Origin of the sequence: Leptospira licerasiae serovar Varillal str. VAR 010, from assembly GCF_000244755.1 — a bacterium.
GTDB classification, from domain to species: domain Bacteria; phylum Spirochaetota; class Leptospiria; order Leptospirales; family Leptospiraceae; genus Leptospira_B; species Leptospira_B licerasiae.
On record NZ_AHOO02000014.1, the window covers coordinates 117161 to 174831 of the forward strand.

A 57671-nucleotide genomic window follows, 5' to 3' on the forward strand; every position below is an offset into this window, starting at 1 on the left:
GATTCGACTTTGGATCAGAAAAAGATCTTACTCACACATTTTAATTTTTCCGGTTGGAAAGTTTTATCTTTGGACATCACTCGTAAAGTAAGACAAGATGATCTGGTCACTCATAAAAACTCGGAACTTGTATTCTTGGGATTTTTATACGAAGCTCCTTTCGAAAGAAAAAGAGGCACAAGAGAAGTTTTTGTGATAGATGATATTCTCGCTAAAACAAGGCCCAAATACCTTTTGTTTCCCGGCGAAAAAGCATTAATAAAATAATCGCTCCCCTCCAGAAACCTGAATGGATGATTAAAATTTTCTATTCTAGGTCTGCGAGCCCAATATCTTTTCTGGCCGGGTAGGAATTTCTTCTTCTTTCAAAATATTCCCAGTCTTGATTTTTCCAAGAGTCTCTAAGATTTCGATCCTCTTCTATTAAGAAAGTTTCCGTAGATATCGGTTGATCCGGTTTCAAAAATTCGGAAAGCGGAGGTAGCTTGTCTTCCTTATATAATATACATAATTTCTCTGCGAGTCTGTAAGTTCCGAGTAATCTTCCCAGTTGACTATAACCTGCAATATGAGGAGTAAAGATAGAATTTTCCAAACTCACCATTTGTTCTGCGATCTTTCCTTTAGGAGGTTCCGGATAAAAAACATCCATTACCTTGTATAAATCCTTTCGATCCAAAATAGTTTGGAAGGTTTCTTCCGACCAAACCTCTCCTCTACTTGTGTTCAGCAGAAGTGTACCTTCTTTCAATTTGGAAATTTTATCTTTATCCAATAAATTCACCGTTGGATAAGGACCGGCGGCAGTGAGTGGAACGTGCAGACTGACAATCGAACATTTCAATATCTCATCTAAAGGTCGAGAGCGATCCTTGAGGAACGGGTCGTTATAGATATAGGAGATCTTCTTCTCTTCCAAAATTTTTGCGAACTTCTTGCCTGTATTGCCGAAACCGATGATGCCCACATTCTTCTTTCTCAATTCTTCTTCCGAAAAAAAATGAAGTAAGGATACCCAGCAATATTCCGAAACCGAACCTGCATTGCTTCCAGGCGAATTAATGAATACACGGGATTCTTTTTTAAGGTCCGAAAAATTCACATGATCTGTTCCGGAACTTACTGTGGCGAAAATTTTTACACTAGGGAACTTAAGACAGGTCTCTTGATTTATCTTGAGCCTTGTATTTGCGATCAATACGGTAGGTTTAAACTTTTCGATCTCTTCCGGAGATTTAGCAGGATAAGATCTCACGTCTAAGTTCCGGAAATGGGAAAAAATTTCAGAAGCACCGACGGTTCCTTCCGGATAAAAAAGAATAGGAAGAGACATGAAGGAATCTTTTAAAAAAGGACCTGAATCGCCAATTTATTTTCCGTAAAAACTCTTGCCTTCTCGCGCCCGATGAATAGCTTCAATTCTTTCCAACCGGTAAATATTTCAAATGTTAGAACGATTAAAAGAAATCCCCCCGAAAATCTGGCTTTTTGCCGCTGGTTTTTTCATCCTTATAGTATTGATCATATTCCTTCTCTGGGAACCCGGCTCAACCGGCAAAGACTTCGGTTTTGATGGAGGAGATTCTCCAGGCTTTACCGTAACCCAAAACGAGAATGGAGAATGGATCATCAATCCTGAGATCGTAGCGACTTCTCGCGAATTATACAAAGACGGCCAATGGTTGAGTTACGACGAGATCCTGAAATACGCTGCAAATGGAGAGTTGGATCTTGTATCTTCTCTTTGGGAATTGAGAAGGAAATGTCCTGCGGATTATACCCCGGACCAATGTAACGAAATAGTAAAAGCATTTATCTTGGAACAGTATCCAGGAGCGGATGGAGAAAGACTCGTCGGTCTTTTTAGAAAATACCTTTCTTACGAAATGGTATTAAGAGAATTCGAACAACCTAGAGGCAAAAGCCAAGAAGAAATTTACGAAATCATAAAGAAGAAGAGAAGAGAACTTTTTTCCGACCAAGATGCTAAGTTGATCTTCGGATTGGAAGAAGCGGAGAAGGATTTCCAATTCGGTTACGACAGGTTCCTGAACGAGGTCAAAAATCTTCCCGGAGACAAGAAACTTGCAAGATACGAAGAATATCGCAAGGGAGTTTACGGAAATTATTATAATACGATCTATAAAAGAGAACCTAAGTTCAATAAATACGAAACAGAACTTTATTTCAAGGAAACCGACCTAAACAAATTATCCGCAGCAGAAAGAGATCCGCAAATCCGTTCGATCCGAGAAAAATATTTCGGAAAAGACGGAGCGGATAGGATCGAAAAAGTCTTAAAAGAAATAGATGCTGAAAAGAAGAAGGAAGAACAAACCGCTACGGAAGAGCAAAATTGGCTAAAAGCCCACCCTACTGCAAGACCTGAAGAAAAAGAAAAAGCTCTAAACGAGATCAGAGTTAAAATTTTAGGCCAAGAAGAAGCAGAGGCTTACGCTAGAAGAAAAGCCTTAGAAGAAGACCAAAGACGTTTACAAGGCAAATGATCCGGTTTTCCAGAAATCCGGTCCGTCCATTTTTATGCCTGATCGGAATTGCATCCGGAATCCTTTTCGGAATGGAGCCCTTTGCGTTTTTTCCTGCGGGAGGGCTCTCCGCATTCTGCACCTATCTTCTATTTTTAGAATTAAAAGAATGGAAATTTAGGTCGGCGATCTTCTGGCTTTTGGGACTTTCTCAGATCATTAATTTGATCGTATTCTATTGGATCCCCTCCTCTATTTCCGCAATCTCCGGAGCAGGGGCGATCGTTTCCTGGACGCTATTTTTGGTTTATGGGATATTCTCTCATTGTAAGCTTATCGTTTTTTACCTAGGATGGAATTTTAGTTTATTATTATATAATAAATACATTAATTCTCCGGAAAGATCCGCCGTATTCGGCTGGGTAATTTTTCCGATTTGGGGAGTTCTTTCCGATCTGATGATGCCCCAACTATTCCCTTGGTATTGGGGGAATTTAGCGGAAGGCAATTTATCCTTTTCTCAGATCGCATCTTGGGCAGGCATATTTGGAGTAGGTTTTTTTCTACTTTTAGGAACCTCCTCTTTAGCATTGGTCAGGAAACCTTTCGGACAAAGATACGGGATTGCGGGTATCCTTGTTTTCGGGATTGTTTGGACCTTAGGAGGTTTTAGGCTTTATTCCGCTCCGGATTATACTGTTCCAAATTCCACTCCTGCTATAGAAGATGGGATCTTAAAACTTTCAGGCGTTCTAATACAACCCAATACTAGTCCTGGCAAAAGAGAACTGGCCGAAAATCCTGAATTTGTAGGACAAACGATCAGCACAAGTTTAGAGTTAGGACTTCTTTCTTCTCTGGAAACATCTCCTCCTCCCGACCTTTTATTTTTGCCGGAATCCGCTGTCCCGTTTCACGGAACCATTCCGAATGAGAATCCCGGACAAGGAGTGTATTCTTCCACATTCCATGGCGCTCTAATGTATCTAACGTATAAATCTGGCGCGGACATTTTATACAACGAGTTGAACCGTTTTCCCGAAGGTTTAAAAAACCAAGTTACACTTCTATCTTCTTCCAATGGAGAAGTTGTGCGTTACGACAAGAGGAGATTGCTTGCTTTCGGTGAATATATCCCTTTAGAATCCGTATTTCCTTTTTTGAGAAAATTATTTAAGGAAACTTCCTTTTATATCACAGGCGGAGATCCTAAACCTCTTATCGGGAATCGTTCTTTGAGAAGGGAAAGAATGCCTTCCTTACCTACGGAACAAGAAACTCCTTTGATCCAAAATCCTGATCATTTTCGTCCAATTTTAGCAAGCTCCGGCAAGGAGGAAAATGTTTCCTACCAGATCCTTCCTTTGATCTGTTATGAGGCGATGTTTCCTGATTTAGTTAGAGAATCCGTAAAATTCGCTTCCAAGGACACATATACTTTTTTCGCAAATCCTACAAATGATTCTTGGTTCTCTTCCGAGGTAGAAGCCTGGCAACATGGAGGAGCAGTCCGATTTAGAGCGATTGAATTCGGACTCACCTTGGTGAGGCCCGCTGTCACAGGGATTTCTTTCGCAGTAGATCCTTACGGCAGAAGTTTAAATCATCCCACTAAGTACGGAGAAAAAGACACGAGATCCTTTTTACTTCCCGCCACAATGTTGAAAGAAGGAGGGAATACATTCTATTCCGAATACGGAAATTTTCCTTTTTATATTTATACTATTCTGGCATTCACGTTATTCTTCCTTGTAGGAAAAAAGGCTTTTTTCAAAACTAAGGGTTAACTCCAAGGGGGATCATTGTTAGAACATACATTCTGCCATCTTCCTGGGATCGATGTAATCGAAGAGGGAAAACTCTGGGACCAAGGAATTCTTCATTGGAACGAATTCAGAGAAGTATTAAAAGAAAAAGTAAAGTCTCCCTCCGATATGCATTCCAGGCTACTATTGGACTCTCTGGACTTTTCTAGAAAGGAAATGGATAGAAAGAATTGGGATTATTTTTTCTTCGCATTACCCAACCAACAAAAATGGAGGTTATTCCCGATCATCCGTGAGAATCTTCTCTACTTGGATATCGAGACTTCCGGATTAGGAAGCGGGGATTTTGTGACCGTTGTCGGAACTTACGACGGCAATGAATTCAAAACATATTTGAGAGGAAGGAACATGGATGATTTTCCGGAAGAACTTTCCAACTCCCATGTTTTTGTCACTTATAACGGTGCTGCGTTCGATGTTCCTTTTTTAGAAAAGGAATTCGGTAGAAAATTCAAGAATCGTCATTTGGATCTAATGTATATTCTCAGAAGTTTAGGGATCAAAGGCGGCTTGAAAGGGTGCGAGAAAGCATTAGGCATTAAAAGGGACCTTCCTTACGAAGTGAACGGTGCCGACGCAGTTAGATTATGGTGGCAATACGTTCAGTACGACGACCAAGACGCATTAGACCTTCTTTTAAAGTATAATAAAGAAGACGTAGTTAACCTGGAACTTTTGTTTATCAAAGCTTATAACTTGAAGATCAAAGAAACTCGCTTTTTCGGGGAAGTTATCCCGGAGATTTGAGACACAGAGATCAAAGGAGACACAGGGAGGGTTCACGCAGAGCCGCGGAGGAGAGTTCGTATAAATTATTTTTTAAAAACTCTCTGCGTCTTAGCGCCTCTGCGTGCCCAATTTTTACGATTCTTTATTTACTCTGCGGCTCCGGCTCCGCGATCCAGCGGTAGGTCTCGTAAGGAGGTTCCGTTTCTATAATTTCTACCCAGCCTTTGTCTATGAACTTGCGTACCATAGAATGTAAGATTGCCATTGCAGTATTATAATATCCTGAATTAGCAACCTTCTCCCCCATAGCTTCTAGAGTTAGAGCGGAAAGATCGTATTCTTTTTCTTTAAGTCTGCGGATTACGCCTCTTTCCAAGATCTGTAATGTTTTATGAAGAAGTTTGATTGCCTTTTGTGGAGATTCAGGTTCCGGTCCGTGGGCAGGCAATAATCTGCGAATGCTCATCTTGGAGATCCTTTCCAAGGAACGGTAATAATCCTCTAGATTTCCGTCTATCTCCGCATAAATAGAAGAGATGTTTTGTAGGACTAAGTCTCCTGTAAAAAATATATTCTCTTCTAGGATATAAGGAGTGAGATGCCAAAGATTATGACCAGGTGTATGTAAAAAACCTATATCTCTCCCGCCGGCGTGGATCACGTCTCCTTCTACCAACTCTATATCGAATTTTAGGATCGGATCGATACGAGTCCCTCTACTTAATGTATTTCTTAAGTTTAGGTTCCCTTCTTCTATTCTTGTTAGTTCCCTTTTACGATCTTCAGGAATCCGGTGGCCCTTGTACACCAATCGTTTAGAGGCTCTGTTGAACATCTCCACATGCTCTAGATAATTTCCGATGCCGGAAGCCATTCCTTTCATTGCGTAAAGTTTTGCATCCGTATAATACCTGATCGTAAGAACCGCACTGAGATGATCTAAATGATTATGAGTGTAAAATATATGTTTGATCTTACCTAAGCTGAGACCGATCTTTCGAAGCGCCCTTTGGAGCATTCCTAAATTGGCAAGATAGCCTGAATCTATAAGCGCAGGTTCTCCATCTGGTAGAATATAAATATTATTGGGCGCATAAAACGGCTGAGGTATCTCCGTTTTATAAATTCCGTCCCCGATCTCTTTTACGTCTGGAATTGAGTCATAGTGATATATTTTCAAACTCGAATTCTCCCTTGGCTAAATCGATCTGTCTGATCCGTCTTCTAGGAAAATAGGCGACTCCTTTCTCTGCAAGCTTCTAAATTTCCTTTTCGGATATACTCGGATAGAATTCTGATCGAATCCAAATTTTCCTCTGCTTCTTCCCCGAGAATTCGTTTAATATGTTTTGTTTCGAACGAAGAAAGTTTACCGTCGAAGGAACATGCGATACATAATAACCGCAAGCAGGCCCTCTTTTCTTCCTTAGATAATTTTGCGACCAAACTTCCGAACGTATCCAGATCATCCAAAGATCCGTTTTGGGAATTCGAGCCGAATCCTTTATGCATTTTTATCAGCATGTATTCCAGATTAGGATGGAATATTTGGGTGAATACGACCGAGTTCCCGACAGCAGCTAAGAATGCAATCTTCCCTTCTTTGCTGAGCTTATCTCTGTTCTTTAATATTTCGTCAGTGACCTCTTTTGCGATTATCCTAGAAAGCAATCTGATCCTTAGTTCTTTTAAGATCAAATACATGACTACCCCGTCCCAGATCGCAGTGATAGGAGCGGCTATATAGTCCGCATAAACTCTTAATGAGTTTCTTGCTAAAATTTTTCGAAGTACGATCTTAGCGATCAGGTTTGAGAGTAAAACTTTGGTCTTATAAAAGAATGTTCGTATGAGCAAACTCCTTTTATCGGTGAGTCGTAAAGGATCTATTCCTAATAGTTTTAGATCCGGATCCGGAATTTCCAAAGCCATTCTGGAAAGTAAGTTCTCATTTCTAGTGACTAGGTCGGGATCTTCTTCCAATTGGATGCCGGAAAGTTTTGTGAGTTTATACGCGGCCCATAATCCTAATTTATAAAGCAAATAAAACTCTACGATGGTTCCAATAGCGAGAGCTGCGCCTGCATAACTCCATTTTTCAATAAACGCAGGAGAGAATGTTTCGGGCGATTCCGGAAAAAATTTCTCCACTAAGATTATAAAATAGGTCGTCCAAAATCCGATCTGCAACCCTAAGAAAGAAGCCCAATGTATAATTCTAGTACTTTTAGGGAAGAAGTCCTGGCTTGGACCTAGAGTCTTTTCTTCTTCCTTCTCCGCATTGACATAATTCCGGAGAATTTTAATACCCCATTTTTCTAAAACGCCCGGTTTATAATCTGAATAAGATTCTACCCTTACATTCATCAGAAGGACGATCGGAAACTAAAATCGGAGGCAAGTCAACTCAATGGTGGAACCTCCCGAGGAGTTTTCAGGGTCTAAGGCCCAACTGGTCGAGTTTTCGTTCCAAAGATTTCATTCTTGACCATGATTTTCCGAAGATAGATATTAGAATTATGGCGTCCTCCAAACCGTTTCTTTCCAAATTTTTTCCTGCATTTGTCGGCCTAATCGCCACGGTCGCGGTGCTTGTGTCCTGCAATACCGGTGATACAAATAAAGTAGATCTTACTGTCACAGGAACCGACGGTTCCACCTTTCCTATCCAAGGAGAAATCGATAAGGACAAAACCTCCAACTGTGGAACTGCGACTCCTTATTCCAGTTCCACGAGCGGAACAAGCACAGGTTCTACAACAAGTACAGGCTCAACTACGAATTTATTTACGATCAACTCCAGGATGTATTTTACCACTGGAGCATTCGTGACCTTGAAATTTGTGTACGACGCTACTCAAAACCAAGGAACGGTAGACGCTCAGCAAGGATTTTCCTTCTCCGGCTTACCTTTATTGGGAATTTCTCCGGTTGTTGCAAACTATGGAAAAATTTTCTGGGGAGGAAGCGGAGTGCCTGTGGATACTGGAACTTCCAGCACCCAAGCTCTCTCCTACTTGACTGTTACCTTGGACTTAGTCGGAAACAAAGTAACGACCGGATCCGCAGGTCTTGCCTTGACCCAATGCTATACTACGGACTTTATCAATTGTACTTCCGCGACTTCTTCCAGTATGTGTTATACCCAAGACGGTTTAAAATGTTATAATACGAATACTGCTAGCGGTCCTACCGTTTCTATCAAAGGTGATATTAACTGTACAAGTAACGCAATCCCTTCCGGTTCTTCCTCCAGTACCGGTCAGTAATTTGAGTTTTGCGTAGAACTAATAAAAAGCCGCAGTGGTAACACCGCGGCTTTTTTTATGGAATAAGTTAAGAAGAAGGATGGTAGCTATCTCTAAAATCAGACTTCCATCAATTTACGGAATTGTTCCTTAACTAAATTACCTTCATTGGATTCAGGATACGATTTTAAGAAACTTAGCAGGCCCTCGACATCCGAGACAAATTCTTTGTTCAAACTTTTTCGAATATTATATCTGTTCAATAAGGATAGAATGACAAGGTCGTCGTCAGAATTCCGTTCTTCCTTTGCAAATAAAGAATGAGCCAATTTTTTATCGTTCTTGTCCGCAATTTCCATTAGTTTCAAGATCGGATAAGTGTACAGACCATTACGAAAATCCTTTAGAGGGATTTTGCCCGTTTGGTCCCCCGCCTGAAAATAATCGATCGCATCGTCTTGTTTCTGGAACAAGGAACCTAGGCGGATCCCGAACTCATGTAGTTTTTTTCTGGTCTTTTTAGGGACGTTCGCTAATATTCCAGCCGCTTCCGAGACCGCTCCGAATAGGGAAGCGGTTTTTCCGTATACAACTTTATTATAAATATCTAATGTAATTTTCGGATTTTTTTCCCATTCCATCTGAATGAGCTCGCTGACAGAAAGATCCTTGATCACTGTCGTGAATAAATCCATCAGATCGGGAGAACCTAAGCTGTTTAGGTGATCAATCCCGCATGCCAGAAGATAATCTCCTGCAAGGATGGAAGTTTTGTTCCCGAATTTAGAGGGAACGCTTGGCATACCTCTTCTGGTCTGTGCCTCGTCCACTACATCGTCATGAAGAAGGCTGGCCGCATGGATGAGCTCCGCGATCGCACCTACGTCGGAGTATTTATCTCCTTTATAGCCCAGGATCTTGCAGAGGCAATAATGTAGAATAGGACGTATTCTTTTTCCGCCGGAGCGAATCGTATATTCTTTGATCTCGGCCAGAATGCGCAGATCTTCGTCTATGATATCTTTTAGTTTTTTATCGAACTTACGGACTAAGAGATCCTTCAATCCTTTTGCTTTCACGCGGGTTTCCTGTTACGACAGTATTTAGAAACGAATTTTTGGCTCAAGCAGTAAAGGGCGCGAGGAGAGAAGTTCGGAACCAAATAATGGTCAAGGTTTCCATTTATTATCCAGGGCGAGAAGATGACGGGAAAGGATCTTTTCCATATCTCTATCCTCTTTTTTGCGGTAGATATGGATCAGGTTACGGAACATTCTTTTGAGAATTGTCAAACTGCTTGCATGAGTGAAATATCTTTCGTGAGCCTGGAACCCGTTCGCTTTCAAAAAACGAATGCAGGTGGAACGATCCAACATCACCCCGCCGTGATATGAATCTATATAGGTTTGGAATTCGGAAGATTCGAAATGTAATAAAAAATGCAAAGGCATGTTTACCCCATATAAGGGTAAATTTAATCTATGAGCCACTAAAAGATAAATAACGGAAAGAGAAATAGGTATCCCTTTTTTAGAAGAGAACACCTTGTGAAGATAAGAATTATTCGGATCCTCGTATTGGTCGTGATTTCCGCCGAAACCCTCTTCCTGAGAGAGCACTCTGGTTAAAAAATGCACTTTAACTTCGTCGGAAGCGAGATCTTCGTTTAGATCGACTAACTCTTCGACCCGAATTGCTATCTTATCCAAATAAGTCCTGAACTCCAAATAAGAAAGATCCGAATCAATTACGGAAGAAAGAAGGAATACACCCTCTTCCAAATCATCGTAATGATTCGGATGCCCTTTTTCCGCTAAGATAGAATAACGATAACTGATCCTTTCGGAATGGACTGCAGCGCTTACGGAACGTGCAAACACCCTGAGAGTCGGATCTTTTAGTTCATCTGCAACTTCCTGAACTCTGACTTGCCAAGGGATCATACTTGCGATCTCTTTTATGATCCTAGATTTATCTTGAAGAGAGGAAAACTCTAACTGATAAAACTTGTCCTCGATCTTGTCCGGAGGAAATGGAACTGTGCCGAAGAAAGAATCGGAGGATTGCATATCTATAAAATCGGATTTCAAAAACGAAAGTCAATTCGGATCTGAAAGATCTAAACAAAAAAGGATGAGCACAATAAATTAACTATGTCTTCCATCTTTTTCGAACGCACTTGTCTAAGTGATCGGAAAAAACAAATGCGACTTTTGTTATGTTACGTGGAATATTCGGGTTAGAAATTTTTTTTCTCTAACCCGAGTGGATTAAACAGTTACTTGTTCTAATTCTTCTAGCGCTTTCTTTTCTTGTTCCGCATTCGGAGGAGTTCCATGCCATCCCGGATTATTTTCCATGAAGGAGACACCTTTTCCTAATACTGTTTCGAATAGAATAATGGTAGGAGAACCCTTATGAGCTTTTGCCTTTTCAAACGCAGCGATAATAGCTTCAACATTATGACCGTCTGCTTCTAACACATTCCATCCGAATGCGGCAAACTTTTTATTCAGCGGCTCCAGATTCATTACGTCTTTAGTGAACCCGTCGATCTGGATCCCGTTTTTGTCCATAAACGCTATCAAATTATCCGTTTTGTAGTGAGCAGCGGATTGTGCTGCTTCCCAAGTCATTCCCTCGCCGCATTCTCCGTCGGAAATACATGCGTATACTTTGTAGTCTTTTTTAGAAAGCCTCGCTCCTAAAGCGATCCCTACTGCAATGGAAAGTCCTTGGCCCAAGGAACCGGAAGAACTTTCGATCCCTTTTAAGTAACGGGTAGAAGGGTGTCCTTGTAACTTAGAGTTTATGTTCCTAAAAGTAAGAAGTTCAGACTCTGGAAAAAAACCGGCTTGAGCCATAGCTGCATAACGTACTGCGCAGACGTGACCGTTGGAAAGTATAAGTCTGTCTCTATCTTCCCAATCAGGATCGGAAGGTTTGTGATTTAGGACCTTTTTGTATAATACTGCGTAGATATCCGCAAGTCCGAGAGGACCTCCCGGGTGACCGGATTTTGCTGCAGTGACCATTTTGATCACGTTTTTACGGATATTATTGGCGAATATTTTGATTTCTTTGGTTTCTTCCATGGTAGCAAAGGCTCCGTATTAATTCGAACGGAACAAAAACAGTCCCGAGAGATAAACGAGTGTGTATAATGGTAGAAAAATAAAATGAAGCTTCCTATGGAATTCTTTTTTTCTAGTTAGCCCGGACCAACCCATGAGTAACATCAGAATAAGTGTAATAGCCGCCACCGCTCTATGAATATCTATATACAGTTTATCAACAGTGGCGATAAGCCCTGACTGTTCTATCCCTTCTCCCAAATACTTTAAGCCGAGCAAATAAAGCGCAGTCGCTAAATTAAAAAGAATCCCTCCCGAATTAAAAATCCGATGAAGTCGGTTGTTCCGAAAACGAAACCAATACCCTGTGTAAAAAAATAGGATAGAGAGAGTCATTCCTGTATTGATCAGAAAAAGAGACATCTGTCCAAAAGACAATATTCGAAACTAGGAGAAAATCCTTTTTAATCGATTGACCCGACAAAATGGTTTCGAAAACTGTCTCTGAACGCTGCCTTAGCTCAATTGGTAGAGCATCTGATTTGTAATCAGACGGTTGTGGGTTCGATTCCTATAGGCAGCTCGTTCATTTTCCGAATAAGATTGACCAGCCACCCTGAGCAAAAATAATGGCTCTCAACAACGGGTAGGTACTCAAGCGGTCAACGAGGGCAGACTGTAAATCTGCTGGCCCAGCCTTCGAAGGTTCGAATCCTTCCCTGCCCAATTTCTTTTTCCCTTCCCCTTAAAACGAAATCCTAATATACTGAAATTCCTTGGAAGGATTCGAAGATCGTTCGCGAAAGCGTTTGCAGCGATCCGTAGAGAGCGTAAGCAAACGCGTGCCAAGTCCATCGATGGACGAAGGCGCGAACGAGACGCCTCGGAGCCCAGTCGAGCACGACGCGAGACTGCGTAGAGGCGAATCCTTTTATACAGCTAAACTCAATACAAAGTGCGTAACGGCGAATCCTAAATTCTACTGCAATCAAAGAAAATTTCACACTCAACAACCGCGACAGCGATGCGCAGGGCTTTAGTCCGGGCTTGGCCGGATGAGCGCGAATGCGCGAACCCGGAGCAGCGCGATCTCTCGCGAAGCGAGGGAGTCGCCCAAATCATGAATTAATGGAACCTGCAATTCAATCAGGGTCTCATGAGGCACAATAGAACTTACTTCTCCCTTGTGCTACTACTACCCTGAAGTGATTTTGAACATGAACAGATTGATTAAAAATTATAAAGCCTATATTCTAAAACTAGTTGCTTCATTGCTTGTAGCTACGGCTACCAGCTGCTTTTTGAGCGACTGTAAAAGTTCTTCGGTCTCGGAAGACCAAACAATCGCTATCATTAACGCAAACATCTTCGATGGAGAAGAGTTGATCAAAGATCGCACACTGATCATCAGAGGGAATCATATCCAAACAATTGGTGGAGATATTCCGGAAGGTGCTACTGTCGTAGATGCAAAGGGCGGGATGTTGATGCCCGGGCTGATAGACTCTCATGTTCATACGGATATAGATGGTTTACATGATGCTCTTCTTTTCGGAGTCACTACTGAACTGGAGATGACCGGGCAATGGATGTTTTGGGAACGTTGGCAAATTGCAAATCGGAATGATCTTGCAGATATACGTTCTGCGGGCATGGGGATCACTCCGCCCGGCGGACATCCTACACAATATATGAAGTTGAGCAGTAATTGGTTCCTAAAAACATTTTATCGTTATCCTTTCGTTTCCTCTCCGGAAGAAGCGGTTCAATTCGTGGACAAACAAGTAAAAGAAGGTTCCGACTTTATTAAGATCATTATAGAAGATGGTGAAACAGTGGGCACTCCTGGACTTCCGGTGATTGACGATACGACTCTAATCGCTGCAGTAAATGAATCACATCGCCATGGAAAAATGGCGATCGCTCATGTTACATCCGTTGTAGGAGGCCGCAGAGCAATCTCTGCAGGAGTGGACGGATTGGCGCATTTATTCTTTGACGAGAAACCTGATAAGGAATTGGTCTCTGCAATTAAATCTTCCGGAGCATTCGTCGTTCCGACATTGACCACTCATTCCACTGCTTTCGGAAATAGCCCTCGCACGTTAGTCGCAGACGAACGTGTCAGTTCTAAACTAAGTAAAGAGTGGTTAGAAGCTCTATCCAAAAACATGAACGTTTACTCTAAAGGAAAATTGAAAGACTCCTTTGAAAGTGTAATGGCTCTTCACAAAGAGGGAGTGGATATATTAGCAGGAAGTGATGTTTCCGAACCGATCGCAGATCTTGGAGGTCTTGCTCATGGAGCTAGTCTTCACCATGAATTGCAACTTTTGGTTTCTGCAGGATTTAAACCGATCGAAGCATTGCGTGCCGCCACTTCCGTTCCAGCCCGCAGATTTAGTTTAAATGATCGTGGTAAAATTTTCCCTGGAGCAAGAGCCGATCTTCTGTTGGTGGATGGAAATCCTCTTCAGAATATTTCAGATACTTTATCTATTCGTACAGTTTGGCGTGCAGGTCTGCAGCAGTAAATAGAGTAAAATTTCTTAATTTTTATTCCAGATCACGTAAGAAGGTTTTACGGAAACCACAAAGTATCTGTCCTTCATGCGGATCTCAACATAAGCACGATTTAGAACTTTACGATATACTATATATTCCAGATTCCAAGGACCCGGTTCGGAAGAAGGACCTAAAACTTTCTGTAGAGAAGGTTCGCCATTTGATTCCGGTTCGGTAGTACTTTTCCAGATCCATTTTATGGAAAGAGGAAGATAAGCTGGATCTGCAAACGCAAAGCTCGCTTCTTCCTCTTCTTCCGCCACGATAGAAAGTAAGGTCTCTAAACTTCCCGGCGAAACTTCTTTGCAGAACTGAGGCTGGATGGATGGAGTTCCAAAGAACGGTCTACGTATTACCTTACATAAATATTTCGCTCTGTCCGGAACGACTAGATCCGCTTCTTTATCTCGTGCATCCCAGAAAGGGAACTTATTTCTACTTTCCGGAGGGATTAGTTTATTTAGAATATCCGCCGATTCAGAATCTTCTTCGGAGTCGTCATCTTTGTCCGTGGTCTTGGAGCCGACTTGTTTTAAAAATAAGTCGATCGATTCTCTTCCGCCGCCTTCAAGCGCATAAGCAAATACAGGATCAGGATTTTCTCTCATTAGAATTTTTAGGGCGGGAAGATATGTTTGTATCCAATCCGAATTGTTCGACTGGCAGATCTTCTTCATTAATATCTCGGATTCGTCGCCTGCGTTGAAAGAATCTCCGATCATTGTGCAGGCTTCTTTCTTTCTATCCATGATCAGCAGATTTTTTGCAGTCTCCCATTTTGCTCTTTTGGAAGAAGCATAGGTTCCGCTTGTTAGAAAGTATCTGGTGCTGGATTCGAATTTTCCGTTATGTCTTAAGAACTTAGCGTACAAAAACAAAAGGTCCGATTTGGATTCGTTACTTAACTCTTTGAATCTTCCGGATAAAAATACTCTCTTATATGGCGTACCTTTTCCGGATTGTATCGAAGATCCTACCCAAAGCGGAAGCGCTTCGTCTTTTGTCAGAATGTCTTTGGAGAATAAATAGAAGAACACATTATCCCATCCTTCGAAATCTCTTTGTTTCATTTTTAGAGAGTAACAAAGACGGATCAGTGAATGATTTTCTTTTCTGGATAATACTCTGTATGGATCGGGAGGTGTCGGCTGTATCAGTTCTCCCGTTTCCGGATGCACGGTAGGCTCAGGAGGTTCCCAAACCGGAGTTTCCTTGGAGCAAGAATTTATGACCGCCAGCAAGGAAAACGGTGTGACTCCTAATCCGTCCGATAACGTTTTTACGAGAGAAGACCATTCTCCCTTTTTGTTTTTTAAACTTCCTGCCCTTGTTTGGTATTGGATAGCCGGAATGTATTTATTAAACTTTTCATATAGAAAGTAGAGCCTAGAAGATGCAGTTTTCTTAAAGTCGCCAGTGCCGGAAGATCGAACTACTTCTTCATATAAAGGAATTGCAAAAATGGGAGAAAGTTTTTCGAGTTCGTAAGCTTCTTCGTAGGAAACCGCGAAGCTTAAACTCGGAAAAAGGAAAAATGTCAGAAAGAAAAGAGCGGCGTTCTTTCTTTTAGAAAACATTCTTCAAAAGCTCCTGCTTTGCATCGGACTTATGTGTCAGAGGACATGTCTCCGTAGGAAGATGAGATGGATGAAATAGTTCGCTGGTCTTTTTAGGACAATCGGGTCCGGGTAGTTTTCCGGATTCGGGACAGATTTCCATACTCACAGCTCTCTGAGAGTATTGGTATTTTTTTCTTTCTTCCTTATCGCCTGATTCCGCGGTATCGAATAATTTAGCGATCGTTCCCCATAAAGGAGCTGCAATTGTTCCGCCTAACGCAGAAGTTCCCATTCCAAAACCGGGAGAATCGTAGCCCAACCAAACTGCCATGGAGATCCCGGGTCTTACACCTACGAACCAAGCGTCTCTGTGCTCGTTCGTAGTTCCTGTTTTCCCGGCGACCTCTCCCCTATAGCCTGTGTTCCGTACGCCTGCGTGATTTGCACTTCCGTGTAGTAGATCCACCATAATCTCTGCAGTAGGGGGAGTGATCGCTTTTCTGGTTTGAGGCCATTTCAGATTGAATTCGTCCTGATCCTTTCTCTGGTAGACCACGTTACCCGCTCTATCTACCACTTTTTCGATCAAATGCGGTCTGACTATATTTCCGTCATTTGCAAATGCGGAATATGCGGAAGCCATCTCTAAAGGAGAAAGTTCCAAGGACCCTAATGCCAAAGAAAGATCTCGCCTAAATCTGTTTTTTAATATTTTCTCATCCGGAAAGAAAAATCTTTCGAAGGCAGCGGAGATCTCGCCTAATCCTAATTTTTCAGCAATTTGGACAGCAGCAGTGTTTTTAGATTTTGCAAGAGCAATTCTAAGGGAGATATCTCCGTCGTATTGGTTTCCAATATTCTCAGGCATCCAATTCGAGACCGAATTTTTATAGATCAAAGGAGCATCTAATATATGTGTCGCCGGATTTGCGATCCCAGAATCGATCGCTTCCGAATACAGGATCGGTTTGATCGTAGATCCTGTCTGTCTGTACATTCCAGTAGCTCTCGGAAATTGGTTATCCGATTTGAATTCAGTTCCTCCGTGTAAAAGAAGAACATCCCCCGTCTGAGGATCCACAGCCACGACCGCCGCCTGCAGTCCGCTATCTCCTCCGGTCACAAATCGATCTGTATCTATGAATAATTCCAATGCGGGAGAAAGTTCCGCGACTAAATTTCGGAAAGGAGCTGCATCCGCATTTTTACCGTTCTCCGTGAGTCGGTTTCGTCTAACCTGTCCACTTTTTAAAAGATTTTCCACATGTGTTTTGACAACTTTTTGCAATTCGGCCTGAACAGGTTGAGAAATCGTGGTATAAACCGAAAATCCTCCGCTTTCGTATATATTCGTATCTGGATACATCGTTTGGAGGAATTTTCTGACATGCTCTGTTACGTATGGAGAATCATCCTTACGATTTCCATATACAGTTTCTCCCGGAGAACGAGTATTAAACGCTTGGTAAATATCTTGGATCGCAGGTCTCAGATCCTCTTTTAATGCGCCATCGTTCTCCAGAGATCGGAGAATCGCTTCTACTCTTCCGGAAGATAGATCGGGATTTTTTAATGGAGAAAAACGATTTGGAGCGGATGCTAAGGAAGCCAGAACGATCATCTCCGCCACGTTCAGATCTTTCGGTTTTTTTCCAAAATAGAACTCGGAAGCGCTTGCAAATCCGAAGGCTCCATGACCCAAATACACGTTATTCATATAATGTAATAGGATCTTTTCTTTGTCTAAAGAAGATTCTAAAGCGTAAGCAAGTTGCGCTTCTTTCAACTTTCTTCCCAAACTTTTTTCGCGATCGTTCAAAAGTATACGAGCTAACTGTTGAGTGATCGTAGAAGCGCCCTGTTTAAATCGAAGACTAATAACGTTTACGAAAAAAGCACGAAGCACTGAAGAATAATGGATCCCTCCGTGAGAGAAAAAGCTTCGGTCTTCCACAAGAAGGACCATTCTTTTCAGGTCGTAATAACTTCGTATAGCATACATTATACGAAGTTATACGATTTCTTCCCAAACTTTTTTCGCGATCGTTCAAAAGTATACGAGCTAACTGTTGAGTGATCGTAGAAGCGCCCTGTTTAAATCGAAGACTAATAACGTTTACGAAAAAAGCACGAAGCACTGAAGAATAATGGATCCCTCCGTGAGAGAAAAAGCTTCGGTCTTCCACAAGAAGGACCATTCTTTTCAGGTTTTCAGGATAAGCTTCCCATTCTAAATTGCTTGTCTTTTTGCCGAAAATTTCGGATACTTTTCTGCCGTCTCTATCGTAAATGACGGTAGGTTGATGAATATAAAAAATACTTAATAGACCTGGGACTTCGGCTTCTCTTTGAATGACCCCCATCCAGAAAAAGATCAGGAACACCAATGCTAAAGGTAGAGGAATAAGGATAAGCCAGATATTAGGACGAAATTTAGGAAATTGGAACCTTCTACTTTTTTCTAATAATCTTTCAGATAAAGTTTTGATCGGGCGATGGAATGCGCTATGGTATTCCGTTTCGGTCCTGACCTTCTGGAACCAAGGACGATCTTCTGAAGGATTTTTAGACCAAGACTCTTTCCAGTTTTCCCATTTGGATTGTAAATCTTCTATAATACCTGTTAGTGGGGATTCTTTAGGAGTCTCTTTTTGTATAGGACGAACGACAGTTCGTTCTCTTTCCTGAAATGTTGGAGTTCCAACAGGTGGCACCGGTATCTCCTCTTTGGGAGACGGTTTCTCTTCGATCAGCTCAAGTGGAGAAGATACGTATTTGACTAATGCCTTCTGCCCGCAGCGATAACAAGTGAGTTTGAAAACAGTTCCTGTAGGAACTCCCTCCGGCAGCCTGGAAACAGTTCCGCAAGAAAGGCATTCAAACTTAGTTTCTGTAAGAGTGCGGACCTTGGTTTCCAACATCTCTATTAATGTCGGAGAGATCCGCCTACCCTACAAGCAAGAAAGTGTTATGGTACCGGTTTTCTTTCGGTGATGACCAGGAAATCCGCCAATTTCCAATCTTCTTCCTGAAAATTTTTGCCTTCTTCAGAGGGAAAAATGCTGACTGTTAAAACGTTTAGGCCCATCTGTTTCAGCCTATATGTCAGCCCTAAACCTCGATCGGAATGAAACCTTCCGTTCACATGTACGACTTTTCTTTTTAATAAAAAATATGCTTCTGCGATGGAGTCGGCCATAGAAGTATCCCAAACATATTGAGCATCTATAAACTTTTGTTTATCTGGAGAAAATCCCGTAGGAGAATGTTCTGCGATCATCGCGGATAAAAGTTCTTCGTATTCTTTCTGTCTGAATAAATTATAAGTATATCTTGGCGGAAGAAAAGGAGACCTGATCTTATACAGAGAATCCAGACCCTGGTGAGACACTAGGTTCACATATTTTCTGGGAGCGTTAGCCGCAAGCACAGGTAGATTTTTTTCTTTCGCAAAAGATACCAATGGATGATAATCCGTCTGGTAATTCGGCCAAAATTTTCCCGAATTCAGAAAACCTCTTTCGGTAATCTCTCCCTTGCAGTATTCATCCACGGATCTTTGCTGATCCTTCTCCAACATTTCCAAGGAAAGAAGCGCAGAATATACGGAAGCCAACTTCTTGAAAGCATCCAATTTCCAAGCGTGGCCTACCTTATCGTTATGTTCCTCTCCAAAAATAATGACATCGGCATCTTTCGCCTTTTCGACGATAGACGAAAGCTCCACCTTGGATCTACTTTTTGAATCGTAAATTTCAGGATTAAAAGTTTGGGAAAATAGGAAAGAAGGGAAAAGAAGAAGGAACCAGAAAATACGGACCGCCATGGAGCTCAGTGTGAAAATTGAAAGAAAAAAAGAAAGAACTTAATAGATATTAGAAGGTTGTAAATCGATCGACAAAGAAGCAAACGATCGGATCATTCTACCTGCTTTTATCGAGGTGATAATGAATACGGAAACCGTTACTATCAAAACCGCTCATGGAAAAATGCAAACATTCGTAGCCTATCCGGATTCTTCTCCTTCTCCTTGCATCTTAGTATTACAAGAGGCGTTCGGAGTAAACGATCATATTAAAGATGTAGCGGTCCGATTTTCTAAGCAAGGTTATCTCGCGGTCGCTCCGGAACTTTATTATAGGACCGCTCCTCCCGGATTTGCAGGAAGTTACGAAGACTTCATGGCATTAAAGCCTCATTTCAGCCAACTAACTCCTGAAAATTTGCATTCGGATCTGAATGCGGTTTTGGACTGGATCAAAACAAATCCTAAAAGTATACCGGATCGGATTGCAAGTATCGGTTATTGTTTAGGAGGATGGGTTTCCTTTTTAGCAAATTCAATTTTCACTTTCAAAGCAGCAGTTTCGTATTACGGATCTAGGATTGTCCAAACCTCGGAAGAATATTCTCCAAAACAAAACGCGCCCTTACTTTTGGTTTGGGCAGGCAAGGACAGAAGCGTAAAACAAACGCATATAGCCGCAATCTCCGGATTGCTAAAAAGTTCGGGAAAAGATTTCGTGGAATTATTTTTTTCAGAAGCCGAACATGGATTCTTCTGCGATGCAAGAGCGGCGTATCATAAAACTTCCGCTGCTCAAGCTTGGGCAATCACATTAGCTTTTTTGAAAGAACATGTGTAGAATGCAATTTGTAGGAGCTCCTACAGTGCGACTCTATTTAAGATTTTTTTCAATTTCATCCGTGACTTCTTTACTGTCCGGTTCTGTTCCGGAGCGAAATCTTGCCACGATCTTACCTGAAGGAGAGATCAGGAACTTCTCAAAATTCCATTTAACGTCGCCCGGATCCGGAGCACTAGAAGTAAGATAGGTATACAAAGGATGTTGGTCTTCTCCCTTCACGGAAATTTTGGACATCATATCGAAGGTGGCGCCTTTTTTCACTCTACAGAATTGTTCTATCTCCGCATCACTACCAGGTTCTTGGGAGAGAAAATTATTAGCAGGAAAGCCGACTATCTCAAAACCCTTCTCCTTATATTTGCGATATACTTTTTCCAAGTTCTCATATTGGTAGGTATACCCACATTTAGAAGCTACGTTTACGATAAGTAAGGTCTTACCTTTGTATTTGGAAAGATTCACATCCTTTCCTTTAATGTCCTTCACAGTAAAATCATACACAGCCTTAGGAGCCGCAAATAAAGATGAGGAAACAATCAATAAGGAAAGAAAGATCAAAACGGATTTGAAAGTCATAATGAGATCATATCCGAATCCCGGAAACAGGTCTATCCGTTTCCGGGATATTTTTTAGGTCTGAGACCGGTTTTTTAAGAGAGGATCGTTTTATTGCAAAACGAACTCCCTGGAAGTTCCGGTAAATTTTTTGTAAGTCCAAAAAATTCCCCAAAACTGTTTGGCCAAACCGTTATAAACAACTCTGTATGTGCCTGCCTGTTGATTTCGGATCAACCAAGTGATAGTTACTTCCGATGTAGCGGAAAGATCTCCACCAGTCCTTGCCCAATCATAAGCCGTGTACGGATTATTATCGTTTGCAAGAGTCGTCCAAGAATTTCCGTTCTTCTTCTGGATTTCCAAATATGTATAAGTATTCGGATCGTAGAAAGAAGAAAGAGATCCGTCCAATTTTTTGTCCTGAACCACTCTTGGATGTGAACCCTGGAATTTTACTGTCACAGTATCTTTAGTCCTGTTATAGGAAGAATTTGCATCGGTTAGAACTTTTCCGAAATCTCCCCCGTCATTCACTATACCGTTTTGAGATAACCAAGTTTGTATAAACTGTTGGTTAGAGAGATCTGGAGGATTCGGTCCTGCGATCGTAGAACGATTCGCTACTATATCTTTAGCGATCCGATCGAATTCCTGGATCAATGCTGCATTTGCCCAAGGCCCGTAAGCGGTAAACCCACCTTCGAAGTTCTGTGCGGAATATTCTTCTCGAGTAGTTAAATACTGAGCGTAAGCGTTCGCCATAGCCCCTACCACTACATTGGAGATACCCGCCGCAGCAAGAGTAGTAGTCAACTTTGCTTTCAATCTTCTTCCCGCGTTAGTCGTTACCTCAAAAGGAGAAGCTACAATCGCAGTATTGCCTATCGTGATCAATTGTAATGGAAGAACTACCGGAACAAAAGGCACCTGAGGATTCGGAAACCAGAAAGTATCCACTTCTCCAACCGGAAGAAGAGTGAATTTTTCTTTATCACAAGCTTCATACTTCGTTGAACCCAATGCCAATTGAGCAAGAGGCCAAAGATATCCCAGGATCTGAGCGGCTCCGCTTAAGTTGGTTAAAGAATAATTTTTTTTAACCCAGGCGCCATTCTCGAATACGAAGTCGTTACGAATTTCGCCTTCTTTTGCAAAATCAACCGGAGCGCCTTCTTCATCTCCAGCCAAAAATCCGCCGCCAATCGTTGCGACACAGGTAGTATTCCCGGAATTCGTATCCCAAGGCATAGAGAAGGTCCCGATATAGGAAGGATCTACAGCAACTTTATTATTCCAAACTACGTGAGAATGTCTGTAACCGATATTTCCGGTAAGCGTTATCGAAGCCGCATTATACAATTCTAATGCTTTACTTCCTTGTTTGGTCCCGTGAACGATAGGGTTTTCCAGCGCGTCTAGGCTTGGATCTATATCGTTCGGTCTTAGGAACGGTTTCGTAATATCGCTCGGATCGGGAGTATTCGGACTTACATCTCCCATAGGTCCCTGAGGAAATGCGGCCACAAAGTTACCGCCAATTGCGTTTTCCACCAGGTAAGAAGCGTATCCTTTATTATCTCCGTGCGCCCTACGATTCGTAATTCCGAGAGAAGTTCCGTGAACTGCAAACCAGTTCAGTAATCCGATCGGAGAACCGTCCGTACCTTCGAAACGAAGTAGGCTCATAGTCTCGTTTATATTTGAAGAATAGTTTGCCTTATCTAAGTTCCAAGCATAAGCGGCGGAAGATCTGTTATTTGCAAAATTAGAAAGGTTTCCTGCTATAAATTTGATCCTTGCTTCTCTTCTGTTATTATAAGCTGCCTTTATAGAATCCGCGATACCATTCACTACTATATTATAATGGACCTTATCAAAACCGACCACTCCGTTGAATAGATTGAATAATGTGTACCAAGAAATATTAGAAGGAGCGGAATGTGTATGGGTAGCGAATAAAAGAATATTGTCGTTATTAAATGCAGATCCATAACCGTCTGACTGTAATTTTTTAACGACACCCATCTTTACGCTCTGGTACATATGGATCATGTCGTTGGTAACAATCGCCACTCGCCCACCGCCAGGACGTTCGACCACGAATGCCCTTGCATAAAGCCTCATAGCCAGACCGGACATCTCGTCACCTGGACTATTATATCCTGTGCTTGATTGCACAAAAGGCCCCGTAATGTCAGCCTTTGCAGCGCCTACTAAAAACACATCCGCCGGTGTAGATGTAGGTAAAGCAAGACTGTTAAGAATTGTATTAGAGCTGGATGCCTTTACTCCATTAGAAGAAACGGCCAGTTCCAATAATTTATCGTCGTCTGATTTCTGATCACAACCAGTTAGAGTGAGGATCAGAGCCAATGCCAAGGTAAAAAATTTCGAATGTATGTTTTTCATTTCCCTTGCCTCCACAGTTCAACGAAGTGGCGTAACCGAAATTTAAAGAAGGTCAAACGATTTTTAAAAAAGATATAAGTAAGCGCGTGCGTTCGAAATAAATATTATAAGTTTTGAATTTATTTCGAACGAAAATAGGGCACTAGTCCGGTAATTTTATAATTAAAATATAAGTGATCGGTACATCGATGTAAGTGGGACCAAGAGCGGACAATCTGCAATAAAGATCGACCCAAGGAAGAATACAAGCGCGCATTCCTGACTTGGGCCGATTTTCGTATTCGCTCAGAAAGAATCTTATTTCTTAGCGATAAACCAATCGAAACTAAAACTTGCTACATTCGATTGAGTCTCGTCAAACAGTTCCACTCCTACTGTGAGTCCCGCTCTTCCTTTTCTTTCGAGTTGAGCCATAAACGCAGACCATTCTTCTTCGTCGATCACTCCCTTGGAAACTACTCTACCTTGCGCAGGCTTTTTGTATTTCACTTCTGCCTTGCGAACCACTGGGATAATCTCGAAAGGGAGGGAGGCTACTCGCGAAAGTAAATATTCACCTCCACTTCCTTCTGCGAGAGCGAATAACGCAGCTGCATGCCCCGAGCCGACATGATTTTTATAGATAGGTTTATCTTCCATGACTAAGAGAGCATCCTCTCCCTGTTTAGGTCTGGAAAGCTGGATATGTACATTGAATGGTATGGACAAAACGTCAAATTTCTCTGTCATATGCCTAGTTAGAAATTTAGTTCGTTTTACATCAAACCGAAAAGAAATCGAATGATCGATTTATTCTTAGATTCGTTTGTAAAACGAACTTTTGGAGTTTCCTAATTTCATATCGTACGATTAATCTTTATATCTTTCTATCAGCATCGACCCAGCAATTCCCCCATGAGCACATGCGGTGAGTAATACACGATTTGCATTCGGATCTTCCTGCAGATCCATGATCGCATTATTCACTAAACGAACTCCTGTGGCTCCGAATGGATGACCGATCGCAATTGATCCCCCGTTAGGATTGATCTTTTTCTCATCAAAGCTTTTCTCCCAATCCCAACCGGTATCCGTTTTCAACTGTTCCATAGCTGCAACTGCGGTGGCTGCATAAGCTTCATGGATCTCTATATAGTCCATATCCTCTAATTTGAGTTGTAGGTCTTCCAACAATCCTTCTGTGGCAACTGCTTGTCCGAGTCCCATCAGATTCGGATGTACACCTTTCATTCTCCATCCGGAAAGTAGTCCTTCTATCTTTAATCCAAGAGATTTTGCTTTTTCCACAGTGGTAATGATCACTCCGGCCGCACCGTCGGAACGAGGACTCGCGTTAAAAATAGATACGGTAGGCTCATGGGTCCTCTTCAGATCCTTTCCGTACTTTTTCTTAAAGTCTTCGAACTTACTTTGCGGATTGTCGAATAGAAGCATTGCTCTTCCCATACGACTTGGATTTTCTACGAGACCTTTTCTAAGTTCTATAGCCTCGTCTATTTTTAACATGTTTCCTTCTTGGTCTCTTATCGGAATGATAAAAGGCTCATATTTTCCTTCCGTAGAAGCGTCGTAAGTACGTTTAAATGATTCGAATGCAACTTTGTCCGTAACCTCACGAGATAATTCGTAGTTCTGTGCGAGAATTTCCGCAGTCACCTGCATTCCGTAAGAATTTTCGCCGTCACCCAAACCGTCTTCTAAAGTGTCTCTGAGTTCCACTCCTTCCGGAAGATTGTCTGGCAGAAGTTTATTTAGTTTTTCTAATGATCCTGTTTTCTTGTTTAAGCGGGCATTTTTTACGACAAAAGGCATGTCGGTTTGGGATTCTTCGCCGATCACTAAAAATACTTCTCCTTCTCCCAAAACAATCCGTCTTGCTGCTTCCGAAACCGCTTCCAATCCGGAGACACAATTATTGGAAAGAGTGATAGAAGGAATTTCATCCCTTAGCCCGATCAGATTCGCGATCACTCTAGCCGGATTCGGAGAACTTGGAAAACCTTCCCCTACTATGACACCGTCTATATCTTCCTTTTTGATCCCACTTTTTTGGATAATGCTCTCCGCTACGATCTTTCCCAAATGATGGGCGGGATAAGCTCCTAGTCCCTTTGCGATCTGTGCAAACGGAGTCCTTAGAGGTGTACAAATTGCGAGTTTCTTTTCGAGTTTCATCGTTTTTCTCCCGGTATGTCCCAAAAATTCTAAATTGGTGTATATGCACTATTTAGACCATAAAGACCGAAAGATTGAAAGCAAAATATCCGGAAAGCACGCATGTAAATAGAAGAAAGAAAAGAAAGGTATAAAATGAGAATGCGGAGACGAAAAAATAAGAAACCCCGAAGAAGTTTCCTTCTCCAGGGTTTTACTTCGATTCAAAAATTAGGGATTAACCTTCGAATCTTTCGATGAGCATTGCTCCTGCAATCCCACCGTGAGCACAAGCAGTGATAACTACTTTTTTAGCTTTAGCATCTTCTTGAAGGTCCATGATCGCGTTATTCACCAAACGAATGCCGGTTGCTCCGAATGGGTGACCGATCGCAATAGATCCACCGTTCGGGTTGATCTTCTTCTCGTCGAATTTTTGCTCCCATTTCCAACCAGTATCTTTTTCGATCTGAACAAGAGCCGCAACTGCAGTAGCCGCGAATGCTTCGTGGATCTCAACATAGTCTATGTCTTCGATCTTAACTCCGGTGTCGGAAAGAAGCGCTTCGGTAGCATATGCTTGTCCGATTCCCATCAAGTTAGGATCTACACCTTTCATTTTCCATCCGGAAAGAACTGCTTCGATCTTTAATCCAAGAGCTTTTGCTTTTTCAACAGTAGTTAAGATAACGCCAGCTGCACCATCGGAACGAGGGCTCGCGTTAAAGATTGAAACGGTTGGTCCGTGAGTTTTTTCAAGATACTTGGAGTATTTAGTTTTGAACTCGTCGAATTTCATTTGAGGGTTATCGAAAAGAAGCATTGCTCTTCCCATACGGCTTGGATTTTCAACAAGTCCTTCGCGAAGTCCGACTGCCTCATCGATAGTAAGTTCGGTTCCATCTTCGTCTTTCATTGGGATAATGAATGGAGCGTATTTTCCCGCTTTAGAAGATTCTAATGCTCTTTTGAAAGATTCGAAAGCTAGTTTATCAGTAATCTCGCGAGAAAGTTCGTAGTTCTGAGCAAGGATCTCAGCAGTTACTTGCATTCCGAAAGAAGTTTCTCCGTCGCCTAGTCCGTCTTCAAGAGTGTCTCTAAGTTCAACTCCCTCGGGAAGATTGTCAGGAAGCAGTTTTTTCAGTTTATCCAAAGATCCTGCTTTTTTGTTCAATCTTGCGTTTTTCACAACGAAAGGCATAGAAGTTTGGGACTCTTCTCCGATTACTAGGAAAAGTTCACCCTCTCCAAGAACAATACGGCGAGCCGCTTCGGAAAGAGCTTCGATCCCGGATACACAGTTGTTGGAAACTGTAATCGAAGGAACTTCGTCTCTAAGTCCGATCAGGTTAGCGATCACTCTGGCGGAATTCGGAGCGTTAGAAAAACCTTCTCCAACTACGATCCCGTCGATTTGATCTTTTTTAACTCCGCTCTTTGCAATAATATCTTCAGCCACTATACGACCTAAGTGATGGCCAGGATAGGGTCCTAAAGCTTTCGCAATTTGAGCGAAGGGAGTTCTTCTTGGCGTACAGATCGCCAATTTTTTATCGAGTTTCATTGTCTTTCTCCAGACCTTTTATTTGGTACGTTCATTAAAATAAGATAATATTTCATTTGGAAACTCCTTCGGGGAATTCGGTGACCCTTGCGAATACTTTCAGCAAATCCTCTCCGGGTTTTTTAGGCCTAGACTTACTTACGGATACCACGAGCAGATCATCCATGGATTCCGCCAGGATCTCTCCGGTTTCGGAGTCGCTGACCTCTTGTCTCATGCGGCTCCAAATTTTATCAAAACTATGAATCCAGGTTTGTATTTTAGCTCTTCTGCCTGCTGCGAGAGGTTTACGATAACGTATCTTTCCTCCCATATAGAAAAGCGTAGTGTCCATTGCGACCAGATCTTCTAGGCTTAGTCCGCATTCTGCGGTAAAATTCCAGCGACCTTCTTCCAGTAGTCTCCAGTAATGAGAAGGATTATAGTCACCGAACGGATTTCGTTCGCAGTAAAAGAGATCTCTTTCTGCTAGCGTACGTTCGCAAGATCCGGAAAAAGACGGTACGGATTCGAATGAAGTGATTAATTCTTCTGAAGAATCTTGGGCTGCGATGAGTTGGAAAGGTTTTCCTTCCTTCTCCGTTCTTGCTAACGTTTTGATCTCTGCTGCCACTTTTCCGTTTGGATCCACAACTTCTTGGGAGAAGGTTAACAGGCCGTCCCCACCGGAGCGATAACTAGTGCGTATGGATAACCCGATGTTTTCCATTTGTTGGGCAAGGAAACGAATATCTGCCCCGACGGTTTGTAATCGAACTGATTCTTCGATCATTCTTTTCCAAGGATAACCGGCTTCTTCTAAGATCCGATATCTATCCCCTAGACAAGAGTCTTCATAAGTCCTGCTAGTAGCATGCCTTTGAGTATCTAGATCCGAAAATCTGGTTCTGACTTGTTCTTTTTCCGTAACAGACATTTTGAACCGTCCTGACACTAGCTTAGACCCCTGGGAAATCGGGGCAATAAAAAAATACAGAACGTTCGTTCTGGTTTTTTATACGCTAAACCCAAATTCTATTGACGAAACGAGGTTTTTAAGGCAATACTGAAAAAATAACGTATTTAAGCACATGACCGCTCAGAGAAAAAAAAGAGATTCCGGGGCCAGTGTCCGAGAAAGAATTCTGGATACTGCGACTGATCTTTTCTATAAACAAGGATTTTCCAACACCGGGATGAGACAGATTATCCAAGAATCCGGTTCGGTTGCTGCGAGTCTTTACGATCATTTTCCTTCTAAAAAAGAACTCGGGATTGCTTATCTTGCTCGTCAGGAAGAAAAGACTCTTTCCGATCTCGCTTCCCTCATGGAAAGATATCCGGAAGTCCAAGAATTTTTAAGAGCTTGGGTGATCTTGAAGGAAAGACAGATCCGTCATCATGAATTTTTCGGAGATCCGTTTGCAGGTTTTGCAAATCAAGTCATGGATGCTGATCCGGAATACACTGAATTCCTAAAAGGTATCGCAGAGAAATGGACTAAGATGATCCGAGATTATCTAAGTCGCGCAGTTGCTTCCGGACAATTTTCCAGAACAATGGACATTCAATATGTTTCCAGAAGAGTATTGATGGCGTATCACGGTTCTATTACTCTTTGGAGAATGACCAAAGATCTGCGTTATATTCGAGAAATGGAAGATAGTCTTAGAGAGATCTTTGAAGAATATACCGCTAAATAAAGTCTAACTCATCGTCTGGTCTTGGACCCGAATTTGATTTTAGAAGCAGATTTATTTTTTTGAGGCTCCTCTATTACATCTCTTAATTCCGTTTTTTCTACATGCAAAAGTTTTAAAGGACTTTCCGCACTTACCTTACATTCCTGAGCATGAGTTGCTGAAAAATTCGTGACGGCCAGCATCATCTGAGTCCAGGCAGTCATTGTTTCCGGATTCCTTTTTGCACTTTGTAACCCGTAAATGATCGGATCCTTCATCCTATCCATCAAATTGCAGGAGGGAAAATAAATCCCGCCCTCTTTCTTTAAGAATCTAGAAACTGGAATGAAAAGAAAATTTCTAATATGGCTCGGCTTCCCCTTAGAAGCTTCCGCGAATTTCAAATATAGGATCAAATTTTTTTCGGCAAGCGTCTCCGCCTCTTTTATTGAAGCTGGATTCTTTTTCAGAATGGAAGAAGATCTCGCAAATCCTCTTTCTATTTCGTAGCGAATATGACGTGCACATAAATGCTGGATCATCTCCCATCCCCCAAGTACGACAGCTTGAGGCCGATAATATGCGATAGAACCGTCACTTTCTAGATAAAAATGTCTTCCTTCTTTCTGGTTCAAATCATAATACAGATCCCCAATAATCACACTATTTGAACTGTGTTCTTCGGCGGAATGTCGTAATTCCTCAAGCGCGACTGCGTCAGTCAGAGGAACGAAAGAATCACTCCCGGCTAAAAAATCCAAACAACTTCCGATAAACTCATGGTGTTCGCTATGTTCCTGATAAGCGGTTACTTGGGGAGAATTACACGAGAATAGGAATAATATACTGCTAAGAAAAAAGAACGAGATACGAGCCATAATCTAATCGAGCGAGTGTTTCATACTCCTTGAATTCTGTCGGTCAAAATCCATTCCTTTTAAAAATAAATTTCCAGTCTTAGGATTTTAGATTTGAAATAGAGGATTCTATGACTAATCTTCAGCCTTCATGAAAGAGAAAATCAGCATTTTCAAAAAGCTCCGATACCATTTCGATAATTTTATGTCTAGGGGAGGAGCGTCCGTATTTGCAGCTCTGATGACCTTATTCTTAGGAGCGTTCATATCCTTATCTTTAGTGAGAATGCTTGGAGCATTTTTCTTTCCGGATGAATCCATTAAAGAATCCGGAGATTTCTTATGGAGAGTATTCCTTCAAATCTCTGATGCAGGAGCTGTTGCGGAAGATGGAGAATCTAATTGGTTCAATAAGGTGATCGGCATATTAAGCGTATTTTCCGGTTTGGTTCTATTCTCCAGCCTAGTTGCATTTATCACAAATCAATTCGACCAGAAAATACAAGAACTCAGGAAAGGAAAAAGTGAAGTTTTAGAATCGGATCATACTTTGATCTTAGGATTCGGAATAAGGACCATTGAAATATTAAGGGAATTGATAGAAGCAAACTCTTCCGAATCAGGAAAGGCCACAGTCATCCTTGCAGACCTAGATAAGGAAGAAATGGACGATTTCCTCTCAGAAAATCTGGAAGACACTAAGACCACTAAAATTATCACAAGATCCGGATTACCTTCCCATCTTCATTCCTTAAAGAAAGTAAATGCTTCCAAAGCAAAAAGTATCATCATCTTGAATCCGTCCGGTTCGGAAGAATCGACAGAAGGTAAATCGATCGGAGATGCAAAAGTACTAAAATCCATAATGGCACTTGTTGCGTTAAATGGGGAATCCGGACTTCCTCCCATAGTCGCGGAACTTCACGGATTAGAGAACCGAAATATTGCTTCGGATCTTTCCGGATCGGTTTTGGTTATGGATGAAAGAAGTATTCTTTCTAAACTGCTTGTACAAACTTCCAGAACTTCCGGTCTTGCAATCGTGTATTCTAATTTGGTCGGCTTTGAAGGAAATGAGATCTATTTCTATAATCCAAAAAGCGGTTGGAGAGGTTTGAACTATTCCGAAATTTCATTTAGGTTCAGGGAATCGGTTCCTTTAGGTTTTAGAAAGATCAACGGAGAAATTATTTTAAATCCCAATCCGGAATATTTACCAGAGAATGAAGAAGATGCGATCATTCTTGCTGAGGACGATTCCAAGATAAAATTCGATGAGAAAGTGGTTGCTGTGACCCCGGCGCTTTCTTACCCGAATACAACCCTTTCTCGACCTATCGATAAACAATTAATTATCGGTTGGAATTCCAAAAGTAAGATCATTGTGGATGAATACGCAAAATTCTCTTCTCCTGATTCCCAGATCGATCTTTTGATCAATGAGTCAAACGAAGAGATCAAATCCTCTCTTGCAAAGCTGAAGGCAAAGTATCCTCGGATCAAACTTAGGTCCTTGATAGCGAACCTTTCGCAAGAAGGTATTTTGGAAAAACTTTCTCCAGAACAATATGATTCCGTAATATTCTTGGCCGAGGAGAAGGAGAATATTGAGGAAGTGGATGCAAGGACCATTTCACTTTTACTAAGATTCCGCCAGTACTTTAAGAAAAAACTCCAGGCAAGCGGTAAAAAAATAGAAACTCAGCTGATTACCGAGATTATGAATTCAGAAAATACCGAATTGGTTTTGGAAACCGGAGTGAAGGACTTTTTGATCTCCAACCAATTCGTCTCCAAGATGATGGCTCAAGTCTCCCAAGAACCGGACGTAATGAGAGTATATGATAGCCTATTCGATCCGGAAGGAAGCGAGATCTATCTCAAGCCCGCATTCTTATATTTCGAGGATTTTCCAAAACGTGTGAATTTTGCAGACTGCATGTTGGCGGCGCAACAGAGGAAGGAAACATGTTTCGGAATCAGGATCGTTTCGGAAGAAACGGATGAATCCAAAGGTTACGGGGTGTATTTAATCCCAAACAAATCGGAATTTTTTACCTTACATGAATCCGATTCTTTGATCGTTTTATCGGAAGACCAGTCTTAGTTTATTTCTTGTCTTCTTTCGTAAAATGGGACTTCTGCGGAAAAGCTCTTACGTATTTTCCGCCGAAATAATAAAGAAGTTTAACGTTTCTTTTTTGGTTTTGCTTTTTTAGGAGAAGCTTTAGCCGTTTTCTTTTTGGCAGGACTTGCTTTCTTAGCCGCAGTTGTCTTAGGACTGACCTTTTTGGAAGGAACAGATGTAACCGTCTCTTTCTTAGCTTCTTCCTTAACGACAGGCTTTTGTTTGATTGGTAGCGGGTCTTTCTTTTCTTCTGAAGTGACAAGGGAGCCCAGGCATTCTATTCCAAGAGGTCCTAAATATAAATTCAAATGTCCGTATTCAGGGATCTCTACGTCGTCAAAATGGCCTAAGGTAGCGCTTTCCCAAGGACGGACGATACCTTCTCCCTTTGTAAATACTGCTTGTACATTATGAAATTTTGAATAAGTTTCTACAACTTCCTTCACTAATTTAGATCCGGGCATCATTTGCCAGGTGCAAGGGAAGATTGGAGCGAGATAGGCCATATAAGTCCCGTGCATAGGCGATCCCACTACGAAAATTTTTCGGACCCTGTCTCTTCCTTTATAACTTAAACCTGCAGCAATAAGTCCTCCCATGGAGTGACAGATCAGATAACAGTCTTTGATATTCTTCTCTATTAGAAAATTCTCAAGTATCTTACTTTTTTTACGGATATTGCCGGTTTGGAATCCAAGTGGGACTACATACACAGGATGCCCAAGAGAGATTAGATGTTTACGCATCGCGGTCCAGGTCAGACCTCTTCCTAAAAATCCGGAAACACATACGATAGGGCGCTTGTATCCTTCGGTATGATCCGGAAGTTCTATAAAGATCCCCAGGATATGACAGAAAAAATAATATATATGGTGATAGATCTCGGCTAAATGTTGTACAATTACAGGACGGATATTCCCTTTTTCGGGAAGGTAAGTAAGATGGTCTCTCTTCATTCGGTTTCTACCGCGGGCGAAAATCCCGCCCTACGGTAGAATCCATTCTCAGCTCCGAGGCGCAAACAGAATTTTGCAGGCTTTTCTAGTCTTAATCTTTTTTGAATTTTAAAGAAGCAGAATTGATACAATATCTTAGACCAGTCGGTTCAGGACCGTCAGGGAATACATGTCCTAAATGCCCTCCGCATCTGGCGCATAGAACTTCTGTGCGAGTCATGCCATGACTTGTGTCCGTTTCTGATTGGATTGATTTTTCTGCCGCCGGTTTATAAAAAGAAGGCCAGCCGCTCCCGGATTCATACTTAGTATCCGAACTAAATAACTCGGCTCCGCAGGCAGCACAAAGGTATTTTCCTTTTTCCTTATTATAGTAATATTCTCCCGTAAACGCTCTTTCTGTCCCTTTTTCCCTAATGATCCGATATTGGTCCGGACTTAGGACTTTTTTCCATTCATCCTCTGACTTCTGTACTTCGTATTTCATCTTACCTCCTTTATTATCTTTTGGAGCTCCTATGGATTCGGAACATCCTGACAAAACGATTCCTACTAAATATACAAAACCGATACCCAGCCCGATTTTATTCATAATTCTATCCTCGACGGATAACTTCGATTTCTCTCCGAAAAGGTTACTTCTAAACCGTGGTCTTAAAGAGTTAAATTATTGTGTTGTTATAGTTGTAAAGCTCAAACATTATTCCAAACACCTGTTCGGTCCTTCTTCTTTGTTCGTATTACAAACCAAAGTCAACCTTCCAAAAACGAAGCATTCAGGTAATACTTGACACAACCTTAATAAAGCAGTACACCTAAATACCTTAAGCGACAGGGAGTATACAAATGATTCAAGGAAATTATTTCCAGGATAACACCGACTTACAAACTCATTTTGATCATCTTATAGATTGGAAGGAGATCGTAGCAGCATACGAAGGCGATTTCCATGATGCATCCAAATACAAGCAAACTAACGATGAAAGATATGCATATGCGCCTTCCACGGTACAGGAAGCGATAGATTATTACAAATCTACGGTGGATGCTTTAGGAGAAATTATGGGAGACTTTGTGGCTCCTCGTAGTAAGGAAATGGACCAGACCGGTCTAAAGTATGAGAACGGTAAAGTCACATTCCCGAAAGCACAGGAAGAATGTTATAAAACCTTAAAGGATGCAGGGCTTATGCCAATCTCCATCTCCAGAAAATACGGAGGTTTAGGTCTACCCGCGACTGTGCAGTCGATGATGTGCGAAATAGCTGCCAGAGCAGATGCAGCATTTTGTTTAGCATACGGGAATATTAATATAGTCGAGATCATGGAAAGATATGCTTCCGACGAAATGTGCAATGAATGGTTGCCTCAGATCGCCGCAGGAAAATTCAGCGCTGCCATGGCCTTAACCGAACCTAACTACGGTTCCGATCTGCCGAATGTGCAAACTAGAGCCACTCAAGATCCTGACGGCACTTGGAGAATTAACGGAGCAAAACGTTTTATCACTCATGCCTGCGGCTATGTGGATTCCCCTTCCGTAATCCTTACGTTAGCGAGAACAGGAAGTCCCGAAAGCGGAGCAAGAGGACTTTCTTTCTTTTTAGTACAAGGGAAAGACGTTCATGTCGCCGGGATCGAACATAAGATGGGATTACATTGTTCTCCTACCTGCGAAGTAGTCTTTGAGAATTCTCCAGGACTTCTGATCGGAAAAACCGGCTACGGTCTTGTAAAATATTCCATGGGTATGATGAATGCTGCGAGACTCACAATCGCAACCCAATCGTTGGGAATTGGAACTGCCGCATATTTCGAAGCAAAAAAATATGCGTCGGAAAGAATACAATTCGGCAAACCAATAGAGAAGATCCCAGCAGTCCGGAAAATTTTGGACAAGATGGAAAGAGAAATTTTAGCAACAAGATGCCTTGTTTCCGAAACAGGAAGAGCGATCGACCTTTATCATTGGAGAAAGGAAAGAATGCTCAAAGAAGAAGGTAAGAGCGAGAGAGATGTTAACCAAGACGAAACGATCCGTCGTTGGGAAAAACTCGCGGACTTATTCACTCCTCTTAGCAAATATTACGCTTCCGAAGGTTGTGTGGCGCTTGCGTCAGACGCAATCCAAATCCACGGCGGAAGCGGATACACCGAGGATTACGATGTGGCAAGGATCTATAGGGACAGTAGAATCACTACAATTTACGAAGGTACTACTCAGTTGCAGATCGTAGCGGCAATCGGAGGTGTGGTTTCAGGAATGGCAGCGAGCGGGCACCTAAGAGCTTACGCAGAAGAAGAAATGTCCAAATTTTCTCCCTCTACGGATCTTAGATCCCTTTGGGAAAAATTGGAACAAGCAGTTCATTCTTATAAGTCGATAGGAGACGGTTTTACAAAAGACGAACTCGCTTTCGAAACTGTAGAGATAGCGGCCAGATTTGTAGCTGGAATGTTATTAGAAAAATCTCTGGGCCAAGTGGATGGCGAGCTTAAAAAACAGAGAACCAAACATTCACAAGATTATAATATAGATTCCTTGGCTATTGCAGAAGGAAATCTTTTACGTTTGGAAAGAGCGAACCGGCAAGCAGCGGCGGTTTAAAATAAAGAACGGCCGGCGATCGTCGGCCGTTCTTTTATTCTTCTTTTTTTTCTCCGGGAAGATGAGGAATTTCCCCAATTGCAACTCCTAGAGCGATACGGTTCAAAGAATGTTGGTGTAACATTTTTCGATAAGTAATCTCAGCGTTTAACATTGCAATCCTGGAGGCAATCGCTTCTATCCTACTGTTTCTGCCGGATCGATAGCCGCTTGCCTGGCTTTGAGAAGTCTCTTGAGCGAATGTAAATGCTTTCTGGTAGATCGCTAATATCTTTTGGGAATTCTTAAAGCTTTCGAAAGCATTACGGATTTCTTGAGTGGCGGTTCTCCTAGTTTGGGACGCTGTTAACTTCGCTTGTTTTTTCGCGGAATCAGCCGCTTTCAGATCCGCCATCTGAGAAAATGGTGTCAGAGGCATCGTGATCTGCAATTGAGCGGTGACATCCTTGGAATGAGTTTGGCCGGGATACGGAAAAGAATAATAATTGTTTAATGCAATTGTAGGGGCAAAACCCACCCAGGCCTTATCCTTTTGCGCATCTGCAACCTTTACGCTTTGGTAGGCGGAAAGTACATCGTATCTTTTCGCCAAATATTCTTCGGGTTCCATTCCGGTCGGTATAGGCTCCAAGTCAGCTTTGAATCCTGCGACGGAGATCGGTTTCTCATAACCCACCATCGTGGCTAATGTGATACGCACCTGCTCTAATTGGAATTTTGCATCCGCAAGAACCGCTTCCGCATTGGAAAGACTAGTCTCCGAATTCAGTAGGTCGGACCTCATGATCCTTCCAACCGCATACATTCTTTTCCTTTCTTGCAAAGAGTCTTGGTTCAACTCGTAGGCTTCCTGTGAAATTTTAACACTTTCTTCCAATTGTAAAAAGTTGAAGTAAGCTTGAGCGATTTCCAAATACATTCTGCCTGCTTCATGTTTTGCTTCCAATCTTCTTTGCTCCGCTAAACTTTTGGAGGCTCTGTAATCTTGGTAAGAAGAAAGTCCCGCAGAGATCGGAATACTTAATAACAAACGAGAACCGGCTCCCACAGTAGGAGGTAAATTACTCCCCGAACTGGAAGAAGGTAATAAAGAAAGAGGATCTCCACTTTGGATCGCCTTATAAGTTTTATAATTATCTATAATGGAAGGTTGTTGAGTATGACCTGGAACCGAATAGAACTTATTGAACACATAAGAAAGAGTCGGCATAAAACCTGCGAATGCCTTATCCTTCTGCGCTAAAGCCTGTTCCGTTGCCTCGTTTTTCAACGCAATCCTTTCCGTTCTTTCCACTGCGAGAATATAAAGATCATCCAAACCGAACGTTTCTTTCGCGACCGTTTTTTCCACATCCTGTGTGGTAATCCCGGTAATATTTTTTAAACTTTCCTCAACTACTCCGTCTGCAACTTTTACTTCCGGACTGGAAGCGCACTCCAAGATAAGCAAACAAGCAAGGCAAGATAATATTACTTTTCTGTAATTATTAAGAGTATCTACGTACTTCATCTTTCTCATTTTCCATAAGATAATAAGCGGCAGGAACGACCACCAGAGTGATCAATGTTGAAACAACCAAACCGCCTAAAATGGTGATCGCCATCGGTATCCTAGTTTCCGCTCCCGGGCCTAAAGCCAAAGCGGGGGGAATAGCAGCCGCAATCGAAGAGAATGTTGTCATGAGCACCGGCCTTAAACGGACAGGACACCCGATCCGAATCGCATCCGCAATATTCCTACCTTCGCCTCTTACATGATTCACAAATTCCACGAGAAGAATTGAATTCTTCTTAACGAGTCCCAAGAGCAGGATCAATCCGATAAAGCTATACATATTGAAGGACTGCCCTGCGATAAAAAGAGCGATTAACGCGCCTGAAAAACTGAAAGGCATGGAAAGAAGAATATAAAAAGGCTGTTTTAGACTATTGAACTGACTCGCTAAGATCATAAAGGACATTATAATTCCTAAGATCAAAGCTCCAGACAAACTGGACTGCGACTCGGAAGCGGTTTTTGCGGAACCGGTAACTTCCACATGATAACCTTCCGGAAGCATTTCTTTCGCGATCCGGATCGCTTCGTTGGTTGCCCAGGTCTGTCCTTTTTCCTTTGGAGGATTTCCAAAAATTTTAATGGATCTATCCCGATTCACTCTGGTGATATTTTTGAGAGTATTGGTCGGCTGCAGTACCAAAACATCTTTTAGGCGAACAATCTCTCCGTAAGTGTTCCTAACCCCGATGTTCGGAATGATATCGGTGCTTTCTCCTTTATCCTTATCTATCTTGACCCTAACGTCAAAACTCCTACCGTTCTCAGTAAAACGACTTACGTTACGTCCTCCCATTAAAGGTCCGATCGTATTGCCTATATTCGCCATACTCACACCGCGGATTGCAGCCGCTTCCCTGTTCGGTAAAATTTTTACTTCAGGCTGTCCGGAAACATAATCCGTATCTATATCCAAAATCGTTTTAGAAGAATCTAATTTTTCTCGGATCGAATCGGAAAGTTTTGCAAGTGTGCCCCAATCAGGTCCTGTTAGGACCAACTCAACAGGATAACCTCTTCCCGCACTGAAACCTCTTTGAGAAAGATCTTGGACGGAAAATTTTGCTTCAGGCACAAGTTCTTTCAGATCTTTTCTGAACTCGGCAAACACTTCGGATTGAGTGATCTCTCTTCCTGTTTTTTTGCTCTTAGGGCGATTTCCCATATCCTTCATGGTAACGAAGAACATACCGGTATTGGATTCCGTTCCTCCCATTCCGCCCACATTACTCAGATATTTTTCCACGATTGGGCGAGTGCTTAGATAATTTTCCACCTTCTTCATTGCTTCGTCCGTACGAATGATAGAAGAACCTATAGGCATTTTTGCTCGAACAATAAATCTTCCCATGTCTTGAGGAGGAATGAACTCCTTCTTTAGTAAGAACAAAAAGATAAGGGAGAATGCAAAGAACAGAATGGAAGAGACAATCACAGTTCCCGGTTTACGAATTACGAATTCTAAAACTCTTCCGTAAACCCGCTCGGAGAATTGTAGAAAGTTCTCAATGACAGGATCCATTCTTTTGAAAAAGGAAAAACGATCCGCGATGGTCTTTAATTTAGAGAAAAAAGTATCCGCAGGTAAAGTAAACGGTGATTTGGATCTTTGTTTTTTCTGAGCTTCCTTACTTTCTCTATAGCGGGAAGCTCTCATCGGAGTAAAACTAAGAGCTTCAAAAAGAGAAAGAGCGACCGCTACCGAAACAGTAACTCCGAATTCCAAAAAGTAACGTCCAATAATCCCGGACATAAATGCAACCGGAAGGAATATTGCTATGATCGCAAGTGTAGCGGCTAACGCTGCGAATCGTATCTCGGATGCACCATCCAATGCAGCCTGAAACCAGGTTTTTCCGGATTCTCTATGCCTACTGATATTTTCCAATACCATGATAGCATCATCGACGACTATACCGGTGGCCAAAGAAAGTCCAAGCAGAGTGAAAGTATTTAAAGTAAAACCCGCAAAATATAGGATCAAAAAAGTTCCCATCACGGAAGTAGGGATTGCAAGAAGGACGTTCCAAGTACTGCTCCAATTCCCTAAAAACAATCTACATACCACCCCGGTCAGCACTGCAGAAAGTATAAGAGTAAAGACTAATTCGTGGACCGAGTCCCTGATAAATGTAGTGTTATCATTGGAGATATTCAGTTCGAATCCGGAAGGAAGACTCGATCTTAGTTCTTCCACCTTTTCCTTTACAAGGTCTCCGACTTCTACCGCGTTTGCACCTTTAATCTTTTTGATTCCTAGACCAACTGCAGAAACTCCGTTAAATCTAGAAATTCTTCGGATCTCATCCAGACCGTCTTCGATCTTGGCAACTTCTCTCAAACGAACCGGGCGGAACATCGCCGCGCCGCTTCTGGAGTTGATATATATATTAGAAAATTGTTCTACAGTCGGAACGTCTCCCACTGCCCTTAAAGAAACTTCGGAGAGTTTATTTTGTACTCTACCGGACGGAACTTCTATATTCTGTTCCGTTAATGTATTAATGATATCGTTTACGGTAAGTTCCGCTCTCAAGAGTCGGATCGGATCCAAAAACACATTGATGGTGCGGTCCACGTAACCGCCGAGGATGATCTCTCCTACGCCGGGAATTTCTTGGAACTTATCTTTTAGCCTAGTCTTAACAAAGACCATTTTTTCCTGATCGCTTCTATTCGGAGCGGTCAACGCAACCCAGATGATCGGCTGGTCGTCCGGATTGGATTTCATAATGATCGCCGGGTCTAGATCATCAGGAAGTTTATTACTTACCTGGGCGATCTTAGTTTGGATCTCTTGGACGGCAACATCCACATCACGTTTGAGTTCCAACTCGACGGTGATTGTAGCGGAACCGTCCGTGGAAACTGAGCGAACCTCTACCACACCCTGGACAGTCATTAGGACTTCTTCGATAGGGTCGACTACGTCCGTCTCCATAACCTGAGCGTTTGCCCCGGTCAAGTTGAGAGTAACGTTTACGATCGGGAAGTCCACGTCTGGCATCTGAGAAAGACCCATACGGGAGAAGCCGATACTTCCGAGCAGGATGATAGCCGCCATCATCATCCATGCAAAAATCGGATTGCGAATAGAAACCTCAGAAAGCTTCAAAGGAACCTCTTTCTATCTGTATTTGTAGGGAGGGATTTTTGTTTAGTTATAGGACCTGTCTTTTTCGCATAAGTGCCAGATTTTTTCTTGTCCGAAAGATCAGAAAAGTGTACTAAACAAAACTCATGTCGTTTCAATTATTGGATCCCGAAAAAGGAATATTTCTCTCAGAAGCAGGTTCCACGAATACCATCCTAAAAGGAAAGGAATTCCCACCTGGGTCTTGGATCCTAGCGGATTTTCAATCTTCCGGAAGGGGAAGAAAAGGAAAATCATGGAGTATTTTGGGAGAAGAACCTTTTATTTTTTCTGGTAAATTCTCCTCTGATTCCAACCTAGCTTCACCTGGGCTATTCTCCCTATATGTTGGAGTCGCGGTAGCAAAGGCGATTTTGTCTATATACCCTTCTGCCAGCAAAAAAGATCTTAAGATCAAATGGCCGAACGATATTTATTTAGATGGAAAAAAAGTCTGCGGTATATTGATCGAAACGGAAAAAGAAGGAGAAGTTTGGGATTGGATCCTTGGGATAGGAGCGAATCTTTACGGTACTGAAATTCCGGATTATCTGATTGATGCGGGATTCATCACGGATGATCCAAATGAAAAAGGAAGAAGAAGCCGATTTTTAGAAACTTTACTTCCCTTTCTAAATGATGCAGTATTAGCAATTTCAGATGGAGAAAGAAGAATAGAATTCATCAATGAAAAACTTCTCTGGAAGGGAGAAACGATCGCCTGGACTGAAAATGGAGAACAAAAAACTGCCACTCTTTTAGGTGTGAATGAAGAGGGGAAATTATTAGCTCGGACCTCGGTCGGAAACATGGTCGAATTCATTGACAGCCCCGAGGATTTTAGGTCCTTGGGATAGAATGATTCTAGTAATCGATGTCGGCAATACCAACACTGTCTTTGGTATTTATAAGAACGGTTCCAAAGAGCCGATTTTCCATAGAAGAACAGTTACTCGAAGAGATAGGACTTCCGACGAAATGGGACTTTATCTCAAGGGCTTTTTGCGAGAATTCGAAATAGATAGTAGCCAGATCGTAGGCGGCATCTATTCCTCCGTTGTTCCTCAATTAAATCCTATCCTAGAAAGAATGATCCATGATTGGTTCCAAATAGAACCGATCAGAGTTCAGTACCAAATGAAGTTACCTTTCGGGATCAAGTATCCCAGACCTTTCGAGATCGGCGCCGATAGATTAGTGAATGCCGCCGCCGCAGTGAAGGATCACCCGGGAAAATCGATCATCATCGATTTAGGAACTGCTACCACATTTTGCGTAGTGGATGATACTCCAGATTATTTGGGTGGAGTGATCGCTCCTGGACTCAAAGGCTCGATGGACGCATTGACCAGAAACACCGCTCAATTACCTCCAATCGTATTCCAAGCTCCTTCGAAAATATTAGGGGATTCTACTATAGAATCTATCCAAGCTGGATTCTTTTTCGGATGGATAGGCCTTTTAGAAGGTATCATCAAAGAAGTAAGAGCAGCTTACGGAAACGATTATAGAGTGATCGGGACCGGTGGACTAGTTACCACTATCCATGCGGCGAATCCTAAAATTTTCGATAAAATAGAACCCCTGCTTACTTTAAGGGGATTACAAATATTATACGAAGATAATGCAAAATGAATCTGTTGATCGTAGGGCTGGGAGGATTTTTAGGATCGGTTTGCAGATATATGATATCTCAAACGATCTCTAAAGAATCCGGCCTATTTCCACTTTCCACATTTGCGGTAAATATAGCCGGATCGCTTCTCATTGGGGTATTTTACGGACTATCACAAGGAAAGATATCTGAAGAAGCTAGATTGTTTGCAACTGTGGGATTTTGCGGAGGATTTACGACCTTTTCTGCTTTTGCTTTAGAAAACCTAAAACTACTCCAATCAGGAAGCTATTTTAGTTTTTTTGCATATATATTGCTCAGCACGATAGTATGTATTACTGCCGTGCTGCTGGGCATCTACTTGAGTAAGTAAAAAAGATTTCGCTTAAGGAAGACGGATCTCTTTTTTAGTACCACCTTTAGAACCTTTTAAGGTTTTAGTTTCCGGATCGATTTCAGAAAGAGAATCATATTCAATCGGCACAACAACTTTACCTGTTTTATCGATCAGACCGTATTTGCCGCCTTCGATACGAGAATGTTCTCCATCACTAACGGACTTACAATCGTTACAAACTATGGAAAAACCTTGCTGGATCTGAAAAGCAAAATCGTAATTTGCCTCTATAACCTTCTTACAGGAAGAATCAAAAAATCCAAATTTAGAATTTTCTACGAATCGAGCCAAACCTTCTGAAAATTCATCCGGGCCGTTATCGAAAGCAAAAGCATTTAATAAAACTTTGTTTTCAGGATCTAAACAAACCCACCCGTCTTTACCAAAAGCAAAACCTACGCCGTTCTCATTAAAATCATAAGAGATGGAATACTGAGGGGATATCTGGACTTTTCCGTTCTGGTCCTTATAACCGTAAATACCGTTCTCTTCGAAAGAGACTAGTTGTAATTTTTTAGAACAAAAAGCAATCAAAGGCAAAAAAGCCAGAAGTACAAAGAGGTAAATTTTTCGATCCATAGATCCTCCAATATATCATTTATTTCTAAAAGAGCCGCTCATAGCGAAACCTACATAAGCAGACGCAATAGCATCCCAAGAATCGTCATGTCCGGTCAAATTTTCCAGACCCAAAAGAAGTTTTAAAGCAGCTTTAATATCCTTTTTGTCCGCGGTCCCACTTCCTGTAGTTCCCTTTTTGATCTGAGAAGCAGTCGGTTCGACCAACGGAATATTATGTTCTCCTAATGTAAGTAAAACGACCCCTCTCGCCTCATAAACTCTAGCGGCTGTCGTTCTATTCTTAGCAAAAAACAATTCTTCCACAGAAGCCAGATCAGGATGGTACTCATCCAAAATGGCGTCCAATTGTCTGCGAATCGCGATCAAATTGACGGGACTTTTTGTTCCACTCGGAACTTCTATCGTGCCGTAAGTGAGAACACGAATTACGGATTTATCTTTTTGAAGAACGGAATAACCTAGACGATGGGACCCAGGGTCTATTCCTAAAATTTTCACCAAAAAGACTCCTGAGTTAAAATTTTGCTTTAAGTTGTAGGAATTCCTACATGGGCAAAGGGGCGCCCCCGCCCGGCTTCGGGTGGGGGGAGTGGCTCGTGGGAGAGCCCATTCCCCTCTATCACAAATCCCTCAAACCGACAACCACGTTTCCTAATGCAAAACTTTGTTGGAATTCCAACAAAAGTCCGCAGGCCCTAGAAAAAGAAAAGTCGGAGAAAAATTTTAGCCGAATTCTTTTTCTAATTCCGAAGAAAGTTCGAAGTTAGAGTTCACTCCTTGAACATCATCGTGACCTTCCAAGTTGTCGATCAGCTTCATTACTTTTTCTGCAACTTCCTTGTCGGAAACTTCCGCACCGACCAGGGCTACGAATTTAATCTCCGATTCTTCGGACTTTATCCCTTTATCATTCAAAGCAGTCTGAACGGCTTCATAGTCATCCGGAGAAGTTACTACTCTAAAAACTTCTCCCTCGTTCTGAACATCTTCCGCGCCTGCACCAACGGCTAACTCGAATAATTCCTCTTCGGAAATTTGATCGGAAGGAATTACGATAATCCCCTTCCGCTCAAAAAGGCGACTAACGCTGCCGGTAGTCGCCAAAGACCCGCCTAACTTGGTTAGAATACTTTTGATTTCCGGAGTAGTCCTTGATTTTTTATCGGTAACCGCTTCCACCATGATCGCAGTCCCACCAGGACCGAAACATTCATAAAGGCATTCTTCATACACTACACCTTCCAACTCTCCGGTCCCTTTTTTGATGGCCCGGTCGATATTGTCTTTAGGCATGTTACTGGCCTTCGCCTTCAAAACTGCGAGTCGTAATCTTGGGTTGGTATTTATATCCCCCCCGCCCATGCGAGCCGCAACAGTGATCTCCTTGACCACCTTAGTAAAAATTGCCCCTCTTTTAGAATCGATAGCGTCTTTTTTGCGTTTAATCGTTGCCCATTTACTATGCCCGGACATCGGATTTCCCCTTATATTTAAGAATAGATCGGTTTAAAAAATATATAAGATCAAAAACAGGAAAGCCGGCTAAAAACCGGTCCCACTTTTTCAACAAAACCCAGTTTTTCCAGCCTGTCCATCCTTTTTGGACCCATCATCTCCGAAGAAATCCAAACAAAATGCCAAACCTTTCCAATAAAATCCAAATCTACCAATCAAACAAAAATCAACCAAGTCCCGATCTAACTAAAACCTGAAAAAAGCGAAAGAATATTATAAATTTTTAAAATTCTTCCGAAAGCTTAGGGCGGCTCCTCGCACGCTCGGATCGCGCTGCTACGGGTTCGCGTATTTGCGCTCATCCGGGCAAGCCCGGACTAAGGCCCTGTGCATCGCTGCCGCAAAACTATATGCGGGATCAACAGTATATCAGGACTCAATTTTAAGAAAAGATCTCCCCACCCTGTCTTGGGTGGGGGCCGGTATGGTGGTACCTCAAAGGCATTCGATACGATTGCCCTTACCACAATTCTCATTAAAGATCAACAGAATTTTACGTCCTCAAACCACGTTGGAATTCCCACATGGTTTCTACTTGCAGAGAAAATATAGGTCTTCTCCAGCATTTCTTATATTTCGCATAACGTATAACCTCCTGTCACTGAGATCAGTACAAAAAATTCAATTGTTATTAATAACAATTGTTTTACATAAAACGATCCATTCGTCCCCCGATGCGATCTCTTTGTCCCTAATAAATTGACTAGTTTTAGAACCTGGAGTAAACTCCCGCGTATGCGAATCCTAATCGTAGAAGATGATATATTATCCTCTCGCTGTTTGGAAATTTTAGCGAAAGAGTTTTTGAATGAAAGAATACAAAGTATTCATGCAGTTTCGGACCCTGAATCTGCGGCGGAATTTATACGCAAAAATCCGTTGGATTTATTATTCTTAGATATTAATCTGCAAGGGGAGACCGGTTTCAAACTTTTAGAAATCGAAAGCAGAAGTTTTTTCCAAACCGTCATAGTATCTTCCGAAAGAGACAACGCTGTAAAAGCTTTCGAATTTTCAGTGTTGGATTTCCTACCGAAGCCGATCACAAGAGAAAGATTCGGGATTTCTATCCAAAGATATCTTTCTTCACATCCGAATGTATTCTCTCCAAAAGGAATCCCTCTCAAAAAAGAAGAAGGGATCAATCTAATCGAACCTGAAAATATAGTATTCGCAAGATCGGAAAGAAATTACGCAAGATTATTCACAAAAGACGGAAGTGTAGAGAAGGTCAGAAAAACCTTGGACCAACTCCAAAAAGATTTGGAAGCTCATGGATTTTTCAGAGCCCACAGAAGTTATTTGGTCCGGTTGGACGAAGTCAAAAAGATCTTATTTAAGACGCCAACTACCTACCGACTTCTACTTCATACGGATCATAGTATTCCCGTTAGTCGATCTCAAGGAAGCAAACTTCTCTCAATATTCAAAAATTCGAATCACAAGGTGTTAGGTCTGCCGTGAAAAACTTCTATGTTGCAATTCGATTTAGGACCAAAAACTTTATATTATCTATAAAGAAACATTTTCAGATACTAAGAGAAGTAAAGAACAACGAAGAATTCATACGGTCCGCTTATTTCGAAGTGTATCTTATACTCAGATATCTGTTTCCATTTCTATTCATAGTTTATATTCCCTTCGCGGTCTTAGACTGGACCGACTTCCTGAAAAATTCCGGATACTTCCCTCTCTTGATCTATAACTCAATTTTTATTCCCGGTTGTTTTCTTTTTACCGCTCTACTCAATTTTCCGATCCTAAAAAACGAAAACAGCAGAAGATGGATCACAGTAGCCGGAACCTTATTTTTAACTTCCGCAGGAACAGCGATGAACCTGCTGATCTTTCAATTCGGGACGGATATTTCGCTATTTGCATTCACTCAGCTCGGCATCGCAGTGCTTCTTCGTTATCCGGATAAAACTAAGAAGATAATCTATTTCACTAATTACGCGGTATTCTTCGTAGCTATGTTCTGGTTAGGAAAAAACTCATCTTTTCTGATCCAGAACTTTTTCTTCACCATGGTCATGACCGTCTTATTGGATCTGATCAGCTTTCTCACCAAGGTGAATTCTTTCCATAAGGAACAATCTATCAGAGATCTGAATCGAAAACTGGTAATGGAATCCATTAAAAAATCTGAAATTTTAAGAATAGCCATCCATGATCTTAAAAGTCCTGTCACAGGGATCTTAAGTTTAGTAGGACTTTATACAAGAGAGCCGAGCCATATTCCCGTAAATCGAGTCGCGTCTTCTTATGCGGATCCGCCTGAAATTTTGGATCATATAGATAGAACTTCCCGCAAAATTTTGGAATCTATCGAAGACGTTTTATATCTAGCAAGTTCAGGAGATACGGAAACGATCGAGAACCGAATCCAAAAATTAAATCCGGAATTATTATTAAGATCGGTAGCCTGTAATCTGAACTTCCTATTCTCCTCTAAGAACATAAGTGTAGAAGACAATCTCTCCGAATATAACTTCTACTTTCAAGCGAATCCTCAGATACTGTATAGAGTATTCGATAACCTACTAAGTAACGCCGCCAAATTCTCTCCTGTAAATTCTGAGATTTCTCTCAAAAGCGAACTCGTCTCGGAAATATATGAGAAAACCCTAATTATCAAAATTGAAGATTCAGGACCGGGATTCCAACCAGAAGACGAAAAAGATATGTTCAGGGAATTTTCTATCCTTTCCGCAAAGCCTACCGGCTCCGAATCCTCAAGCGGGATCGGACTCGCATTGGCTAAAAAGTTATTAGATAGAATGGGAATACGTATCCGCCTAGGTAACTCCGAAACACTCGGGGGTGCCCAGGTAATATTAGAATTTCCGCAATCAAAAGCGAAATAGGGAGTTAAGAACTGGAGGCAAATCAAAATGAAAGATGTGAAGAGAATTTGGTTGGGAGGAATAGTACTAGCGTTATCCGTAACGTCATTTTACTGTAGCCCTGATCAAAATACGAACAATACCCAAGACCTGGCTTTATTAGGAGGACTTTTAGAAACTCCTGAGAAGGGAACCGGAAATCTGGGAGGATTAGATAACACGGATCCGAAAGCCCAAAATATTTTGGACGATCTAACAAGCGTTGTCTATGGATCTTACGATGTAGTGTATATTCCTGGTGCAGTATGTAGCAACGGAACTCCTTACAAAATATTCGTAGATCGTGCAGATGGGATCTTGGATTGGCTGTTAGGATATTCCAGCAGATTGTTGGTATATTTGGAACCTGGAGGCGCTTGTTGGGATTACGAAAGTTGTACGGGACAAACTGGTATCAGAGGAGCTGCAAATCCTAACGGAATTCCTGATAACCATATGAACTTCGGAGCGTTTATAGATCCGAACGTTCCAGGTGGAAGTCCAAATGCGGTGATCTCTCCGATCATATTAAGAAACCACCCTACCGGACAAAATGTGAAAACTTCCAATTGGAACAAAGTGTTTATTCCTTACTGCACCGGAGATGTGTATTCGGGAAATAAGGTTGCAACATATTCGGATCCGACCGGACAAAATCCCCCGATCACCTATCGTCACGTAGGTGCCAAAAATATGGAGTTGGTCATCGATTGGCTGAAAAACAACTTTAACAAACCTAAGGAGATGTTTGTTTCCGGATGTAGCGCAGGGGGAGCCGGCTCTTTGATCAATTATCACTTCATTAGAAAAGCTTTAAGTCCTTCTAAAAGTTATCTATTGAATGATTCAGGACCTATCTTTCCCGCGCCTGGATTCGGTAATCAGTGGCCTTTGCAGCAAAAAATCAAAGATGCCTGGAATACCGAGTATTTTATCGGCAAAGCCCAGCCTGATTTTCCTTCCGTGGACATTCGTGCCGACTATGGAAAGATCAGCGAGGCGCTCGCTCAAAAATATCCGAATGATAAACTGGCGATCACTTTATTCAGAAGAGATGCCAATTATTCAATGTATTCTTATGCAAGATTTTATGGATTGGACGAGAACAATCCTGCAGATAAGGAATACATCATTTCCACTCTCTGGGCACAGGACATCGAGAATTTGAAGGCTCAATACGATAGATATCCGAATCTCGAATATTTTATACCGTATTATAGAAGTATCAATGAAAGCCATTGTACTTCTATTGTGGAATTTACCGGAACTGAAATAGAAAATACCGGAATTACACTCGGGACCTTCATTAACGATTATCTATTAGGAAGTTCCACTTTCAGAAGTTTCTTTGAAAGTGTGAACCCGAACGATGCAAACGTAACGAATTTCTGGTTCGCGTTAGTTAATCTTCTACTATAATCTCTCTCGGAGAAGGCGGACATATTGCCGCCTTCTTTTTTTCATTCTACTTTTAAGCCGCTTTTTCTTCTTTTAAAGGGACAACGTAACCCCAGAAAAGTGCCATCATAATTCCTGCAATGTACATCCAAATGCTGAAAATTGCAGACGGAAGAGCTACCTTAGGACCGAAAAATTGGATCGCAAGAGTCATACCAAGAGTAGTATTTTGGATCGCAACTTCGATAGAGATGGTTCTCGCCTGCTTCTCTGCAATCCCCAATATTTTAGGGAAAAAATAACCTGCTATAAATCCGAAAGTGTTATGAAGAATGACCGCAAATCCCACTAAAAGGACCATTTCTATAAAATTGTCCCTGTTCTTATAAGTTACAAAAGCGACTACGAAAACTAAAAACAGAATGGAGAATATTTTATAAGGAGTCTCTATCTTCTGAGCAAAGTTAGGGAACTTATGTTTTACAGCCATGCCGATCGAAATCGGAAGGACAATGATCACCACAACAGTCTTAAGCATTTCCACAAAGGAGATCTGCATAACACTGGAACCGGTTGAATCCAATAACGAACCGAAAAATGCGACGATCACTGGTGTCAACAACGGACAGAGAAGTGTGGAAAGTGCCGTGATCACAACAGCAAGAGCAACGTCTCCCTTTGCCAAATAATTGATCAAATTAGAAGTAGTCCCACTAGGGCAAGATCCTACAAGAATGACGCCTAACGCGAGTTCGTATTCCAAACCTAAGATCAATACGACCGCGTATGCTGCCAAGGGCATGATGACGAAATGGCCCAAGGTACCGACCAAAGTTTGGAGAGGAGTTGTAAAAATCCGTCTAAAATCTCCGACTGCTAGCCCGAAACCCATTCCGAGCATTACGATTGCCAAAAGAGCCGGAAGTAGCCCCTTTTCGACTGCACCTAGTTGCATGATTCTCTCCTTAACATAACACCTGTTTTATTATTTTTATCACCGAGAAGAATCTCGGCTCTTATTTCCGGGAACGTATCTTACTGACCGGAAAGCCCTGGGCTGAAAAGCTTTTTTTCTCCCCAGTCCGAACTGGTTTCTAATCCAAAGACCCTAAAATTTTCATCAAATCGTCAAAGGGAACCGTTCCAGTAATCCGACCAATGAAAAGGTCCTGAATCCAAACAATTTCATTTAGTTTGACATAAAACTAAATATTTCCAGAAAAGGAAATATTCTAATACGACCGGAGCGACAAATGCACGTATTATCCCTCTCCGACTCTAAGCCGGGGTTTTTCAAAAGAATATTAGAAAAATGGAAACTATTTAGATTTAATAGAATGATCCGTAATAATTGGCCCGTCTATCATAGGCTCGGCCCCAGATTCGAGTTTGTTTCGGAAGATCTTCTAAGACTAAAAGTCCGATTTCCTTTTAACAATAAAACCAAAGGTTATAATGGATTCCATTTCGGCGGAGCAATCTACGCATTCGTGGATCCATTGTATGTTTACTCTATATCGGAAAGCTTGGGTCCTGAATATCTTGTTTTAGACACAAAAGCAGAGATTGATTTTCTGAAAGCAAGTAATCAAGACCTGATCGCCGAAACGAAAGTTTCTCACGAAGATATAAGATCCATCCGCGAAGAATGCGGAGCTAAAAAGAAAACCTCCCGGATCTATCAAATTGAGATCTTAGATCCGGATGGCCAAAAAGTCGCGATCGTTAAAAAGACAATTTATATCAGGAAACTGAATCCTTCTTTTCCCATAACTTCAAGACTATAAGTCCGGAAATCACTCCGAATATTAGGAACACTGTGCCCAATGTATATTTCAATTGCAGAAGATATCCTATTCCGAAAAGCCAGGCGTATAAGGAAAAAATCGACAATAACCAGATCCTTATTCTGGAATAGAAATTTTTGCGAGCGGATACTCCACCCCATCTTCCCCAGAAGCCAAAAGGGTGCAGCTTGTTTACGAATGCGTCTAATACTTCGTCCGGAACCGGAGCGGTAAGAAAAGTCACTAAAATCGAAACGATTACACTTCCTAATGCAGTGAAAAATAGGAGATAATCCGCGTTTACATCCGGATATACTTTATATAAAATGAATGAAAGAACTAAAGCTGTTCCCATTCCGGATAATTCCGTCCAAGCGTTAGCTCTCCACCAGATCCATCTTAAGATCTGAGGAAGCCCCAAACCGGACGCCATTGCTAAGAAAAATTTCCACGCGGAAGCGATGGAGTTCATTTGGGTTGCTACTAAGATAGCGATTCCCGCCATTAAGACTACCGCAATCCTTCCTGCTACGACAGTTTCTTTGTTTCCGGCATTCGGTTTTAGAAATCTTAAATATAGATCGTTTACTAAATAACTAGCTCCCCAGTTGATATGAGTATCCGCCGTAGACATGAATGCAGCCATCAAACTTACAAACACCAATCCCAAACATCCAGCAGGCAGAACTATCTTCATTAGCACCGGATATGCAATCTCTCTATCCGACTGAACGACACTTCCTGCCGGTTGGAATAGATCCGCATCATGCAAAGGGAATACTACCAAACATACGAGACCCGTTAATACCCAAGGCCAGGTGCGCAAAATAAAATTAGCGATATTAAACCAAAGAGAACCTAATTCCGCATCCCTAGGTGTTTTTGCGGTATGTAATCTCTGCGCTAAATATCCCGATCCGTCCGAATGATATTGGATCCACCACTGTACACCTATGAATATTAGAAAAACTTGAAGAGGAAGTCCATGCTCTTCTTCTCCTATCCTTGGCCAAAAAGAAATGATGGATTCCGATTTTCCGGGATACAGAGTTTCTAATTTGGAATACAGACCTTCTAAACCGCCTACGTATTGGACCGCAAAGACTGCAAATACGACTGCGCCACTTATTCCTAAAGCAAATTGGAATAAGTCCGTCAGGATCACACCTTGGATCCCGCCCATACTACTATAAAAAACTACGACTGAAAAAAGTATAAGTACTGTAAGTGTAGTATTCAAATCTCCTAATATTAAAAAGCTTGGCCAAGCTCCGGAGATAGATCCGAATACTTCTGAGCCAAGCAATACGTTCCAATCTAAGAATGGAGCGGTGATCTTGGACATTGCCTTAAAGACCCAGCCCAATATGATAGAATTAAAAAGGATACTTAAGAAGAATGCTTTTGCTGCTCTTAGGATCGCGGCTCCAGTTCCGGAATATCTTAATTCTACGAATTCAACATCCGTAAGAACTTCTGCCTTTCTCCAGGAGGCGGCAAAGAAAACAGTAATGATCAGATAACCGATCGCCCAACTCCACCAGAGCCAGTTCCCGCCTACGCCATCCGCAGCAACCATGCCAGTAATGACCAAAGGAGTGTCCGCGGCAAACGTAGTCGCGACCATAGAAGTTCCGAGCCACCACCAAGGAAGTTTTCTGTCCGCAACGAAATAAGAACTCAAACTTTCTCCGGCCTTAGAGGAAAGAAGAAGTCCGACCGAAAAAGCAAAAATGATATAAGCTAAGATCAGATACCAATCAATAGGAGAAAAAATGGGGTCCCCCTTCTCCCGAACAAGGGAGAACTCTCCATAAAGATCGGCCGACTTTCCTTGAAAACAAGGATTCTTTCCAGCCTTCCGGATTTGATTTATCTTGATCCCCGCCCCAAGCCCAAAAAGATGGTTGGCAGCGATGGCAAACATAATCGTCCAAAAGTATGGGGGAACATCTGTAGGATCTCCCGATCGCATCCGGAACGTAGCCGGTAGAATCAAACGTTATCATGAAGAAGGCAACCATGTTGTCGTAGTCGTTTCCGCAATGGGACATACGACGGACGAGCTCGTGGACCTTGCCGATAAGATCACTAAAAATCCTCCTAAAAGAGAGATGGACATGTTATTGTCCACAGGGGAGCAGGTTTCTATTTCTCTTCTTGCAATGGCTCTTTGGGATATTGGAGTTCCTGCAAAATCATTCACAGGTTCCCAGATCAAAATGATCACGGACGGAAACTTCTCCAATGCAAAGATCCAAGGAGTAGATCGTTCCAGAATAGACGCAGCATTAAACGAAGGAAACGTTGTGATCGTAGCAGGTTTCCAAGGGATAGACCAAAACGAAAACATCACTACCCTAGGGAGAGGCGGTTCGGATACTTCTGCGGTAGCGTTAGCCGCCGTACTTGGCGCAAAAGAATGTGAGATTTATACTGATGTGGACGGGGTTTATACCGCCGATCCAAGAGTGGTTCCCCAAGCCACTAAACATTCTCAAATCACTTATGAGGAGATGTTGGAACTTGCAAGCCTAGGCGCTGGTGTTCTTCATTCCAGAAGTGTGGAGTTGGGAATGAATTACGATGTCGTCATTCATGTACGTTCCAGCTTTAATAATAATCCGGGAACTTTGGTTGTAAACGAGGACAAAATTATGGAAAAATTGAAAGTAAGCGGAGTCACCGCAAAGAACGACCAAGCCAGAATTACAATCGCGGATGTTCCTGATAAACCGGGGCTTGCAGCAGTTCTATTCGGAGATCTAAGCTCCAAGGATATTCTTGTAGATGTGATCGTTCAATCTTCTCCTTATAATGGAAGGAATACTATCTCTTTCACTATTCCTAAAAAAGATCTAGGCCAGGCGCTTCCAATTTTGGAATCCTTCTCCAATTCTCAGGGAGCAAAAAAGCCGGAGATAAACGAAGAGATTTCTATCGTTTCTGCAGTAGGGATCGGAATGAAATCCCATGTAGGAGTCGCCGCTCAAATGTTCAAAGCTCTGGCAGAAAAAGAGATCAATATCGAAATGATCTCCACTTCAGAGATCAAAATATCCTGCGTGATCCCAAGAATTCATGCAGAAACTGCCGTAAACAAGATCCACGAGACCTTCGGGCTTTCGAAAAACGGTTGAACAAGAGAGGATCGGGAGCATCCTTTTCCCTGTGTTAGGATTTTTTCCCGCATCCTCAGCTTCGATTTCGCGCAAACTCGCCTTATTCTCCGGTTTAGTTTCTCTAAGTGTATTCACTTCGGAGATCCGGCCAGCAGAATCCCTAAATAAGATCATTGCAACCGTTGGAAACCAATCCATCAGCGAGTTGGATTTCGACGATGCTCAAGATAAATACCAAAAACTTACCAAATACCTCAAAAACGAGGATATGAGAAAATCTTTACGCACTCGTATCATAGATTTTTTAATCGATAGAGCGGTAGTGGATTCCATTGCAGAAGACGAATCCATCCAAGTGAATGAAAAAAGATTAGAAAGCGAGATCGAAAAAAGAATGGAGTTTATGGGAATCACCTCTCGTAAACAATTCGAAAAGGCGGTCGAGTCCAGCTCCGGAATGTCTTACGAGCTTTGGTATACGGAACTTCCTTATCAGATCAAAAAAACTCAGCTCATGCAATACAAGGTGCCGAATCACCCACCGTCGGACAAAGATATTCGTACATGGTATGCTCAAAATAGAGAGAAGGTAGGATTCGAAGTCCAATACAGACAGATCGCAATCTCTCCCAATAATGATTCCATTACCGAAGAATCCAGAATCCACAAAGAAGCGACCGAGATTAAAAAGAATGTTCTGTCAGATCCTGCTTCTTTCGGGTTGATCGCAGGTTCTCCTAGAAATACGGATGCAAACTTAAGAGCCAGAAAAGGACTTATGGATTGGGTTTCTTCTTTCGAACTATATAAGACGAATCGTTCCGTTGCAGTTGCATTATCTACCGTTCCTGTCGGTTCCGTTTCGGAAGTATTCAGAGACGAAAGAAAACGTTATTGTATCGTCAAGGTAGAAGGTAAAAGACCCACTCCTTTAGAGAACGTTCGCCAAGGGATCATAAATCTTCTCGGCCGCGAAAAAGAAGACGAAAATTTTATAAAATGGGTAAGAGAATCTAGGTCCACTGTGCCGATACAGATCTTCGACGAAGCGTATAAAAAAGAGAACAAGATCCCGGACCAACAAGAGACCTTCACCCTGGATTAAGTTCTGAAATCTTCAGCGAAACAAATCCTATAGAATATGAAATTCCCCCCCCAAGCAGTCGTATTTTATCTAAAAGAAGATCTTATAACCGTAAAAGGAAATGTAGATCAGGCAAATCAGCTTCTCTATTTAGAACTTACCCTTAAAAAATTATCCTCCGTTTTAAAAGGAATTCCCGTATATTCCAATCGAAAGATCGGATCAGCGGATGAATCCAAAAAGACCTCCAATCAATTAGAATATTCTGATTTTATAATTATTGAATCCGGATCGGAAGCGGAATTTTTCTCCAAGATCTGCGATAGACTTCCTGATTCCAGAACGGGAGATCCGGAATGGGACGAGACCTGTTTTCTGGTTTTCGATGGTTTTGCACCTATGCTTGACCCGGCTCTTACGGAAGAATTGGTACTTCGTCACGAAAAGTATCTGGCTCAGTATTCTTATTCCGAAAATCTTCCTTCGGGTATTGTGCCTAGAATTCTCTCCAGAGAATTTGTAAGAAGTTTACCAAACGGATACGCAGGCGGGACCCAAGATTTTTTGGCAAAAAATATCAACCAATTCGATACTGAAATTTTTTATACTTCTCCCGATCTCAGGCAATGGAGATTAGATTTCTCTGCAAACAATCCGAGATCTTTCCGACTGTTATCTTCTTTTCTAAAGGAGAAGGAAAACTGGAAGTATGATGAGATCCAATCCTTCCTAATCTCTCGTCCTGAGATCTTCCGTTCAGCTCCAAGCTACTACGAAGTTGAGTTGTACAGAGGCTGCGAATACGAATGTAATTTTTGCCCTAGACAAAATCTAAAACCGGAGAATGATAATATAATTTTAGATCCTCAAGTTTTAGATAAACTTTTGTCTCAGGCGGAGAACCTTGGACTTCCTTATAACGTATGTTTTGGCGGATTAGGAGAACCTACTCTACATCCAAACTTTCCTGAACTTGTTCAAAAAACTCTCGCTTTCGCAAATCTAAAAGAACTGTTCATTGAATCCGCTTTATATTCGGATCTCTCCGGATTCATCAAATTGCTTTCTTCATTAAAAGAAGAGGAAAAGAATAAGATCAGCTTGATCGTAAACCTGACCACAAGAGATAAAAAGGCTTATTCCGAACTTTATGGAAGGGACAATCTGGCAAAAGTTTTACAAAACCTATCCGCAGTCTCTCAGGTTTTACCTAAGTCCTCCATTCATTTGCAGTTCCTGAAAATCAGGGAAGTCGATGCAGAGTTGGATTCTTGGTACGAACAAGCCCAAAAAGAAGGATACGAAATTATTTTACAAAAATATAATTCTTATTCGGATACTCTTCCTCAACGCAGAGCCTCGGACCTTACACCTTTAGGTAGAGACTTTTGCTGGCATATTTCCAGAGATCTATATTTGAACGCGGACGGAGAAGTTTCCATCTGCAAACAAACCCCTGGCTCTAAAAAACATTCTATCGGAAATATAAACAAGGAATCCCTGGAACAAATCTGGGCTAAAGGAAATCCGTTTTTCACTTCTTCCGCGAAAGGAGCGCACGGATCAATCCCTGCCCCTTGTATTTCCTGCGATGAGTGGTATACATTCAACGCCTAAACCTGAGATCCGATCCTTATTCGCTTTTATACAAGCGAGGACCGGGTCCACAAGATTCCCTAAAAAAGTAATCCGTCCTATCCCTTTCGATTCGGATAAAACTATCTTGGATCATATCCATGATCGGATCTTAAAGATCTTACCGAATTCCAGGATCGTTTATTTGATCCCGGAAGGAGATTCGGAACTAGTATCTTTTTTGGAAAAGAAGGATATGAACCATTTCTCCGGGCCTTTGGAAGATGTTCGCCAAAGATACATTCTTGCCGCAGAAAAATATAAAGCGGATGCAATTCTAAGACTGACCGGAGACAATCCGTTTTATGATGTAACCCATTTAGATCTACTCATCCAAACATTTATAGAATCGGATTCGGATCTAGCATACTTCAAAGGATTACCCCTCGGAACAGGAGGAGAAGTTTTCAGAACTTCTGCACTTTTAGATCTTTCCGACTCACAACAAGAAGAAAGACATAAAGAACATGTTAGCATTCATATCAAAGAAGATCCGAATCGATACAAAATCACAGCAATCCCAAGCCTACTAACTAAAGAAGAAGGATCCAGATTAGCAAATTTCAGACTGACCGTGGACACTCCTGAGGATTTTGAAACGATCTCAGAGTTAATTTCTCGGAAATCTTTTGAAATCATCGGCAATTTTAATACAAAAGAATTTCTAGAATGGGAAAAGGAAGAGCCTTCTCTTTTTCGGAAAAATCTGGATGTTCCTCAGGTAAAATTTAGTCTACCTTCTCCGAACCAAACGACCAAAGGAAAAATTGGAGTATTGGTCGCTCCCGCAAAAGAATTCGGTTCCGGACATTTCTCTAGAACTTCCCTTTTGTATTCCTTTTTACCATACAGAGGCTGGGAACCCGAATGGATCTCGTCTTTCCCAAAAGACGGAGAATATAATATTCTTCTAATAGACCATAGGGATATCGAAATACCGGTCTCTTACAAAAAAACAAAAGTTTTACTATTGGACCATTTTGGAGAAGATCGAAAAAAATACGATTTTTGGGACCTTCTCCCTCATCCTCAAAATGATCCAAACTTCGACTGGGAACAGATCTTAATTCCTCCGAATCTGATCTCAACAGCTATAAGTGAGAAAAAGAATCCAACAAAAGATTACGGGATCTTTTGTTACGCAGGAAGCTTAGGAAAAGAAGAATCCGAAAATCTGGATCAATTCCTAATTCGAAATTCTTCTAAAAAGAAAATCCGGATCGGAGGAACTCCTCCAAAAAGTAAAGAGATCGAATATTTTCCCAGACTTTCACGAGTTCAGTATCTGCAAAAACTACGATCTTCCGAAAAGTTCTTAGGATATTTTGGCCAAAGCTTATTCGAGGCTTTGTATTTAAAAATACCTTGCGCTACTTTTTCTATTTCTCCGATCCATCGAGAACTTTCTAATATTTTAGAAAGATATAATGTTTCTTTTACGGATCTGAACGGAGAGACAAAGTTCTCTTTGGGAACAAAAACAGTCGGAGAAAATGGATATAAACTTCTTTTAGATAAGATAGATTCTTTATAAAGGCCCAAAACCCTCCGCGACTTTGCGCCTCTGCGTGAGATCAAAAATCATTAAATTAACGCGCAGAGACGCGAAGCCGCAAAGAAAGTACGATATTAAATTTAGTAACCGCGAGGGATCAAACCGGGGTCATAAAAATCGCGAATGCGATTTTTTGACCGAAGGTGAGAGCCCGGTCCGAAGGACGCGGCCAAGCACAACTAACGTGCCTGCCTATGGGCACTGCGATTTGTAGAATCTGGATTCTACGTTCCGCCGACTTAAAACCGCGCTTCTTCTATGAGTCGACCGACCGTCGGATTTTCCGCCAGAAAGTCAGGAAACATTTTTCATTTTATTTGTTTCCTTTGTTGATTTTTTAGAGCGTTGTTATGAAATATGTTTGACCGACGCATAGTC

At 41.8% G+C, this 57671-nt stretch carries 46 protein-coding genes, 2 tRNA genes and 2 pseudogenes (1 of these 50 cut by a window edge); 23 read left to right on the top strand and 27 right to left on the bottom strand.

All coding sequences use genetic code 11. The features are described 5' to 3' along the window. On the top strand, positions 1 to 267 hold the 3' end of the coding sequence (locus LEP1GSC185_RS19080; RefSeq protein WP_008593227.1) for a hypothetical protein. It extends 435 nt beyond the left edge of the window; 267 of the gene's 702 nt are visible here — the last part of the coding sequence; its start codon lies beyond the left edge, outside the window; the stop codon is at positions 265 to 267. Between the two features lie 40 nt (positions 268 to 307). Here LEP1GSC185_RS19080 and LEP1GSC185_RS19085 read toward each other — a convergent pair whose 3' ends face one another. Further along, the gene (locus LEP1GSC185_RS19085; protein ID WP_008593147.1) at positions 308 to 1333 is read right to left on the bottom strand and encodes an NAD(P)-dependent oxidoreductase; all 1026 of its coding nucleotides are present in this window, start codon (positions 1331 to 1333) and stop codon (positions 308 to 310) included. 112 nt (positions 1334 to 1445) lie between these two features. On the opposite strand from LEP1GSC185_RS19085, the gene LEP1GSC185_RS19090 reads away from it, so the two are divergent. From LEP1GSC185_RS19090 to LEP1GSC185_RS19100, 3 genes are read left to right on the top strand one after another with little or no spacing between them, the layout of a single operon-like run. Next, the gene (locus tag LEP1GSC185_RS19090; RefSeq protein ID WP_008593079.1) at positions 1446 to 2507 is read left to right on the top strand and encodes a lipase secretion chaperone; all 1062 of its coding nucleotides are present in this window, start codon (positions 1446 to 1448) and stop codon (positions 2505 to 2507) included. Next, positions 2504 to 4273, top strand: coding sequence for an apolipoprotein N-acyltransferase (locus tag LEP1GSC185_RS19095; protein ID WP_008593218.1), 1770 nt, complete (start codon positions 2504 to 2506; stop codon positions 4271 to 4273). Before LEP1GSC185_RS19090 ends, LEP1GSC185_RS19095 begins: the two co-directional genes overlap by 4 nt. A 15-nt stretch (positions 4274 to 4288) precedes the next feature. Continuing rightward, complete coding sequence (locus LEP1GSC185_RS19100) at positions 4289 to 5059, top strand: ribonuclease H-like domain-containing protein (protein WP_008593091.1); 771 nt, start codon at positions 4289 to 4291, stop codon at positions 5057 to 5059. Between the two features lie 124 nt (positions 5060 to 5183). Here LEP1GSC185_RS19100 and LEP1GSC185_RS19105 read toward each other — a convergent pair whose 3' ends face one another. Both LEP1GSC185_RS19105 and LEP1GSC185_RS19110 read right to left on the bottom strand, forming a co-directional pair. After that, positions 5184 to 6221, bottom strand: a complete 1038-nt coding sequence (locus tag LEP1GSC185_RS19105; RefSeq protein WP_008593297.1) for an MBL fold metallo-hydrolase — start codon at positions 6219 to 6221, stop codon at positions 5184 to 5186. A gap of 44 nt (positions 6222 to 6265) precedes the next feature. Continuing rightward, positions 6266 to 7408 carry an LBF_2804 family protein gene (locus tag LEP1GSC185_RS19110; protein WP_008593254.1) on the bottom strand — a complete coding sequence of 381 codons (1143 nt, stop codon included), beginning with the start codon at positions 7406 to 7408 and terminating at the stop codon, positions 6266 to 6268. A gap of 152 nt (positions 7409 to 7560) precedes the next feature. On the opposite strand from LEP1GSC185_RS19110, the gene LEP1GSC185_RS19115 reads away from it, so the two are divergent. Beyond that, complete coding sequence (locus tag LEP1GSC185_RS19115) at positions 7561 to 8310, top strand: LIC10920 family plasminogen-binding lipoprotein (protein WP_008593395.1); 750 nt, start codon at positions 7561 to 7563, stop codon at positions 8308 to 8310. 98 nt (positions 8311 to 8408) lie between these two features. On the opposite strand, the gene LEP1GSC185_RS19120 is transcribed toward LEP1GSC185_RS19115, so the two are convergent. The 4 genes from LEP1GSC185_RS19120 to LEP1GSC185_RS19135 all read right to left on the bottom strand — a co-directional run bounded on the left by LEP1GSC185_RS19120 (position 8409) and on the right by LEP1GSC185_RS19135 (position 11786). After that, positions 8409 to 9368, bottom strand: a complete 960-nt coding sequence (locus LEP1GSC185_RS19120; protein ID WP_008593220.1) for a polyprenyl synthetase family protein — start codon at positions 9366 to 9368, stop codon at positions 8409 to 8411. 90 nt (positions 9369 to 9458) lie between these two features. Continuing rightward, positions 9459 to 10358: a transglutaminase-like domain-containing protein gene (locus tag LEP1GSC185_RS19125; protein WP_024864070.1), complete on the bottom strand. Its 900-nt coding sequence runs from the start codon at positions 10356 to 10358 to the stop codon at positions 9459 to 9461. A gap of 201 nt (positions 10359 to 10559) precedes the next feature. Next, positions 10560 to 11384, bottom strand: coding sequence for a transketolase (locus tag LEP1GSC185_RS19130; protein ID WP_008593123.1), 825 nt, complete (start codon positions 11382 to 11384; stop codon positions 10560 to 10562). Positions 11385 to 11402: 18 nt separating this feature from the next. Further along, positions 11403 to 11786: a hypothetical protein gene (locus tag LEP1GSC185_RS19135; RefSeq protein ID WP_008593265.1), complete on the bottom strand. Its 384-nt coding sequence runs from the start codon at positions 11784 to 11786 to the stop codon at positions 11403 to 11405. Between the two features lie 87 nt (positions 11787 to 11873). Here LEP1GSC185_RS19135 and LEP1GSC185_RS19140 point away from each other — a divergent pair. The 3 genes from LEP1GSC185_RS19140 to LEP1GSC185_RS19150 all read left to right on the top strand — a co-directional run bounded on the left by LEP1GSC185_RS19140 (position 11874) and on the right by LEP1GSC185_RS19150 (position 13897). Then, positions 11874 to 11946 (top strand) — tRNA-Thr (locus tag LEP1GSC185_RS19140). Positions 11947 to 12007: 61 nt separating this feature from the next. Then, a tRNA-Tyr gene (locus LEP1GSC185_RS19145) sits at positions 12008 to 12089 on the top strand. Between the two features lie 491 nt (positions 12090 to 12580). Then, a complete protein-coding gene (locus tag LEP1GSC185_RS19150; protein WP_008593136.1) occupies positions 12581 to 13897 on the top strand; it encodes an amidohydrolase family protein in 1317 nt (438 codons plus the stop codon). A gap of 15 nt (positions 13898 to 13912) precedes the next feature. Here the strand turns inward: LEP1GSC185_RS19150 and LEP1GSC185_RS19155 are convergent, their stop codons facing one another. From LEP1GSC185_RS19155 to LEP1GSC185_RS19170, 4 genes and pseudogenes are all read right to left on the bottom strand, one after another. Next, positions 13913 to 15505 carry a hypothetical protein gene (locus tag LEP1GSC185_RS19155; protein ID WP_008593075.1) on the bottom strand — a complete coding sequence of 531 codons (1593 nt, stop codon included), beginning with the start codon at positions 15503 to 15505 and terminating at the stop codon, positions 13913 to 13915. Beyond that, positions 15495 to 17465, bottom strand: a pseudogene (locus LEP1GSC185_RS19160) (transglycosylase domain-containing protein); the annotation flags it as partial. The pseudogene LEP1GSC185_RS19160 and the gene LEP1GSC185_RS19155, both read right to left, overlap by 11 nt. A 55-nt stretch (positions 17466 to 17520) precedes the next feature. Beyond that, a pseudogene (locus tag LEP1GSC185_RS20375) lies at positions 17521 to 17865 on the bottom strand (transglycosylase domain-containing protein); the annotation flags it as partial. 590 nt (positions 17866 to 18455) lie between these two features. Then, positions 18456 to 19313, bottom strand: a complete 858-nt coding sequence (locus tag LEP1GSC185_RS19170) for a ChaN family lipoprotein (RefSeq protein WP_008593085.1) — start codon at positions 19311 to 19313, stop codon at positions 18456 to 18458. Between the two features lie 121 nt (positions 19314 to 19434). Between LEP1GSC185_RS19170 and LEP1GSC185_RS19175 the strand changes: the two genes are divergently transcribed. Then, positions 19435 to 20133 (top strand): dienelactone hydrolase family protein, encoded by a 699-nt coding sequence (locus LEP1GSC185_RS19175; RefSeq protein ID WP_008593438.1) that lies wholly within the window; start codon positions 19435 to 19437, stop codon positions 20131 to 20133. 33 nt (positions 20134 to 20166) lie between these two features. On the opposite strand, the gene LEP1GSC185_RS19180 is transcribed toward LEP1GSC185_RS19175, so the two are convergent. From LEP1GSC185_RS19180 to LEP1GSC185_RS19205, 6 genes are all read right to left on the bottom strand, one after another. Continuing rightward, entirely contained in the window at positions 20167 to 20712 is a 546-nt protein-coding gene (locus LEP1GSC185_RS19180; RefSeq protein WP_008593248.1) for a glutathione peroxidase, read from the bottom strand. Positions 20713 to 20802: 90 nt separating this feature from the next. Then, the gene (locus LEP1GSC185_RS19185; protein ID WP_008593419.1) at positions 20803 to 23103 is read right to left on the bottom strand and encodes a neutral/alkaline non-lysosomal ceramidase N-terminal domain-containing protein; all 2301 of its coding nucleotides are present in this window, start codon (positions 23101 to 23103) and stop codon (positions 20803 to 20805) included. Positions 23104 to 23400: 297 nt separating this feature from the next. Continuing rightward, positions 23401 to 23832, bottom strand: coding sequence for a YiiD C-terminal domain-containing protein (locus LEP1GSC185_RS19190; protein WP_010515980.1), 432 nt, complete (start codon positions 23830 to 23832; stop codon positions 23401 to 23403). Positions 23833 to 23952: 120 nt separating this feature from the next. Further along, positions 23953 to 25278: a thiolase family protein gene (locus tag LEP1GSC185_RS19195; protein WP_008593252.1), complete on the bottom strand. Its 1326-nt coding sequence runs from the start codon at positions 25276 to 25278 to the stop codon at positions 23953 to 23955. Between the two features lie 217 nt (positions 25279 to 25495). After that, on the bottom strand, positions 25496 to 26821 hold the full coding sequence (locus LEP1GSC185_RS19200; RefSeq protein WP_008593117.1) for a thiolase family protein: 1326 nt from the start codon (positions 26819 to 26821) through the stop codon (positions 25496 to 25498). A gap of 52 nt (positions 26822 to 26873) precedes the next feature. Then, a complete protein-coding gene (locus LEP1GSC185_RS19205; protein ID WP_008593298.1) occupies positions 26874 to 27737 on the bottom strand; it encodes a thioesterase family protein in 864 nt (287 codons plus the stop codon). A 154-nt stretch (positions 27738 to 27891) separates the two neighbouring features. Here LEP1GSC185_RS19205 and LEP1GSC185_RS19210 point away from each other — a divergent pair, with 154 nt between their 5' ends. Beyond that, positions 27892 to 28503 (top strand): TetR/AcrR family transcriptional regulator, encoded by a 612-nt coding sequence (locus LEP1GSC185_RS19210; RefSeq protein WP_008593442.1) that lies wholly within the window; start codon positions 27892 to 27894, stop codon positions 28501 to 28503. 8 nt (positions 28504 to 28511) lie between these two features. On the opposite strand, the gene LEP1GSC185_RS19215 is transcribed toward LEP1GSC185_RS19210, so the two are convergent. After that, on the bottom strand, positions 28512 to 29360 hold the full coding sequence (locus tag LEP1GSC185_RS19215) for a hypothetical protein (protein WP_008593375.1): 849 nt from the start codon (positions 29358 to 29360) through the stop codon (positions 28512 to 28514). Between the two features lie 184 nt (positions 29361 to 29544). Here LEP1GSC185_RS19215 and LEP1GSC185_RS19220 point away from each other — a divergent pair, with 184 nt between their 5' ends. Beyond that, entirely contained in the window at positions 29545 to 31446 is a 1902-nt protein-coding gene (locus tag LEP1GSC185_RS19220; protein WP_010515986.1) for a CASTOR/POLLUX-related putative ion channel, read from the top strand. An 80-nt stretch (positions 31447 to 31526) separates the two neighbouring features. Here the strand turns inward: LEP1GSC185_RS19220 and LEP1GSC185_RS19225 are convergent, their stop codons facing one another. Next, positions 31527 to 32423 (bottom strand): esterase/lipase family protein, encoded by an 897-nt coding sequence (locus LEP1GSC185_RS19225; RefSeq protein WP_008593441.1) that lies wholly within the window; start codon positions 32421 to 32423, stop codon positions 31527 to 31529. 91 nt (positions 32424 to 32514) lie between these two features. Then, a complete protein-coding gene (msrB, locus tag LEP1GSC185_RS19230; RefSeq protein ID WP_198284275.1) occupies positions 32515 to 32910 on the bottom strand; it encodes a peptide-methionine (R)-S-oxide reductase MsrB in 396 nt (131 codons plus the stop codon). 359 nt (positions 32911 to 33269) lie between these two features. Between msrB and LEP1GSC185_RS19235 the strand changes: the two genes are divergently transcribed. Then, entirely contained in the window at positions 33270 to 35030 is a 1761-nt protein-coding gene (locus tag LEP1GSC185_RS19235) for an acyl-CoA dehydrogenase family protein (RefSeq protein ID WP_008593098.1), read from the top strand. A gap of 34 nt (positions 35031 to 35064) precedes the next feature. Here the strand turns inward: LEP1GSC185_RS19235 and LEP1GSC185_RS19240 are convergent, their stop codons facing one another. Continuing rightward, entirely contained in the window at positions 35065 to 36540 is a 1476-nt protein-coding gene (locus LEP1GSC185_RS19240; RefSeq protein ID WP_008593323.1) for a TolC family protein, read from the bottom strand. Next, positions 36518 to 39655, bottom strand: coding sequence for an efflux RND transporter permease subunit (locus LEP1GSC185_RS19245; protein WP_050806130.1), 3138 nt, complete (start codon positions 39653 to 39655; stop codon positions 36518 to 36520). Before LEP1GSC185_RS19245 ends, LEP1GSC185_RS19240 begins: the two co-directional genes overlap by 23 nt. A 170-nt stretch (positions 39656 to 39825) precedes the next feature. Here LEP1GSC185_RS19245 and LEP1GSC185_RS19250 point away from each other — a divergent pair, with 170 nt between their 5' ends. Genes LEP1GSC185_RS19250 through crcB form a run of 3 tightly spaced genes read left to right on the top strand, consistent with a single transcriptional unit; the run spans position 39826 to position 41706 of the window. Beyond that, positions 39826 to 40575 carry a biotin--[acetyl-CoA-carboxylase] ligase gene (locus tag LEP1GSC185_RS19250; protein ID WP_008593317.1) on the top strand — a complete coding sequence of 250 codons (750 nt, stop codon included), beginning with the start codon at positions 39826 to 39828 and terminating at the stop codon, positions 40573 to 40575. Position 40576: 1 nt separating this feature from the next. Continuing rightward, complete coding sequence (locus LEP1GSC185_RS19255) at positions 40577 to 41353, top strand: type III pantothenate kinase (RefSeq protein ID WP_008593109.1); 777 nt, start codon at positions 40577 to 40579, stop codon at positions 41351 to 41353. Then, a complete protein-coding gene (crcB, locus tag LEP1GSC185_RS19260) occupies positions 41350 to 41706 on the top strand; it encodes a fluoride efflux transporter CrcB (RefSeq protein ID WP_008593279.1) in 357 nt (118 codons plus the stop codon). Before LEP1GSC185_RS19255 ends, crcB begins: the two co-directional genes overlap by 4 nt. A gap of 12 nt (positions 41707 to 41718) precedes the next feature. On the opposite strand, the gene LEP1GSC185_RS19265 is transcribed toward crcB, so the two are convergent. From LEP1GSC185_RS19265 to LEP1GSC185_RS19280, 3 genes are all read right to left on the bottom strand, one after another. Beyond that, positions 41719 to 42309 carry a WG repeat-containing protein gene (locus LEP1GSC185_RS19265; protein WP_008593222.1) on the bottom strand — a complete coding sequence of 197 codons (591 nt, stop codon included), beginning with the start codon at positions 42307 to 42309 and terminating at the stop codon, positions 41719 to 41721. A 15-nt stretch (positions 42310 to 42324) separates the two neighbouring features. Continuing rightward, positions 42325 to 42810, bottom strand: a complete 486-nt coding sequence (locus LEP1GSC185_RS19270; RefSeq protein WP_008593400.1) for a crossover junction endodeoxyribonuclease RuvC — start codon at positions 42808 to 42810, stop codon at positions 42325 to 42327. Positions 42811 to 43035: 225 nt separating this feature from the next. Further along, complete coding sequence (locus tag LEP1GSC185_RS19280; RefSeq protein WP_008593359.1) at positions 43036 to 43785, bottom strand: YebC/PmpR family DNA-binding transcriptional regulator; 750 nt, start codon at positions 43783 to 43785, stop codon at positions 43036 to 43038. A 777-nt stretch (positions 43786 to 44562) separates the two neighbouring features. Here LEP1GSC185_RS19280 and LEP1GSC185_RS19285 point away from each other — a divergent pair. From LEP1GSC185_RS19285 to LEP1GSC185_RS19295, 3 genes are read left to right on the top strand one after another with little or no spacing between them, the layout of a single operon-like run. Continuing rightward, the gene (locus tag LEP1GSC185_RS19285; protein ID WP_008593139.1) at positions 44563 to 45291 is read left to right on the top strand and encodes a LytR/AlgR family response regulator transcription factor; all 729 of its coding nucleotides are present in this window, start codon (positions 44563 to 44565) and stop codon (positions 45289 to 45291) included. Continuing rightward, complete coding sequence (locus LEP1GSC185_RS19290; protein ID WP_008593121.1) at positions 45288 to 46694, top strand: sensor histidine kinase; 1407 nt, start codon at positions 45288 to 45290, stop codon at positions 46692 to 46694. The genes LEP1GSC185_RS19285 and LEP1GSC185_RS19290 overlap by 4 nt, the downstream gene beginning before the upstream one ends. A 27-nt stretch (positions 46695 to 46721) precedes the next feature. Further along, positions 46722 to 48131 (top strand): pectin acetylesterase-family hydrolase, encoded by a 1410-nt coding sequence (locus LEP1GSC185_RS19295; RefSeq protein WP_008593355.1) that lies wholly within the window; start codon positions 46722 to 46724, stop codon positions 48129 to 48131. A 52-nt stretch (positions 48132 to 48183) separates the two neighbouring features. Here the strand turns inward: LEP1GSC185_RS19295 and LEP1GSC185_RS19300 are convergent, their stop codons facing one another. Further along, positions 48184 to 49065 carry a bile acid:sodium symporter family protein gene (locus LEP1GSC185_RS19300; protein WP_008593072.1) on the bottom strand — a complete coding sequence of 294 codons (882 nt, stop codon included), beginning with the start codon at positions 49063 to 49065 and terminating at the stop codon, positions 48184 to 48186. Positions 49066 to 49363: 298 nt separating this feature from the next. Between LEP1GSC185_RS19300 and LEP1GSC185_RS19305 the strand changes: the two genes are divergently transcribed. Further along, positions 49364 to 49897 carry a PaaI family thioesterase gene (locus LEP1GSC185_RS19305; protein ID WP_008593385.1) on the top strand — a complete coding sequence of 178 codons (534 nt, stop codon included), beginning with the start codon at positions 49364 to 49366 and terminating at the stop codon, positions 49895 to 49897. Here LEP1GSC185_RS19305 and LEP1GSC185_RS19310 read toward each other — a convergent pair. Then, complete coding sequence (locus tag LEP1GSC185_RS19310; RefSeq protein WP_024864075.1) at positions 49854 to 51674, bottom strand: sodium:solute symporter family protein; 1821 nt, start codon at positions 51672 to 51674, stop codon at positions 49854 to 49856. The genes LEP1GSC185_RS19305 and LEP1GSC185_RS19310 overlap by 44 nt on opposite strands. 139 nt (positions 51675 to 51813) lie before the next feature. On the opposite strand from LEP1GSC185_RS19310, the gene LEP1GSC185_RS19315 reads away from it, so the two are divergent. The 4 genes from LEP1GSC185_RS19315 (at position 51814) to LEP1GSC185_RS19330 (ending at position 57272) form a co-directional block, all read left to right on the top strand. After that, positions 51814 to 53037, top strand: coding sequence for an aspartate kinase (locus LEP1GSC185_RS19315; RefSeq protein WP_008593161.1), 1224 nt, complete (start codon positions 51814 to 51816; stop codon positions 53035 to 53037). A 64-nt stretch (positions 53038 to 53101) separates the two neighbouring features. After that, positions 53102 to 54124 carry a putative peptidyl-prolyl cis-trans isomerase gene (locus LEP1GSC185_RS19320; protein WP_332306300.1) on the top strand — a complete coding sequence of 341 codons (1023 nt, stop codon included), beginning with the start codon at positions 53102 to 53104 and terminating at the stop codon, positions 54122 to 54124. A 36-nt stretch (positions 54125 to 54160) separates the two neighbouring features. Further along, positions 54161 to 55720 (top strand): spiro-SPASM protein, encoded by a 1560-nt coding sequence (locus LEP1GSC185_RS19325; protein ID WP_008593179.1) that lies wholly within the window; start codon positions 54161 to 54163, stop codon positions 55718 to 55720. Continuing rightward, positions 55695 to 57272, top strand: a complete 1578-nt coding sequence (locus LEP1GSC185_RS19330) for a cytidylyltransferase domain-containing protein (RefSeq protein ID WP_008593276.1) — start codon at positions 55695 to 55697, stop codon at positions 57270 to 57272. Before LEP1GSC185_RS19325 ends, LEP1GSC185_RS19330 begins: the two co-directional genes overlap by 26 nt. Positions 57273 to 57671: the final 399 nt, after the last annotated feature.

Bases quoted from the DNA above. Each gene is read 5' to 3' on its own strand.
- LEP1GSC185_RS19085 (WP_008593147.1), bottom strand. From the start codon at position 1,333: ATGTCTCTTCCTATTCTTTTTTATCCGGAAGGAACCGTCGGTGCTTCT.
- LEP1GSC185_RS19090 (WP_008593079.1), top strand. From the start codon at position 1,446: ATGTTAGAACGATTAAAAGAAATCCCCCCGAAAATCTGGCTTTTTGCC.
- LEP1GSC185_RS19095 (WP_008593218.1), top strand. From the start codon at position 2,504: ATGATCCGGTTTTCCAGAAATCCGGTCCGTCCATTTTTATGCCTGATC.
- LEP1GSC185_RS19110 (WP_008593254.1), bottom strand. From the start codon at position 7,408: ATGAATGTAAGGGTAGAATCTTATTCAGATTATAAACCGGGCGTTTTA.
- LEP1GSC185_RS19115 (WP_008593395.1), top strand. From the start codon at position 7,561: ATGGCGTCCTCCAAACCGTTTCTTTCCAAATTTTTTCCTGCATTTGTC.
- LEP1GSC185_RS19125 (WP_024864070.1), bottom strand. From the start codon at position 10,358: ATGCAATCCTCCGATTCTTTCTTCGGCACAGTTCCATTTCCTCCGGAC.
- LEP1GSC185_RS19130 (WP_008593123.1), bottom strand. From the start codon at position 11,384: ATGGAAGAAACCAAAGAAATCAAAATATTCGCCAATAATATCCGTAAA.
- LEP1GSC185_RS19135 (WP_008593265.1), bottom strand. From the start codon at position 11,786: ATGTCTCTTTTTCTGATCAATACAGGAATGACTCTCTCTATCCTATTT.
- LEP1GSC185_RS19150 (WP_008593136.1), top strand. From the start codon at position 12,581: ATGAACAGATTGATTAAAAATTATAAAGCCTATATTCTAAAACTAGTT.
- LEP1GSC185_RS19155 (WP_008593075.1), bottom strand. From the start codon at position 15,505: ATGTTTTCTAAAAGAAAGAACGCCGCTCTTTTCTTTCTGACATTTTTC.
- LEP1GSC185_RS19170 (WP_008593085.1), bottom strand. From the start codon at position 19,313: ATGGCGGTCCGTATTTTCTGGTTCCTTCTTCTTTTCCCTTCTTTCCTA.
- LEP1GSC185_RS19175 (WP_008593438.1), top strand. From the start codon at position 19,435: ATGAATACGGAAACCGTTACTATCAAAACCGCTCATGGAAAAATGCAA.
- LEP1GSC185_RS19180 (WP_008593248.1), bottom strand. From the start codon at position 20,712: ATGACTTTCAAATCCGTTTTGATCTTTCTTTCCTTATTGATTGTTTCC.
- LEP1GSC185_RS19185 (WP_008593419.1), bottom strand. From the start codon at position 23,103: ATGAAAAACATACATTCGAAATTTTTTACCTTGGCATTGGCTCTGATC.
- LEP1GSC185_RS19190 (WP_010515980.1), bottom strand. From the start codon at position 23,832: ATGACAGAGAAATTTGACGTTTTGTCCATACCATTCAATGTACATATC.
- LEP1GSC185_RS19195 (WP_008593252.1), bottom strand. From the start codon at position 25,278: ATGAAACTCGAAAAGAAACTCGCAATTTGTACACCTCTAAGGACTCCG.
- LEP1GSC185_RS19200 (WP_008593117.1), bottom strand. From the start codon at position 26,821: ATGAAACTCGATAAAAAATTGGCGATCTGTACGCCAAGAAGAACTCCC.
- LEP1GSC185_RS19205 (WP_008593298.1), bottom strand. From the start codon at position 27,737: ATGTCTGTTACGGAAAAAGAACAAGTCAGAACCAGATTTTCGGATCTA.
- LEP1GSC185_RS19210 (WP_008593442.1), top strand. From the start codon at position 27,892: ATGACCGCTCAGAGAAAAAAAAGAGATTCCGGGGCCAGTGTCCGAGAA.
- LEP1GSC185_RS19215 (WP_008593375.1), bottom strand. From the start codon at position 29,360: ATGGCTCGTATCTCGTTCTTTTTTCTTAGCAGTATATTATTCCTATTC.
- LEP1GSC185_RS19220 (WP_010515986.1), top strand. From the start codon at position 29,545: ATGTCTAGGGGAGGAGCGTCCGTATTTGCAGCTCTGATGACCTTATTC.
- LEP1GSC185_RS19225 (WP_008593441.1), bottom strand. From the start codon at position 32,423: ATGAAGAGAGACCATCTTACTTACCTTCCCGAAAAAGGGAATATCCGT.
- msrB (WP_198284275.1), bottom strand. From the start codon at position 32,910: ATGAAATACGAAGTACAGAAGTCAGAGGATGAATGGAAAAAAGTCCTA.
- LEP1GSC185_RS19235 (WP_008593098.1), top strand. From the start codon at position 33,270: ATGATTCAAGGAAATTATTTCCAGGATAACACCGACTTACAAACTCAT.
- LEP1GSC185_RS19240 (WP_008593323.1), bottom strand. From the start codon at position 36,540: ATGAAGTACGTAGATACTCTTAATAATTACAGAAAAGTAATATTATCT.
- LEP1GSC185_RS19245 (WP_050806130.1), bottom strand. From the start codon at position 39,655: ATGATGATGGCGGCTATCATCCTGCTCGGAAGTATCGGCTTCTCCCGT.
- LEP1GSC185_RS19250 (WP_008593317.1), top strand. From the start codon at position 39,826: ATGTCGTTTCAATTATTGGATCCCGAAAAAGGAATATTTCTCTCAGAA.
- LEP1GSC185_RS19255 (WP_008593109.1), top strand. From the start codon at position 40,577: ATGATTCTAGTAATCGATGTCGGCAATACCAACACTGTCTTTGGTATT.
- crcB (WP_008593279.1), top strand. From the start codon at position 41,350: ATGAATCTGTTGATCGTAGGGCTGGGAGGATTTTTAGGATCGGTTTGC.
- LEP1GSC185_RS19265 (WP_008593222.1), bottom strand. From the start codon at position 42,309: ATGGATCGAAAAATTTACCTCTTTGTACTTCTGGCTTTTTTGCCTTTG.
- LEP1GSC185_RS19280 (WP_008593359.1), bottom strand. From the start codon at position 43,785: ATGTCCGGGCATAGTAAATGGGCAACGATTAAACGCAAAAAAGACGCT.
- LEP1GSC185_RS19285 (WP_008593139.1), top strand. From the start codon at position 44,563: ATGCGAATCCTAATCGTAGAAGATGATATATTATCCTCTCGCTGTTTG.
- LEP1GSC185_RS19295 (WP_008593355.1), top strand. From the start codon at position 46,722: ATGAAAGATGTGAAGAGAATTTGGTTGGGAGGAATAGTACTAGCGTTA.
- LEP1GSC185_RS19300 (WP_008593072.1), bottom strand. From the start codon at position 49,065: ATGCAACTAGGTGCAGTCGAAAAGGGGCTACTTCCGGCTCTTTTGGCA.
- LEP1GSC185_RS19305 (WP_008593385.1), top strand. From the start codon at position 49,364: ATGCACGTATTATCCCTCTCCGACTCTAAGCCGGGGTTTTTCAAAAGA.
- LEP1GSC185_RS19315 (WP_008593161.1), top strand. From the start codon at position 51,814: ATGGCAAACATAATCGTCCAAAAGTATGGGGGAACATCTGTAGGATCT.
- LEP1GSC185_RS19325 (WP_008593179.1), top strand. From the start codon at position 54,161: ATGAAATTCCCCCCCCAAGCAGTCGTATTTTATCTAAAAGAAGATCTT.
- LEP1GSC185_RS19330 (WP_008593276.1), top strand. From the start codon at position 55,695: ATGAGTGGTATACATTCAACGCCTAAACCTGAGATCCGATCCTTATTC.